The sequence below is a fragment of the Methylobacterium sp. J-078 genome, from assembly GCF_022829285.1.
Taxonomy (GTDB): domain Bacteria; phylum Pseudomonadota; class Alphaproteobacteria; order Rhizobiales; family Beijerinckiaceae; genus Methylobacterium.
In genome coordinates, this window is sequence record NZ_JAKSYI010000023.1 from 1 (window position 1) to 56,399 (window position 56,399).

Annotated in this window: 51 protein-coding genes and 1 pseudogene; 23 read left to right on the plus strand and 29 right to left on the minus strand. The window is 70.9% G+C overall.

The window, feature by feature from the left end; genetic code table 11:
• Nucleotides 1–310: pseudogene (locus MKK58_RS00815) on the minus strand (phosphomannomutase); the annotation flags it as partial.
• Between the two features lie 254 nt (nt 311–564).
• On the opposite strand from MKK58_RS00815, the gene MKK58_RS00820 reads away from it, so the two are divergent.
• The gene (locus tag MKK58_RS00820; protein ID WP_243910317.1) at nt 565–705 is read left to right on the plus strand and encodes a hypothetical protein; all 141 of its coding nucleotides are present in this window, start codon (nt 565–567) and stop codon (nt 703–705) included.
• Between the two features lie 200 nt (nt 706–905).
• Here MKK58_RS00820 and MKK58_RS00825 read toward each other — a convergent pair whose 3' ends face one another.
• The 4 genes from MKK58_RS00825 to MKK58_RS00840 form a co-directional block, all read right to left on the minus strand.
• The gene (locus MKK58_RS00825) at nt 906–1,340 is read right to left on the minus strand and encodes an NfeD family protein (RefSeq protein ID WP_243910318.1); all 435 of its coding nucleotides are present in this window, start codon (nt 1,338–1,340) and stop codon (nt 906–908) included.
• A complete protein-coding gene (locus tag MKK58_RS00830) occupies nt 1,337–2,317 on the minus strand; it encodes an SPFH domain-containing protein (protein ID WP_238276139.1) in 981 nt (326 codons plus the stop codon). The genes MKK58_RS00825 and MKK58_RS00830 overlap by 4 nt, the downstream gene beginning before the upstream one ends.
• Nucleotides 2,318–2,452: 135 nt before the next feature.
• Nucleotides 2,453–3,706: a thermonuclease family protein gene (locus MKK58_RS00835; RefSeq protein ID WP_243910319.1), complete on the minus strand. Its 1,254-nt coding sequence runs from the start codon at nt 3,704–3,706 to the stop codon at nt 2,453–2,455.
• A gap of 116 nt (nt 3,707–3,822) precedes the next feature.
• Nucleotides 3,823–4,710 (minus strand): hypothetical protein, encoded by an 888-nt coding sequence (locus MKK58_RS00840; protein ID WP_243910320.1) that lies wholly within the window; start codon nt 4,708–4,710, stop codon nt 3,823–3,825.
• A 392-nt stretch (nt 4,711–5,102) separates the two neighbouring features.
• Here MKK58_RS00840 and MKK58_RS00845 point away from each other — a divergent pair, with 392 nt between their 5' ends.
• A complete protein-coding gene (locus MKK58_RS00845) occupies nt 5,103–6,038 on the plus strand; it encodes a lipid kinase (RefSeq protein ID WP_243910321.1) in 936 nt (311 codons plus the stop codon).
• Between the two features lie 104 nt (nt 6,039–6,142).
• On the plus strand, nt 6,143–6,892 hold the full coding sequence (locus MKK58_RS00850; RefSeq protein ID WP_243910322.1) for a TerC family protein: 750 nt from the start codon (nt 6,143–6,145) through the stop codon (nt 6,890–6,892).
• 175 nt (nt 6,893–7,067) lie between these two features.
• On the opposite strand, the gene MKK58_RS00855 is transcribed toward MKK58_RS00850, so the two are convergent.
• The 4 genes from MKK58_RS00855 to MKK58_RS00870 all read right to left on the minus strand — a co-directional run bounded on the left by MKK58_RS00855 (nt 7,068) and on the right by MKK58_RS00870 (nt 10,824).
• Entirely contained in the window at nt 7,068–7,913 is an 846-nt protein-coding gene (locus MKK58_RS00855) for an acid phosphatase (protein ID WP_243910323.1), read from the minus strand.
• A gap of 159 nt (nt 7,914–8,072) precedes the next feature.
• Nucleotides 8,073–8,864 carry an anti-sigma factor family protein gene (locus MKK58_RS00860; RefSeq protein WP_243910324.1) on the minus strand — a complete coding sequence of 264 codons (792 nt, stop codon included), beginning with the start codon at nt 8,862–8,864 and terminating at the stop codon, nt 8,073–8,075.
• Between the two features lie 113 nt (nt 8,865–8,977).
• Nucleotides 8,978–9,610 (minus strand): sigma-70 family RNA polymerase sigma factor, encoded by a 633-nt coding sequence (locus tag MKK58_RS00865; protein WP_243910325.1) that lies wholly within the window; start codon nt 9,608–9,610, stop codon nt 8,978–8,980.
• A 101-nt stretch (nt 9,611–9,711) separates the two neighbouring features.
• Entirely contained in the window at nt 9,712–10,824 is a 1,113-nt protein-coding gene (locus MKK58_RS00870; RefSeq protein ID WP_243910326.1) for a patatin-like phospholipase family protein, read from the minus strand.
• A gap of 355 nt (nt 10,825–11,179) precedes the next feature.
• Here MKK58_RS00870 and ispG point away from each other — a divergent pair, with 355 nt between their 5' ends.
• Together ispG and MKK58_RS00880 are read left to right on the plus strand one after the other, a co-directional pair.
• Nucleotides 11,180–12,487, plus strand: a complete 1,308-nt coding sequence (gene ispG, locus MKK58_RS00875; RefSeq protein WP_243910327.1) for a flavodoxin-dependent (E)-4-hydroxy-3-methylbut-2-enyl-diphosphate synthase — start codon at nt 11,180–11,182, stop codon at nt 12,485–12,487.
• Between the two features lie 198 nt (nt 12,488–12,685).
• A complete protein-coding gene (locus tag MKK58_RS00880; protein ID WP_243910328.1) occupies nt 12,686–14,638 on the plus strand; it encodes a potassium transporter Kup in 1,953 nt (650 codons plus the stop codon).
• A 77-nt stretch (nt 14,639–14,715) separates the two neighbouring features.
• Here MKK58_RS00880 and MKK58_RS00885 read toward each other — a convergent pair whose 3' ends face one another.
• From MKK58_RS00885 to MKK58_RS00905, 5 genes are all read right to left on the minus strand, one after another.
• The gene (locus MKK58_RS00885) at nt 14,716–14,982 is read right to left on the minus strand and encodes a hypothetical protein (RefSeq protein ID WP_243910329.1); all 267 of its coding nucleotides are present in this window, start codon (nt 14,980–14,982) and stop codon (nt 14,716–14,718) included.
• A gap of 182 nt (nt 14,983–15,164) precedes the next feature.
• Nucleotides 15,165–15,998 (minus strand): cell wall hydrolase, encoded by an 834-nt coding sequence (locus MKK58_RS00890; protein ID WP_243910330.1) that lies wholly within the window; start codon nt 15,996–15,998, stop codon nt 15,165–15,167.
• A 94-nt stretch (nt 15,999–16,092) separates the two neighbouring features.
• Entirely contained in the window at nt 16,093–16,518 is a 426-nt protein-coding gene (locus tag MKK58_RS00895) for a GNAT family N-acetyltransferase (RefSeq protein ID WP_243910331.1), read from the minus strand.
• A 14-nt stretch (nt 16,519–16,532) separates the two neighbouring features.
• Nucleotides 16,533–19,427, minus strand: a complete 2,895-nt coding sequence (gene secA / locus MKK58_RS00900; protein WP_243910332.1) for a preprotein translocase subunit SecA — start codon at nt 19,425–19,427, stop codon at nt 16,533–16,535.
• Between the two features lie 231 nt (nt 19,428–19,658).
• The gene (locus tag MKK58_RS00905; RefSeq protein ID WP_243910333.1) at nt 19,659–19,973 is read right to left on the minus strand and encodes a hypothetical protein; all 315 of its coding nucleotides are present in this window, start codon (nt 19,971–19,973) and stop codon (nt 19,659–19,661) included.
• Nucleotides 19,974–20,229: 256 nt separating this feature from the next.
• Between MKK58_RS00905 and MKK58_RS00910 the strand changes: the two genes are divergently transcribed.
• A complete protein-coding gene (locus MKK58_RS00910; protein WP_243910334.1) occupies nt 20,230–21,135 on the plus strand; it encodes a peptidylprolyl isomerase in 906 nt (301 codons plus the stop codon).
• Between the two features lie 88 nt (nt 21,136–21,223).
• On the opposite strand, the gene MKK58_RS00915 is transcribed toward MKK58_RS00910, so the two are convergent.
• The 5 genes from MKK58_RS00915 to MKK58_RS00935 form a co-directional block, all read right to left on the minus strand.
• The gene (locus tag MKK58_RS00915) at nt 21,224–22,435 is read right to left on the minus strand and encodes a sensor domain-containing diguanylate cyclase (protein ID WP_243910335.1); all 1,212 of its coding nucleotides are present in this window, start codon (nt 22,433–22,435) and stop codon (nt 21,224–21,226) included.
• A 154-nt stretch (nt 22,436–22,589) separates the two neighbouring features.
• Nucleotides 22,590–23,885, minus strand: a complete 1,296-nt coding sequence (locus MKK58_RS00920) for an HlyC/CorC family transporter (protein WP_243910336.1) — start codon at nt 23,883–23,885, stop codon at nt 22,590–22,592.
• 67 nt (nt 23,886–23,952) lie between these two features.
• Nucleotides 23,953–26,838 carry a PAS domain-containing protein gene (locus tag MKK58_RS00925; RefSeq protein ID WP_243910337.1) on the minus strand — a complete coding sequence of 962 codons (2,886 nt, stop codon included), beginning with the start codon at nt 26,836–26,838 and terminating at the stop codon, nt 23,953–23,955.
• A 38-nt stretch (nt 26,839–26,876) separates the two neighbouring features.
• Nucleotides 26,877–28,013, minus strand: a complete 1,137-nt coding sequence (aroB, locus tag MKK58_RS00930; protein ID WP_243910338.1) for a 3-dehydroquinate synthase — start codon at nt 28,011–28,013, stop codon at nt 26,877–26,879.
• Nucleotides 28,014–28,027: 14 nt separating this feature from the next.
• Complete coding sequence (locus tag MKK58_RS00935) at nt 28,028–28,666, minus strand: shikimate kinase (RefSeq protein WP_243910339.1); 639 nt, start codon at nt 28,664–28,666, stop codon at nt 28,028–28,030.
• Between the two features lie 235 nt (nt 28,667–28,901).
• On the opposite strand from MKK58_RS00935, the gene MKK58_RS00940 reads away from it, so the two are divergent.
• The gene (locus MKK58_RS00940; protein ID WP_238276208.1) at nt 28,902–29,054 is read left to right on the plus strand and encodes a histidine kinase; all 153 of its coding nucleotides are present in this window, start codon (nt 28,902–28,904) and stop codon (nt 29,052–29,054) included.
• A 17-nt stretch (nt 29,055–29,071) separates the two neighbouring features.
• Complete coding sequence (locus MKK58_RS00945; RefSeq protein ID WP_243910340.1) at nt 29,072–30,007, plus strand: site-specific tyrosine recombinase XerD; 936 nt, start codon at nt 29,072–29,074, stop codon at nt 30,005–30,007.
• A 10-nt stretch (nt 30,008–30,017) separates the two neighbouring features.
• Here MKK58_RS00945 and MKK58_RS00950 read toward each other — a convergent pair whose 3' ends face one another.
• Both MKK58_RS00950 and MKK58_RS00955 read right to left on the minus strand, forming a co-directional pair.
• Entirely contained in the window at nt 30,018–31,220 is a 1,203-nt protein-coding gene (locus MKK58_RS00950) for an AI-2E family transporter (RefSeq protein ID WP_243910341.1), read from the minus strand.
• A 242-nt stretch (nt 31,221–31,462) separates the two neighbouring features.
• Entirely contained in the window at nt 31,463–31,939 is a 477-nt protein-coding gene (locus tag MKK58_RS00955; RefSeq protein WP_243910342.1) for a molybdenum cofactor biosynthesis protein MoaE, read from the minus strand.
• A 160-nt stretch (nt 31,940–32,099) separates the two neighbouring features.
• Between MKK58_RS00955 and MKK58_RS00960 the strand changes: the two genes are divergently transcribed.
• Together MKK58_RS00960 and MKK58_RS00965 are read left to right on the plus strand one after the other, a co-directional pair.
• Complete coding sequence (locus MKK58_RS00960) at nt 32,100–33,119, plus strand: gamma carbonic anhydrase family protein (protein WP_243910343.1); 1,020 nt, start codon at nt 32,100–32,102, stop codon at nt 33,117–33,119.
• A 207-nt stretch (nt 33,120–33,326) separates the two neighbouring features.
• Complete coding sequence (locus MKK58_RS00965) at nt 33,327–33,581, plus strand: hypothetical protein (protein WP_243910344.1); 255 nt, start codon at nt 33,327–33,329, stop codon at nt 33,579–33,581.
• A gap of 210 nt (nt 33,582–33,791) precedes the next feature.
• Here the strand turns inward: MKK58_RS00965 and MKK58_RS00970 are convergent, their stop codons facing one another.
• Nucleotides 33,792–34,412 carry a TetR/AcrR family transcriptional regulator gene (locus tag MKK58_RS00970; protein ID WP_243910345.1) on the minus strand — a complete coding sequence of 207 codons (621 nt, stop codon included), beginning with the start codon at nt 34,410–34,412 and terminating at the stop codon, nt 33,792–33,794.
• A gap of 186 nt (nt 34,413–34,598) precedes the next feature.
• Here MKK58_RS00970 and MKK58_RS00975 point away from each other — a divergent pair, with 186 nt between their 5' ends.
• Entirely contained in the window at nt 34,599–38,012 is a 3,414-nt protein-coding gene (locus MKK58_RS00975) for an acyl-[ACP]--phospholipid O-acyltransferase (RefSeq protein WP_243910346.1), read from the plus strand.
• Between the two features lie 213 nt (nt 38,013–38,225).
• Nucleotides 38,226–38,630: a hypothetical protein gene (locus MKK58_RS00980; RefSeq protein ID WP_243910347.1), complete on the plus strand. Its 405-nt coding sequence runs from the start codon at nt 38,226–38,228 to the stop codon at nt 38,628–38,630.
• A gap of 67 nt (nt 38,631–38,697) precedes the next feature.
• On the opposite strand, the gene MKK58_RS00985 is transcribed toward MKK58_RS00980, so the two are convergent.
• Nucleotides 38,698–39,888 (minus strand): aminotransferase class I/II-fold pyridoxal phosphate-dependent enzyme, encoded by a 1,191-nt coding sequence (locus tag MKK58_RS00985; RefSeq protein ID WP_243910348.1) that lies wholly within the window; start codon nt 39,886–39,888, stop codon nt 38,698–38,700.
• Nucleotides 39,889–40,126: 238 nt separating this feature from the next.
• Here MKK58_RS00985 and MKK58_RS00990 point away from each other — a divergent pair, with 238 nt between their 5' ends.
• Both MKK58_RS00990 and MKK58_RS00995 read left to right on the plus strand, forming a co-directional pair.
• Nucleotides 40,127–40,510 (plus strand): response regulator, encoded by a 384-nt coding sequence (locus MKK58_RS00990; protein WP_018046001.1) that lies wholly within the window; start codon nt 40,127–40,129, stop codon nt 40,508–40,510.
• Between the two features lie 49 nt (nt 40,511–40,559).
• Nucleotides 40,560–41,093 carry a protein phosphatase CheZ gene (locus MKK58_RS00995; RefSeq protein WP_243910349.1) on the plus strand — a complete coding sequence of 178 codons (534 nt, stop codon included), beginning with the start codon at nt 40,560–40,562 and terminating at the stop codon, nt 41,091–41,093.
• 16 nt (nt 41,094–41,109) lie between these two features.
• On the opposite strand, the gene MKK58_RS01000 is transcribed toward MKK58_RS00995, so the two are convergent.
• Entirely contained in the window at nt 41,110–42,024 is a 915-nt protein-coding gene (locus MKK58_RS01000; protein ID WP_243910350.1) for a TIGR01459 family HAD-type hydrolase, read from the minus strand.
• Between the two features lie 89 nt (nt 42,025–42,113).
• A complete protein-coding gene (locus MKK58_RS01005) occupies nt 42,114–43,580 on the minus strand; it encodes an EAL domain-containing protein (RefSeq protein WP_243910351.1) in 1,467 nt (488 codons plus the stop codon).
• A gap of 267 nt (nt 43,581–43,847) precedes the next feature.
• Between MKK58_RS01005 and MKK58_RS01010 the strand changes: the two genes are divergently transcribed.
• From MKK58_RS01010 to MKK58_RS01020, 3 genes are all read left to right on the plus strand, one after another.
• On the plus strand, nt 43,848–44,069 hold the full coding sequence (locus MKK58_RS01010; protein ID WP_243910352.1) for a heavy-metal-associated domain-containing protein: 222 nt from the start codon (nt 43,848–43,850) through the stop codon (nt 44,067–44,069).
• A gap of 231 nt (nt 44,070–44,300) precedes the next feature.
• Nucleotides 44,301–45,974 (plus strand): formate--tetrahydrofolate ligase, encoded by a 1,674-nt coding sequence (locus tag MKK58_RS01015; protein ID WP_243910353.1) that lies wholly within the window; start codon nt 44,301–44,303, stop codon nt 45,972–45,974.
• Nucleotides 45,975–46,082: 108 nt separating this feature from the next.
• Complete coding sequence (locus MKK58_RS01020; protein ID WP_243910354.1) at nt 46,083–46,760, plus strand: spermidine synthase; 678 nt, start codon at nt 46,083–46,085, stop codon at nt 46,758–46,760.
• A 7-nt stretch (nt 46,761–46,767) separates the two neighbouring features.
• Here MKK58_RS01020 and MKK58_RS01025 read toward each other — a convergent pair whose 3' ends face one another.
• The 3 genes from MKK58_RS01025 to MKK58_RS01035 all read right to left on the minus strand — a co-directional run bounded on the left by MKK58_RS01025 (nt 46,768) and on the right by MKK58_RS01035 (nt 48,109).
• Entirely contained in the window at nt 46,768–46,983 is a 216-nt protein-coding gene (locus MKK58_RS01025; RefSeq protein ID WP_243910355.1) for a hypothetical protein, read from the minus strand.
• Between the two features lie 143 nt (nt 46,984–47,126).
• Nucleotides 47,127–47,441: a hypothetical protein gene (locus tag MKK58_RS01030; protein ID WP_243910356.1), complete on the minus strand. Its 315-nt coding sequence runs from the start codon at nt 47,439–47,441 to the stop codon at nt 47,127–47,129.
• 98 nt (nt 47,442–47,539) lie between these two features.
• Nucleotides 47,540–48,109, minus strand: a complete 570-nt coding sequence (locus MKK58_RS01035) for a GNAT family N-acetyltransferase (RefSeq protein ID WP_243910357.1) — start codon at nt 48,107–48,109, stop codon at nt 47,540–47,542.
• Nucleotides 48,110–48,413: 304 nt separating this feature from the next.
• Between MKK58_RS01035 and zapE the strand changes: the two genes are divergently transcribed.
• The 4 genes from zapE (at nt 48,414) to MKK58_RS01055 (ending at nt 53,511) form a co-directional block, all read left to right on the plus strand.
• Nucleotides 48,414–49,607, plus strand: a complete 1,194-nt coding sequence (zapE, locus tag MKK58_RS01040) for a cell division protein ZapE (RefSeq protein WP_409565158.1) — start codon at nt 48,414–48,416, stop codon at nt 49,605–49,607.
• 400 nt (nt 49,608–50,007) lie between these two features.
• Nucleotides 50,008–50,502: a (2Fe-2S)-binding protein gene (locus MKK58_RS01045; RefSeq protein ID WP_243910359.1), complete on the plus strand. Its 495-nt coding sequence runs from the start codon at nt 50,008–50,010 to the stop codon at nt 50,500–50,502.
• Complete coding sequence (locus MKK58_RS01050) at nt 50,499–52,841, plus strand: xanthine dehydrogenase family protein molybdopterin-binding subunit (RefSeq protein WP_243910360.1); 2,343 nt, start codon at nt 50,499–50,501, stop codon at nt 52,839–52,841. The genes MKK58_RS01045 and MKK58_RS01050 overlap by 4 nt, the downstream gene beginning before the upstream one ends.
• 292 nt (nt 52,842–53,133) lie before the next feature.
• The gene (locus tag MKK58_RS01055; RefSeq protein WP_243910361.1) at nt 53,134–53,511 is read left to right on the plus strand and encodes a hypothetical protein; all 378 of its coding nucleotides are present in this window, start codon (nt 53,134–53,136) and stop codon (nt 53,509–53,511) included.
• Nucleotides 53,512–53,635: 124 nt separating this feature from the next.
• Here the strand turns inward: MKK58_RS01055 and MKK58_RS01060 are convergent, their stop codons facing one another.
• The gene (locus tag MKK58_RS01060; RefSeq protein WP_306424555.1) at nt 53,636–53,863 is read right to left on the minus strand and encodes a hypothetical protein; all 228 of its coding nucleotides are present in this window, start codon (nt 53,861–53,863) and stop codon (nt 53,636–53,638) included.
• A gap of 391 nt (nt 53,864–54,254) precedes the next feature.
• Between MKK58_RS01060 and MKK58_RS01065 the strand changes: the two genes are divergently transcribed.
• Entirely contained in the window at nt 54,255–54,443 is a 189-nt protein-coding gene (locus MKK58_RS01065; RefSeq protein WP_243910363.1) for a hypothetical protein, read from the plus strand.
• 837 nt (nt 54,444–55,280) lie between these two features.
• Nucleotides 55,281–56,327: a sulfate ABC transporter substrate-binding protein gene (locus MKK58_RS01070; RefSeq protein WP_313899259.1), complete on the plus strand. Its 1,047-nt coding sequence runs from the start codon at nt 55,281–55,283 to the stop codon at nt 56,325–56,327.
• The last annotated feature ends 72 nt before the right edge of the window (nt 56,328–56,399 follow it).

A 56,399-nucleotide genomic window follows, 5' to 3' on the forward strand; every position in this document is an offset into this window, starting at 1 on the left:
CCGGGATGTGGCTGCCGGTGACCATCACCGCGCAGGCGCCGCGCCGGAGCGCTTCCAGGGCCAGGGCCGGCGTCGGCAGCGCGCCGCAATCGACGGCCGTGAAGCCGGCTCCCGCCGCGGCGGCGGCCACCGTCGCGGCGATGCCGGGGCTGCTGTCGCGCAGGTCCCGCCCGATCACGACGGTGCGGCCGGTGCCGGTCGTCGCCGCGATGGAGCGGAAGAAGGCGCTCGCATAAGCGTAGCTCGGCCACCCCACGAGGTCCGTCACCAGCCCACGCAGACCGCTCGTCCCGAATTTCAAGCTGCTCATGAGATGTCCTGTGAGAGGGGCGCGACGCGGTGCCGGGGAAGCGTCGGCAGCGCTTCTATAAAGGGCTGCCGGATTCTCCAAATGTTTGCCCGTTCGTCGTATGAAGTCTCGGGTCGACACCGAACCGGCCTCCACCGAGGCAGTTCGAGACCATCGCCCGGAGGTGCCATGCGACAATCGCTGGGGATCGGCTGACCACGCGGGACAGGGCGCGTGAAGCCTGTTTCCTGAACGGGCGGGAGCCGGACGAGTTGGTGGCCGGCGTCATCGTCGATGCCGCCGGCCGGCGGCACTGGTGTCGGAAGGCGCGCTGGCGTTGGTACGCCGATGCGGTGACGACTGCGACCCCCGCGCCGGTCGAACATCAGGACAACGGGCTGGGTGTCGAGGTGTGAGACCCGGTCATGGGATGTTGACGAGCCCCTGAGCGAGGCGGCGATGTCTCACGCGATGCGGGTGTTCCGATCGTAGGTGACACTGACACGGGCGTGTCCGTCGCGGGCGCGGGACGAGAGGCTATCCAGCATTCCGGTCCGCCGCCGTCGAGCCTGCGGCCATCCGATCCGGCCGCGACCAGTCCGGTGCCGGTCGTGCCTCAAGATGCCGCCACCACCGTCAGCAGCGTCCCCTCCACCCCCGTCACCCGCACCCGCGCGCCCAGCGGTGCGTCCGGGCCGGTGACGCGCCAGAGGGTGTCGTTGACGCGGATATGCCCTTCGCCCGCCACGATCGGGGCCGCGAGCGGGTAGTCGCGCCCCACCAGCCCCTGGGCGCCCTGGTTCAGGGTGTTCGCCGCCCGGCTCCGCCGGCTCGCCACCACGGCGAACAGCACGGAGAGGATGCCGAAGAGCAGGATCTGGCCCTGCCAGGGCATCGGCACGAGGAGGATCTGCAGCCCCGTGACCAGGGCGGCGAGGCCGAGCCAGAGCAGGAACACGCCGGAGGCGACGAGCTCCGTCCCCATCAGCACGAGACCGATCAGGATCCAGGTCCAGGCGGGTCCGATCGCCTCCACGAACGACGCGATCATCGGGCGCCGCCCCCGACATTCGGCGGCAATCCGCTGCTCTTGCGGGCCGGCGCGCCCTCGCCGAAGACGCTGCGGGTGATCTCGGCGATGCCGCCGAGCGTGCCGGCGAGCGCGGCCGCCTCGATCGGCACCACCACCACGCGCTGGTTCGGGGCCGTGGCGATGGCCTTGACCGCCTCCACGTACTTCTCGGCCACGAGGAAGTTCGCCGCCGCGATGTCGCCCTTGGCGATGGCCTCGCTCACGAGCTGGGTCGCGCGCGCCTCGGCCTCGGCTCCGCGCTCGCGGGCCTCCGCATCGCGGAACGCCGCCTCCTTGCGGCCCTCCGCCTCCAGGATGGCGGATTGCTTGCGCCCCTCCGCGCGCAGGATCTCCGCCTGCCGGTGCCCCTCGGCCTCCAGCACGGAGGCGCGCTTCTCGCGCTCGGCCTTCATCTGGCGGGCCATGGCGCCGGCGAGGTCGGCGGGGGGCACGATGTCCTTGATCTCGATGCGGGTCATCTTCACGCCCCAGGGCGAGGCCGCCGCATCCATCACCCGCAGCAGGCGCTCGTTGATCTCGTCGCGGTGCGAGAGCAGCTGGTCGAGGTCCATCGAGCCGACGACCGTGCGGATGTTCGTCATGGTCAGCGTCATCACCGCGACCTCGAGCTTCGAGACCTCGTAGGAGGCCCGCGCCGCGTCGAGCACCTGGTAGAACACCACCGCGTCGATCCGGACCCCGGCATTGTCGCGGGTGAAAGCCTCCTGGCTCGGCACGTCGATGACCTGCTCCATCACGTTCACCCGCCGGCCGATCCGCTCGACGTAGGGCGCGATGAGGCCGAGCCCGGATTCTAGGCTGCGATGGTACTTGCCGAAGCGCTCCACCGTGTAGACGTGGCCCTGCGGCACGATGTTGATGCCGATGGCGAGCGTCACCACCACGAGGGCCACCAGCACCACGGCCGCCACGCTCACACCCACGGATAGATCCATGCTCCGAGCCCCCGATGCCCCGAATCCCGATATCCGTGGGCATTGACACCGGCGGGCGGGGCGGATGCAAGCGGCGGGCGGCCCCCGTGCGGGATAGCGTTGCCGCTTGGTGTCGGGTCGTGCGCGGCGCCGCCCTCAGCGCGCCCAGACGCCGAGGCGCTCGGCGCGGGCATGGTCTTCGGCCGCCACGAGGTCGGGCGTCGCCTCCGGCGAGGCGCGGCCGCCGCCGTTGAACAGCACCACCTCGGAGAGGTCGCGCCCGTCCACCGCGCAGAGCCGGGCCTCGCTGCCCGCCACAGGCCGGCAGGTCACGGTGCGCCCGGCCAGGTAGCGGGTGAGTTCGTCGGCTTGGCCCCCGCGCACCCATTCGACCCCGAACAGCCGCACCAGCTTGCCGGCGACGCGCAGGGTCGCGGTGTCGATGACCTCCACCGGACCGGTGAGTTCGTTGGCGCGGGCGGGCTTGGGCTGATTCTCCTCGGGCAGGGCCGGGCTCATGTCGGGCGCGCTCGGCGGATTCCCGGCGGCGGCCGGCGGCTGGACCTGCGCCTGGCTCCGGGTCTCGGGTGCGGACGCCTCCTCCTCGGTGCCGTTCCGGCCGCCGATGGCCGTCACGAGGGCGACGAGGGCGACGCCGCCGAGGATGAGGCCGAGGGGGAGCGCACGGCGGGAGAGGGCATCGCGCAGGGTGTTACGGTCGCGGGCGACGTCGCGCAGCCGCGAGGTGGTGTCGGCGATCCGGCCGCGCGCGTAGCCGCTGAGACCGCGCGTGCCCTCCCGCAGGCGATCCAGGGCGCGCGCGGACCGGCCCGGCTCGGCCGGGGCGCGGGCCTCGAGGGGCGCGGCCGCAGGATCGGAGACGGCCGCCCGCTGCGGCCTCAAGGCGGCCGCCCGCTCGGAGATCGCGGTGGATATGGCCTGGGCCGTCGTCCGGCCGCGCGTGAGCGAGCGCGCCACGAGGGAACGGGCCACGACCGACTGCGCCCCGACGAAGCGCGCGGTCGCCACACTGAAATCCTCCGCCGGCACGGGCTCGGCCTGGGGCGCGGGCGCGGGCTCCGGCTCGGGCGGCGGCGGCAGGAACAGGGCGGGGTGCCGGTCCCGCAGCTCAGCGAAGAGGGCTTCGATCGGCATCGGCACCGTCCGGCCATCGACCTCGGTGAGGAGGCGCGGGGCGCCCGCGCGATCGACCACGCGGTAGAACGGTGCCTCCGTCAGGGGCGCGAGGGACGCTTCCGCCAGGAGGCTGAGCGTGCGCTCGGCCACGGGATACGCGTTCTGCCGGGCGATCTCCTCCGCGATCCGCGCCCGCAGGGCATCGCGACCGGCCGCCGGCGCAGCTTGGTCCCCCTCGTGGGCGGCGGGCGGGGGTGAAGTCCGATCATCCAAGACGCGGGACGCTTCCAAGCTGCGAGGCACTTCCAAGACGCGAGGCACTTCCAAGACGTACGCCACTCCGGACCCGGCGTGACGACCGCGCCGGGCCGAAGCCACGCACCACGATGTCACGCACCACGTTGACGACCCGCTATAGCGCTCAGCGCGCCGGCGCCATAGCGGCGCAGGACGCGACTGGATTCGGCGACGATGACCGGGCGCGGTCCGGCGAAGCTGATGGTGAGGGTCAGCTCGGAAACGCCCTGCGAGCGCGCACCGCGGGCCGGGTTGTCGGCGCGAAAGTCGAACGTGGTCCGCACGATGCAGGTCGCGGTCGCGGCGTTGCAGGCCGTGCGGGTGGCGCCCCCCTGGGCTTCGTAGCGTCGCTCGGGCCAGCGCCGGACGAATCGGCGCTTCTCCGCCATGAGGGCGGCGAGGGACAGGCTGCGGCCGTGGAACTGGACGCGCTCGGCGTAGAACCGGGGCGCGGCCGCGACCATGCCGTCGCCGGAGCCGGAGACGCTGTCGAGGTAGGTGTCGGTGAGGCGGGTCGCGGCGATGGCCCAGGCCGGGAAGTTCGACTCGGACGCGGTGGACGGTGCCATGGCGGGTGTGCGCGCGATGCGGGGGTGGACGCGCAGGTGCTCGGACGCCGCCTCTTCACGCGATCCTGCGCCGCGCCGGGTCTCGGGAGCCGGGGTGGCGAGACGGCGCCGGTGCACGGCCATGGGCCGCTCGGGGCGGGCCGTCTCCTTGGCGGCTTCCTGGGTCGCCTCCTTGACCGGCGGGGTCTCGGCCAGGGCGTTCGGCTGGGAGGATTTCGGTTGGGGCGCCTCGGCGGCCGGGCGGGCGGGGGGCGCCTTCTCGGGCGCCGGTGCCTCGGTCGGCTGGCGCGCCGGAGGATCGACCCAGCCCGGACGCGTCTGGGCCTGCGCGAGCCCCGCCGACAGGGCGAGACCGACCAGGGCGGTCGAGCAGGGCAGTCGGAGGCCGTCGAAGCGGGAGCCGTGGCGCATGGCACATCACCGGGGTCGCGGCCAGGTTTCGGGATGGAAATGCGGTGTCGGACCGATCGACCGAAGAGAAACGTCGTCCGGCCTCGCTAAGTTTCCCTGAATCGTGCCGGGTTCCGCAGCCATTGGAGGGAATGTGGGAATAGCGGGCCGGTGTGTCCGCGCGGGCATTGTCATCCGCACGGGCATTGTCACCCGCGCGACCCTTGTCATTGCCAAGCCTGCGCCCAACTTGTGGTGCTTCGGGTCCGGGCCCCTCTGGCGGTCGAGGCGTTGACCGTGATGTCGGACCCTTCCATGCCTTTGCGCTGACGCGGCGCGAGTGCACCGGAGGGTTGAGACCCCATGCTTCATCGTTGCTTCCCGCTGTCCCCGTCCACCCCTGGAGCGTCGCGATGAGCGCCGCGCCGCAGGGTGCTCCACGTAAGGCCCTCCTCCTCGTCAATCCGAAGGCCCGCAACGGCGGCTTCTCCCTGGAGGAGGTGCGCAACGTCCTGCGCCAGGGGGGCATCACGCCCTTCGAGCCGGAGGGCGATGCCGACTGCACCGCCGTGATCAAGCGCCACGCGCAGGGCTGCGACCTCGTCATCCTGGGGGGCGGCGACGGCACCCTGAACGCGGCGGCGCCCGCCCTGGTCGAGACCGGCCTGCCGCTCGGCATCCTGCCCCTCGGCACCGCCAACGACCTCGCCCGGTCCCTCGGCCTGCCGGTGGACCCGGTGGAGGCGGCCCGCCTCATCACCACCGAGGAGGCCCGGCCGGCCGATCTCGGCTGCGTCAACGGACACTACTACTTCAACGTGGCCAGCATCGGCTTCTCGGCCGATCTCGCCGGCGACCTCACGGCGGAGTCGAAGAAGACCTGGGGCACCCTCGGCTACGGCATCGCCGCCATCCGGGTGCTGCGGCGGATGCGGCCGTTCACGGTCTATATCGAGCACGACGGACAGACCGAGACCGTGCGCACCATCCAGGTCTCGGTGGGGAACGGGCGCCATTACGGCGGCGGCATGACCGTGGAGGAGACCGCGACCGTCGACGACGGCAAGCTCGATTTCTACAGCCTGGAGGTCGCCCATTGGTGGCGCCTGTTGATGCTGCTGCCCGCCCTGCGCAAGGGGACCCAGGGCAAGGCCGCCGACGTGCGCGCCTTCAGCACCACGGAGATCGTCGTCAAGACCAAGAAGCCGCGCCCGGTCAACACCGACGGCGAACTCTCGACCTACACCCCGGCGCACTTCAAGGTTCTGCCGAAGGCCGTGCGGATCATCAGCCCGGCCCCGGCCGCGCGGCCCGGCGTGGCCGCCGCCGCGCCAGCCTCGGCCGGCTGAGGGGCCAGCGCCGGCCCCCTTTTCGCTTCGCCCTCTCCCTTCCGCTCGACCCGCCTTCGGACTGCGCTCCGAAGGTCGGTCCCGTCTCCTGGAACGAGGTCCACGTGGACAGCCTGCTTCAACTCGCCAACAACCCCACCGCCTGGGCGGCCCTCGCCACCCTCGTGGTGATGGAGGTCGTGCTCGGCATCGACAACCTCATCTTCATCTCGATCATCACCAACAAGCTGCCGCCGGAGAACCAGCAGAGCGCCCGGCGCATCGGCATCGGCCTCGCCCTCGTCCTGCGCCTGGGACTGCTCGCCACCATCGCCTACATCGTCGCGCTGACGCAGCCGGTCTTCGCGGTGTTCGGCAAGGCCTTCTCCTGGCGCGATCTCATCCTCATCGCGGGCGGCCTGTTCCTGCTCTGGAAGGCCACCAAGGAGATCCATCACAGCGTCGACCCGTCCTCCAAGGAGGCCGATGCCGGCGGGATGCGGCTCGGTTTCGCGGCGGCCATCGGCCAGATCCTCGTCCTCGACCTCGTCTTCTCCATCGACAGCATCATCACGGCGGTGGGCATGACGGAGCACGTGCCGATCATGGTGATCGCCGTGGTCGCGGCCGTGACCGTGATGCTGCTCGCCGCCGACCCGCTCTCCCGCTTCATCGCTGCGAACCCGACCGTGGTGATGCTGGCGCTGGGCTTCCTCATCATGATCGGCATGACGCTGATCGCGGAAGGTTTCGGGGCGCACGTGCCGAAGGGCTACATCTACACCGCCATGGCCTTCTCGGCCGGCGTCGAGGGCCTGAACATCCTGGCGCGCCGGCGCAAGCGCGGACAGGCCGGAGCCGCGACCAAGTCCTGACGGGGGCTCCGCCCCCAACCGGACGTGGTTAACGTTTTCACGGGAAAACAAAGGGCTCGACCGGGAAACCGGCCGAGCCCTTATCTCAAGGCCCCGAACTCTTCGTTCGGGGGCGGGATGCGTTGGCGGGATCCGTTGGAAGGGGCGGTGATTCCCCGGCGACCTGGCCAAAGGCTTACAGGATGGGCTCGCGGGCGGCGGCCTCCTCGCGGGCGCAGACGGCCTGGTCCGGCGCCGTGCCCCCATTCGTGACCAGCTTGCCCAGTTCCGCCCGCGCCTTCTCGAGATCGGCGCGGAAGGCCGAATCGCCCTGCAGGGCGGCGTAGACGGCGCTGGCGGCGGTGCGGCCGGCCTCGATGTCGCTGACCCAGTGCAGGCCGCAGACGACACGGCTCTCGCCGTAGGACCGGGCCCGCACGAAGAACTGCGTGGCCTTCTCGGGCATGAGCGCGGCCATGATCGCCGCGTAGGTCCAGGCCTGGGTCGCGTGGCTCGAGGGGAAGCTGAAGGCGTTGCCCAGTTCGGAGGTCCGCATGACGCAGATCTCCGCGTCGTTGCCCACGAAGGGGCGCAGGCGACGGTAGTGCAGCTTGGGTGCCCGGGTCGCGCGCGCGATGTCGAGGCGGGCGCGCTCCAGGAGGGTCATCAGGGCCGGCGCCCGTGACTGGTCGATCCGTTGGCCGATGACGCAGGCGAAATCGTCGAGGATGGCCGAGGCGCCGTCCGCCACGTCGGTGGTGGCCAAGGCCCAGCGCGGGCCGCCCTTCAAGGAGCGGGTGGCGTTGAAGGCGGCCTTGTCGGCAGCCTCCGCCGCCGATTGTCCCCGGGGCGGCGGGCTCAGGATGGCGACGGTGTCGGGAGCCTGGGCATCCGTGAGATAGGGTGCGCGGGCCGGCTTGCCCGGCGTCAGGGGCGCCACCCCGACGGCCGGCGCGGCGGCCGGCTTCTGCGCGGCATCCTGTGCCACGGCCGCCAGGGGCGAGGCGGCGAGGAACGTCAGGACGAGGGTCAGGCGGGCCATCGGCGTCTCGGGATCAGAGTTGAGCAAAGAGCATGTGCCTCGAGAGCGTAACACCCTCTTGCAACAGGCATATGGCATTCCTGATCTGAACGCGGCCCGACTTGATTTCGCTCCCGTTCCAAAGGCCCGGCTTTGTCACCGCACTTCGGTGACGCGACCTCAGAGCTTCTGGACGCCCTGCCCGGCGAGCCGGCGCGCGGCATCCCCGAGACCCGTATGGTCGCGGCCCCCGCTCAGGGCATAGGCGGTGTGGGCGGCGGTCCAGTAGGCGGTCTCGCCGTCGCCCGGGCTGGTGACCTCGCTCGGGGAACCGGCCATGGCCGACCCGCGGGTGGCGAAGAGCGAGACCTCCCCGAGGGCGCCGGCATCGATCACGACCTCGACGCCGGCCCCGTTCCGGGCCGGGACGATCTGCACGTCGCGCACGATCCAGTCCGCCGGCAGGTCCGGCAGGGTGATGCCGGTGGCGGCACTGATGCCGTCGCGGTCGTAGGACCCCACCAGTCCGCGCTGGGACGCAATGCGGGCACGGACCTGCGCGGCCTCACGGGCGTGGCGGGCATCGGCGACGAGGGCCGGATCGACGGACGCGGCGAAGGTATCGGGCACGCCGAGGAACGGTCCGTCCGAATGGGCGAGCCAGCCGGTTCCCACCAGGAGCGCGATGACGGCGGCCCGGCGCAGGCGGTCACCGAACCGGCGCCAGGCGAGGTTGCGGTCGAGACGTCGCGCCGCGACGCGGTTGCGCTCCGGGCCGGGACTGGGCAGCGCGGCGAAGGCCTGGCGCAGGGCGTCCCGGTCGTGGAGCTCGGCCATGATCAGCGCGGCGGTCTCGGGGTGGCGCGCGAGATGCGCTTCCACGTCGAGGCGGCGAAGGCCCTCGAGCTGCCCATCGACATAGGCGGTGAGGTCGTTCTCGGTGATCGGATCGATCATCGCTGTCGGTTCCATGGCGTCGGCTCCGGTCAGATACAGGGGGCGCGTCCCCGGACAAGGAGTCCCGGCCGCGCTTCGGGGATGATCCGGCCCTGTCGGTCCTGGTCCGCCCCGGAATTCATGCGATGTCAGGTGTTGCCGATGGCCCGGCGCAGCAGCGGACCGTCCGGCTCATCCGGCGATACGAGGCGGAGGCGCGGACGCTCGGAGGACAGGCGCCGGCGCCGCTCGGCGACGTCGCCGCCACCCGGCCGCTCCGGATCGCGCTCGCCCTCCTCGAAGGCCCGCAGCGCGGCCCGGCCGCGTCCGAGGCGGGACATCAGGGTTCCGATCGGAATTCCCAGCACGGCGGCGGCGTCCGCGTAGGCCATGCCCTCGAGGGTCACGAGATGGAGCGCGGCGCGCTGCTCCTCCGGCAGGGTGAGGAAGGCGCGGCGGATCTGCGCGAGGCGAACCTGCGCCTCCTGGGAGGGCGGCGTCACCTCCTCGCTCATCTGCACGAGGGCATCGGCGTGGCGGGCCTCGACGCGCTTGCGGCGCTGCTCGTCGATGAAGACGTTGTGCAGGACCGTCATCATCCAGGTCCGCAAATTGGTGTTCGGCCGCGAGGCCTGGCCCGATTCGAGGGCACGCACCAGGGCGTCGTGGACGAGGTCGTCGGCCCGCAGGGTGTCCCGCGTCAGGGCGCGCGCGTAGCGCCGCAGCGGAACGAGCAGGTCGACGATGGAGGCGGGGCCGGGCCGGTTCGGTTCGGTCGTCATGGTTGGGTCAACGTCCGGCCCCCCTCCTTTAATCCCCCTCGGGCGCAAATCCCCCTCGGGCGCAGGAGACTCGGATTCGGGAGTCTGGCCCGGATCCCGGTTCAGCGATAGGTCGCCTCAAGGTCGAGGGTGCAGGTGCGGCCGATCTGATCGTAGTTCTCCGCGATCCAGGCCTGCGCCGCGCCGCGGCCCTTGTCGCGCAGGCGCTCGAATACCCGCCAGCGGGCATCGAGGCGGGAGGAGGCCTGGTACTCGTCGAGGGCGCCGGTGCCGTCGATCCGGTGGACGTACTGGGACTGGTACTCGCCCCGGCCCAGCACGCCCTCCTTGATCAGGTGGTCGACGAAATCGATGGCGCGCAGTTCGCGCATCAGGTTGGCGTTGAAGGTGATCTCGTTGAGCCGGTCCTGGATCTCCTGGGGCGTGCGCGGGGTCTCGCGGCGCTCCACCGGGTTGATCTGCACCAGGACGATGTCGCGGGTCTCGGCGCCGCGATAGAGGGGATAGAGCGGCGGGTTGCCGAGGTAACCGCCGTCCCAGTACGGCACGCCGTCGATCTCCACCGCCTGGAACACGGTGGGCAGGCAGGCGGAGGCCATGAGGTGGTCGACGTTGAGGGACTCGCGCTCGAACACCGCGAGCTTGCCGGTCCAGACATTGGTGGCGGAGACGAACACGCCGGCGGTCTCGGCCCCGCGCAGGCGCTCGAAATCCACCTGCGCGGCCAGGACCTTGCGCAGGGGATTGTAGTTCAGCGGGTTCGACGTGTAGGGGCTGGTCCGGAACGCCCGGCTCCAGAACTCCACCACGGGGTTGTTCGACCAGAACTCGAACACGCCGCTGAACGCCTTGCGCTGCGCCGGCCACAGATCGCCGTCGAGGCTGACCTCGCGCCAGAACCGCGCCAGGGCCCGGCGGGCCCCCTCGGGCCCGTCCTCGAGCCAGCCGTCGACCATCACGACCGCGTTCATGGCGCCCGCGCTCGCCCCCGTGATCGCCTCGAAGCCCAGACGCCCGTCCTCGATCAGCGCGTCGAGGACCCCCCAGGTGAAGGCGCCGTGCGCGCCGCCGCCCTGGAGCGCCAGCGCCACCGTCTTCTCCGCGCGCGGCCCCGCCATGACGCGCGTACCGGCGGAGGGCTGCATCGGCAGATCGTGTTCGACGGGGACGTCGATGAGCGAATCGACCGGCGGTTCCTGGTGCGGATCGAGCATGCTGATCTCCAAAGTTTTATGCTGCATCGCAATATATGATGCCGCAAGGCCACAAACAGGCCGGAAGATGCAGCGGTTCCCTGTCCCGCGCGCAGCCCTGCCCCTCGGACGGCCCCGAAAACTCGACATCGCCGCGCAGATGGGACATGGGAGGAGCCGAATACGATCCAGCACCCGCTCGCGCCCTCCGGCTCGTCCGGTGACGCAGCGGGCTTGACGCCCGCCCGCCGTCATCTCAGCTAAACGATCGAGGGCGTATTGTTTGCGGCATCGGAACGCCGTCACCCGGCCTGAACCGGCCCGGTCGGCGGCTCGACCGTCGCCGGCGGACGTTCCTCGGAGCGCACAGTCAACGATGGACATCATGGACGCGACCCCCGCCAACCCGATCAGCGGCACCGGCCCCGAGATCGCAGGCCCGAGCCCCCGGCACCGTACGGTCGGCGTCACCATCGGGTCCGGCGAGGGTGCGGTCACGGTGGGTGGCGGTGCGCCGATCGTCGTCCAGTCCATGACCAACACCGACACCGCCGACATCGACGGCACCGTGGCGCAGGTGGCCCAACTGGCACGGGCCGGCTCGGAGCTCGTGCGCATCACCGTCGACCGCGACGAGGCGGCCGCCGCCGTGCCGAAGATCCGCGAGCGTCTCGACCGCATCGGCGTGCACGTGCCGCTGGTGGGCGACTTCCACTACATCGGCCACAAGCTCCTGTCCGACCATCCGGCCTGCGCCGAGGCGCTGGCCAAGTACCGGATCAACCCGGGCAATGTCGGCTTCAAGGAGAAGAAGGACACGCAGTTCTCGACGATCATCGAGCAGGCGATTCGCTACAACAAGACCGTGCGCATCGGCGCGAACTGGGGCTCCCTCGACGAGGCGCTCCTCACCCACCTGATGGACGAGAACGCCCGTTCGGCCCGGCCGATCGACGCCCGCGCGGTGATGCGCGAGGCCATGGTGCAGTCGGCCCTCTCATCGGCCGAGCGCGCCGTCGAACTCGGCCTGTCCCAGGACAAGATCATCCTCTCGGCCAAGGTCTCGGCGGTGCAGGACCTCATCGCGGTCTACCGCGAGGTGGCGCGCCGCTCGGACTTCGCGATCCATCTCGGCCTCACCGAGGCCGGCATGGGCTCGAAGGGCCTCGTCGCGGCGTCGGCCGCCATCGGCGTGCTGCTGCAGGAAGGCATCGGCGACACGATCCGCTACTCGCTCACGCCGGAGCCCGGCGGCGACCGCACCGTGGAGGTCAAGGCCGCGCAGGAACTCCTGCAGACCATGGGTTTCCGGACCTTCGTCCCGCTCGTGGCGGCGTGCCCCGGCTGCGGCCGGACGACCTCGACGACGTTCCAGGAACTCGCCCGCGACATCCAGAGCTGGATCGTCACCTCGATGCCGGAATGGAAGAAGGCCTATCCGGGCGTCGAGGGCCTCAACGTGGCGGTGATGGGCTGCATCGTGAACGGCCCCGGCGAATCGAAGCACGCCGATATCGGCATCTCCCTGCCGGGCACCGGCGAGACCCCGACGGCCCCGGTCTTCATCGACGGCAAGAAGGCCATGACCCTGCGCGGGCCGACGCTCGCCAAGGATTTCGAGACCGTGGTGACCGACTACATCGAGCGCCGCTTCGGCGCCGGCACCCGCACCGCGGCCGAGTAGCCCCCGGGCGCAGCGTCGGCCAGGCCAGAACGGCAGCCTCGATCCAGGTTGCCGTTCTCTCATGCTGCGCCGCATGATAGCGTGAACCCAACCGTCCCCCGCCGGCCGACTTCGTCGGGTCCGGCCCCGGCGTTCCCGCGCGCGGCCTGAAGCCGTGCCGCGAGACGTTGGGCTCGCCACGAGCCTCGATCGAGCCGAATGACGCAGACCGCCCCTTCGAGCGCGCCCACCGCCAAATCCGAGGGAGCCGGGAGCCCACCCCCCGTCGCCGACGGGGCCGCCGAAACCGCGCGCGCCCACGCGCCCGCGAGCCTCTGGACCCTCGTCCTCGGCTCCATCGGCGTCGTCTACGGCGATATCGGGACGAGCCCGCTCTACGCCTTCCGCGAGGCCCTGGTCTCGGCCCGCGCCGACGGCATCCTGCTGCGCGAGGAGGTCCTCGGGGTCGCCTCGCTGATCCTGTGGGCGCTCGTCCTCATCGTCACCATCAAGTACGTCGTCATCCTGATGCGGATGGACAACAACGGCGAGGGCGGCATCCTCTCGCTGATGGCGCTCGCCCGCACGGCGCTCGGCGGCTCTCGCGTGGTGTTCATGTTCGGCCTGCTCGGCGCCTCGCTGTTCTACGGCGACGCCATCATCACGCCGGCGATCTCGGTGCTCTCGGCGGTGGAGGGCCTGAAGCTCGTCACCCCGGCTTTCGACGCCTACGTGCTGCCGATCACCATCGCGATCATCGTGCCGCTGTTCCTCATCCAGGTGCGGGGCACCAGCAAGGTGGCGTCCTTCTTCGGGCCCGTCATGGCGGTGTGGTTCGCCGCCATGGCGCTGGCCGCCCTCCCCCACATCGTCGCCAACACCGACGTGTTCTGGGCCCTGAACCCGTATTACGCGGTGCATTACCTCCTCGGGCACGGCACCGGCGCCCTGGTGGCGCTGGGCGCCGTGTTCCTGGCGGTGACGGGGGCCGAGGCGCTGTTCGCCGATCTCGGGCATTTCGGGCGCCGGCCGATCCAGATCGCCTGGCTCGGCCTCGTCGGCCCCTGCCTCGTCCTGAACTATTTCGGCCAGGCGGCCCTCGTGCTGTCGAAGCCCGACACCACCGATCCGTTCTTCCAGCTCGTGCCCGAATGGGGCCTGCTGCCGATGGTGCTGCTCGCCACCGCCGCCACGGTCACGGCGAGCCAAGCCGTCATCACCGGCGCCTTCTCCCTGTCTCGCCAGGCGATCCAGCTCGGCCTGCTGCCGCGCCTCGAGATCCGCCACACCTCCGAATCGCATTCGGGCCAGATCTACCTGCCGCAGATCAACGCGCTTCTCATGGTCGGCGTCGTGATCCTGGCCGTGCTGTTCCGCTCCTCGGCGGCCCTGGCCTCGGCCTACGGCATCGCCGTGACGGGCACGATGCTGATCACCGCGAGCCTCGCCTTCCTGGTGCTCTGGAAGACCTGGAAATGGTCGCCCTGGGCCGCCGGCCTCGCGATCCTGCCCTTCGCGGCGGTGGAGTTCCTGTTCCTGCTGTCGAACATGCTGAAGGTGCTCGAGGGCGGCTACGTGCCCCTGCTGTTCGCGGGCGCCCTGGTCGTCATGATGTGGACCTGGGTGCGCGGCGTCGGCATCCTCATCAACAAGACCCGCAAGACCGACGTGCCGCTGACCGAGCTCGTCGGCATGCTGGAAAAGAGCCCGCCCCACCACGTGCGCGGCACCGCCGTGTTCCTGACGAGCGACCCCTACATCGCGCCGGCCGCCCTGCTGCACAACCTCAAGCACAACAAGGTGCTGCACGAGAAGAACGTGGTGCTCACCGTCGAGACCGTGGACACGCCCCGCGCCGCGGAGGCCGACCGCATCCACATCGAGCCAATCGGCCCGCACTTCCACAAGGTCGTGATGAAGTTCGGCTACATGGAAACGCCGAACATCCCCCGCACCCTGACGCTCCTGAAGAAGCAGGGCTTCAAGTTCGACATCATGGCGACGTCGTTCTTCCTGTCCCGCCGCTCGATCCGCCCGGCCGCCCATTCGGGCATGCCGCTCTGGCAGGACCGGATCTTCATCACGCTCGCCAAGAACGCCAACGACGCCACGGACTTCTTCCAGATCCCCACCGGCCGCGTGGTGGAGGTGGGAACCCAGGTGACGGTGTAGGGACCCGCCCGGGGACGACACTTCGCCCCGCCCGGCACCGGGTCCATCGGCGCGCGCGAGCGTCCGTGGCGTTGCCCTCAGGCGACGCGACGCGGGGTTTCGAGACCGCCGCGCAGCGCCAGATCGGCGGGCGCGTCGAGGATCGGCAACGGTGCGGACAGCCGATGCGACGGGCGCGCGTAATAGGCCCGCAGCAGCGTGGTGCGCGCGAGCAGGTGGGCTTCGAGACGATCGCTCAAGCGTCCCACCGGACCCGTCAGCGCGTCGAAGCCGGCGGTGAGCACGTGGGCGACCGCGCGCAGGCCGGCTGCGGACAGGTGGGCGACCGGGCGAAGAACGTTCATGGCGACCTGCTGTGATCGGAAAGGCAGGACCGGACATAGCGCAGCGTTTGCCACGGCCTCCGCGACCGAAAGCGGCACGCGGTGCCGGGGAACCGCCCTCGTGAAACGATCCGCTCAGTGCAGATCGACCGGGCCCGAGGCTCGGGGGCGTCCGCGATCGGATACGGAGCCCGCCGGCCGGCTCACGGCCTCGGCAGATTGAGAACCGTCGGCGGGATGATCGGCTGTGGGGCGAGGGCCGCGGGCGTCATGGCAACGCGGCTGCGAGCGGGCGTCGTCCGGGCCACCGCAGCGGGCTTCGGTTCGGCCGCGACCCGCGCCGTGCGAACCGGCTCCGCACGGTGAACCGCCGCCGGGGGCGCCGGGATGGGCGCGGCCTGCGGCGGGGCGGGGTCGACCCGGGGTGGGGCCGGAGCCGCCACCGGCGCCACGGGCATCATCGGTATCGCTGTGGGCTCGGCGGAGGCGAAGGCCAGGGCGACCGGGGGCGCTGCCTGCTCCACCGCGCCGGGCTTGCGCTTCTCGTAGAAGGCGTTGCCGCCCGCCACCGCGACGTAGTGCATGTTGTTGTAGGGAAAGTGCAGGCCGGCGGTGTGGAAGTACATGGCCCGGCCGACCTTGGGGTGGCGCTGGCCGTCGAGCACCGCGTCCGTCACCTCGGCGACCTTCTGGAGTTCCTTGCCCTCCATCTTCCGCGTCAGCACGCCGGGGGCGAACTGCCGGGGCTGGCCCACCACGGCGCAGATCCCGCCATTCGGGAAGGCCGCCGCTTCGAGCCGGTTCATCACCACCGTTCCGACGGCGAGCAGTCCCTCGGGGTCGCTGCGGTTCGATTCGAAGTACATGGCCCGGCCGAGGCAATCCCGCTCCTCGTCGGTGGCAGCAATCGCCTTGGCGGCCAGCGTCGACCCCGTGGCATTGGGGTTCCCCGCATAGGTGTTGCAACCGGCGAGGCCGGGAACGACCAGGAGAAGGCCCAGGAGAGGCAGCGTCGTCGCCGATCGGGTGTCCTGCATGCCGCCTCGCTCCACTCCCTCAAGCGTATCCATATGGCTTGCCGGCCAAATGGGTTCGTTTTCGGGCAAGCGCGGCTTTTTGCGGGCGCCGGGCTCAGGCCTCGCGCTCGTAGCGGAAGGCGTCGGCCACGCGCGGCATGCCGATGTGATCGTAGAAGGTGACGGCGTCGGGGGCGGCCGTGAGCAGCAGCGAGGCCTCGGGCCCGACCGCCGCGCGGGTGGCACCGATGAGGCCCTGCCCGACCTTCAGCCCCTGCGCCGAGCGGCACACGGCCAGATCCGAAAGGTAGGCGCAGAAGCTGAAATCGGTGAGCGTGCGCGCGACACCCACCAGGGCGCCGTCCCGGCGGGCGGTGACGACGAGGTCGGCTCGGGCCAGCATCCGCCCGAGGCGCGCTAGGTCGTCGGCCGGGCGACGGGCGGCGAGCCCCGATTCCACCAGGACGCGGCGGAACTCCGCCACGTCGAGGTCCGGCTCGATGCCGTAGGTGATCTGACCCTGGGCGGGTTGGCCGTCCACGACCGGGCTCATCCTCAGACCGTCAGCGTGCCGTGGCAGTGCTTGTACTTCTTGCCGGAGCCGCAGGGGCACGGCTCGTTGCGCCCGACCCGGCCCCAGGTGGCAGCGTCCTGCGGGTCGCGCTCGAGAACGGCGGTGTCGGTCGCCATCTCGCGGGCGGCGTAGCCATAGGCGGGGCCGGCTCCGCCATCGCTGCCCGTGCCGATCCGGCTCATCTCGTTCTCGCCGGTAACGGGGTCGAGGTGCTGGGCGAACATCGGCGGCAGCGCGCCTTGCGCGAACGGATCGGGCGCCCCGTCGGCCGGCGCCTCGTCGTACATGATCTCGATGCGCGAGAGCTGCTGGGTCACCTGCTCGCGTAAGGAGGCGACGAGGCCGTTGAAGAGGTCGAAGGCCTCGGACTTGTACTCGTTGAGGGGATCGCGCTGGGCGACGCCGCGCCAGCCCACCACCTGCCGGAGGTGGTCGAGGGTGACGAGGTGCTCGCGCCAGAGGTGGTCGAGGGTCTGCAGGAGGACCTGCTTCTCGACGTAGGTCATCACCTCGGGGGTGTTCTTCTCGACGCGCACCCCGTAGGCCTCGTCCGCCGCCTGGCGCAGGCGGTCGCGCATCTCCTCGTCGGCGATGCCCTCCTCCTTGGCCCAGTCCTCCACCGGCACGTCGAGGTTGAGCACGGTCTGGACCCGCTCGCGCAGGCCCTCGATGTCCCACTGCTCGGCATAGGCGTTCTCGGGCACGTGCACGGCCACGAGGTCGTCGACCACGCCGTGGCGCATCTCGTCCACGGTCTCGCGCACGCTCTCCTGACCCATGAAGTCGCGGCGCTGCTCGAACACGACCTTGCGCTGGTCGTTCATGACGTTGTCGTACTTGAGCACGTTCTTGCGCATGTCGAAGTTGCGCGCCTCGACCTTCTGCTGCGCCTTCTCGATCGCCTTGTTGATCCAAGGGTGGATGATCGCCTCGCCCTGCTCGAGTCCGAGGCGGGTCAGCATGCCGTCCATGCGGTCGGAGCCGAAGATCCGCATCAGGTCGTCCTGAAGCGACAGGTAGAACTTCGAGCGGCCGGGATCGCCCTGGCGGCCGGAGCGGCCGCGCAGCTGGTTGTCGATGCGGCGGGATTCGTGGCGCTCGGTGCCGATGATGTAGAGGCCGCCCGGCAGGGTCTTCTTGCGGCCCGCCTCCGGGTCGGCGGGCTCGCCAGAGGCCAGCACCTTGCCCCGGTTCTCCTCGATCTCGGCCTTGATCGCCGCGATGGCGGCCTCGCGCTCGGGGCCCTCGGCCACCCCCGCGAGTTCCTTCTCGACGCGCATCTCGACGTTGCCGCCGAGTTTGATGTCGGTGCCGCGCCCGGCCATGTTCGTCGCGATGGTGATGGCGCCGGGCACGCCGGCTTCCGCCACGATGTAGGCTTCCTGCTCGTGGAAGCGGGCGTTGAGCACGGCAAAGCGCTTCGTCACCCGGCCTTCGCGGGCGGCGGCGTAGACGTCCGTCAGCGCGTTCGGGTCCGAGTAGTCGAGTTGGGTGAAGCCGGACTTCAGCAGCATCTCGGCCAGGTGCTGCGACTTCTCGATGGAGCCGGTGCCGACCAGGATCGGCTGGTGGCGCGCATGCGCCTTCTCGATCTCGGCGATGATACCGACGTACTTCTCGTCCACCGTCCGGTAGACCTCGTCGTCCTCGTCGACGCGCTCGACCGCCTTGTTGGTCGGGATGTCGACGACTTCGAGCTTGTAGATCTCGGCGAACTCGTCGGCTTCCGTGGAGGCGGTGCCGGTCATGCCGGCGAGCTTCGAATAGAGGCGGAAGTAGTTCTGGAAGGTGATCGAGGCGAGCGTCTGGTTCTCAGGCTGGATCGTGACCCGCTCCTTGGCCTCCAGCGCCTGGTGCAGCCCTTCCGAGTAGCGCCGGCCCTGCATCATGCGGCCGGTGAACTCGTCGATGATCACCACCTCGTCGTTCTTGACGATGTAGTCCTTGTCCAGGGTGAACAGGGTGTGGGCGCGCAAGGCCAGGTTGACGTGGTGGACCAGGGAGACGTTGTGCGCGTCGTAGAGGTCGCCGTCCTTCAGCAGGTCCGCGCCGCGCAGGAGGTCCTCCACGAACTCGTTGCCGCTCTCGGTGAGCGAGACCGTGCGCTGCTTCTCGTCGAGGTCGTAATGCTCGCGCTCCAGGTGCGGCATCAGGGCGTCGACGGAAACGTAGAGCTCGGAGCGGTCATCCACCGGGCCCGAGATGATGAGCGGGGTGCGCGCCTCGTCGATCAGGATGGAGTCGACCTCATCGACGATCGCGTAGTTGTGGCCCCGCTGCGAGAGCTGGGACAGCTCGTACTTCATGTTGTCGCGCAGGTAGTCGAACCCGAACTCGTTGTTCGTGCCGTAGGTGATGTCGCAGGCGTAGGCTTCCTTGCGCTGGCCGTCGTCGAGCCCGTGCACGATGGTGCCGACGGAGAGCCCGAGGAAGCGGTAGACCCGGCCCATCCACTCCGCGTCGCGGGCGGCGAGGTAGTCGTTCACGGTGACCACGTGGACGCCGAGGCCCGACAGCGCGTTGAGGTAGACCGGCAGGGTCGCCACCAGGGTCTTGCCCTCGCCGGTGCGCATCTCGGCGATGCCGCTCTCGTGGAGCACCATGCCGCCGATCATCTGCACGTCGAAGTGACGCTGCCCGAGGACGCGCTTGGCCGCCTCGCGGACCGTGGCGAAGGCCGGCACGAGGATGTCGTCGAGGCTCTTGCCGGCGGCGAGCTCGGCCTTCAGCATGTCGGTGCGGGCGCGCAGGTCGTCGTCCGAGAGCGCGGCGATCTGCGGCTCCAGGGCGTTGATCTCGGCCACACGGGGACGATAGCCCTTCACGCGCCGGTCGTTGGACGAGCCGAAAATCTTCTTGGCGAGGGCACCGAGCATCGTGAACCTACGGTCGATCGAATAAGTCTGAAGGCGAATGTTGGCCGGGCTTATAGAGGTAAACACGGCACCGCGCATCCGAAAGAGCCGGCTCCGTCGTCACCCCGGAACGGGGCGGGAACGGGGACCTCATCTCCGGACACGGCACGGCGAATCGGCCGCGCGCCCGAAGGAGCGGCAGCCTGATTCGCCTCGACGAACGCGGTGGGAGCCGGTTTCGATCCCGGACGCTCAGTTGATGAGGCAGAACCCCGTGCCGGTGCCGACGACGCGCCGATTGGCGCACCAGGAATCGGCGGCGCGGACTTCGCGGGCGGGCGGAGTCGGCGCAGCCAAGGCCTTGACTGGACGCAGGGTGGGATCGGAGGCGGGCACGGAAGTGACGGTGGGGGCTGCGGCGATGCTGCCCGTAGAGACTACGGCGGCGCTTCCGATGGTGGCGCTGCGGAATCCGCCCCGCGCTGCGCGTCCTCGCGCCTCGGCGCCCTGTGCCGCGCCGAGCACCAGGATGAGCAGCGTCGCGCCGATGACCGGGTTGCGTCGCATCGTCGTCTCCCTCAAGCCCTCACGGTGTCGAGCATAGGCATGGGGGCCTTAACGGCGCCTCTCGGGAACCGGCGGCAATCGCGCGAATTCGATCTCGCCGCCGCGCGGCCACGCTTGCCATCGGGGCGCCCGCACGCCACCTGATGTCGCGGCCAGAACCGCGGCCGCCCTGCCGCCCTCCCCTCTCGACCGTCCCTTGCGATCACCTCCGGCCGGGAAGAGCCGGGACGCGGGCGGCGCTCCCAAGGACGCCTCGATGACGATGATCAAGTCCCTCTCGCGCTCGGGCCTCCTGCGCACGGGCGCCGTGGCCCTGGCGCTGGGCCTGCCCCTGGCCTCGGCGCAGGCGCAGGCGCCGGCCGCGACGCCGGCGGCACCGGCCGCCGCGCCGGTCGCACCCGAGACGGTGGTGGCGAAGGTGAACGGGTCGGCCATCACCGCGGGCGACCTCGCCATCGCGGCCGAGGACCCGGCCCTCTCCCTGCCGGGCGTCGACGACGCGCAGAAGAAGGCCTTGCTCGTCGACTACATGATCGACCTCAAGGTCGGCGCCCAGGCGGCGGACGCCGCCAAGATCGCCGATGCGCCGGACTTCCAGCGCAAGCTCGCCTACTTCAAGGACAAGCTCCTCCTCGACGAATACCTGGAGCGCGAGGCCAAGAAGGCGGCGACCCCGGAGGCGGCCAAGGCCCTCTACGATCAGACCGTCAAGGCGATGAAGCCCGAGGAGGAAGTCCATGCCCGCCACATCCTCGTGGAGAACGAGGACGAGGCGAAGAAGATCGCCGCGCGGATCAAGGGCGGCGAGGATTTCGCCAAGGTCGCGGCCGAGGTCTCCAAGGACCCCGGCTCGAAGACCGAGGGCGGGGATCTGGGCTGGTTCTCCAAGGAGCGCATGGTGGCGCCCTTCGCCGAGGCCGCCTTCAAGCTCAATGCCGGCCAGGTCTCCGACCCGGTCAAGACCCAGTTCGGCTGGCACGTGATCAAGGTCGAGGAGAAGCGCGTGAAGCCGGTGCCGACCTTCCCGGAGATGAAGGAGCAGGTGGACCAGTACATCACCCGCAAGGCGCAGCAGGACCTGATCCTGAAGCTGCGCGAGAGCGCCAAGATCGAACGCACGGCCGCGGCCCCCGCCGCGCCGCCGGCCCCCAAGGCGCCTTGAGGCACAGCATCTTGAGGGCGGACATGACGGGACCGGCCCTCGGCGGCCGGTCCCGCGACGGCGCTCCGGAGATTCGGAGCGGGCCTTCTCAGGCCGCCCGGCGCCAAGCGGGCGGCGCGACCTCGCTGCGGCCACGCCCGTTGCGCTTGGCTTCGTAGAGCGCCGCGTCCGCCCGGCGCAGGAGCCCGTCGAGGCGGCCGGTCCGCGGCTCGCCGGTCGAGGCGCCGCCGGCCCGGGCCGGCGCGGACTGGGCCGCCGCGAGGCCGATGCTGACGCTCACGGTGAGCTGGGGCAGTTCGGGCACGCTGATCCGGGCCACGGCCTCGCGCAGGAACTCGGCCCGGATCAGGGCCTGATCCGGCGTCATGCCCGTGAGCAGGCAGGCGAACTCCTCGCCGCCCATCCGGCCGAAGAGCGCGTCTCCCGGCAGCAGAGCCTCCATCGTGTGGCAGAACCCGACGAGGACGCCGTCCCCGACCGCGTGGCCGTAGGCATCGTTGATGCGCTTGAAATGGTCGAGGTCGAACAGCAGCAGGGTGACGGCCGGGCTCCGCGCCGCGCTCCGCGCCGCGAGGGCGGCCTCCGCCCGCGCCACGAAGGCCCGGCGGCTGAGGATTCCGGTGAGCGCGTCCGTGTCGGCGGCGAGGCGCTGGAGGTGCTCCGCGCGCTCCTTGGTCAGGGACATGAACACGAAGGCGATGGCCAGGGTGAACAGCATGCCGACGAGGCACAGGATCGTCAGCCAGGGCGTCTGCAGAGGGTTGGGCCCGGTCTGCGGCGGGGCCAGCACGGCCAGGGGCACGCGAATCCAGTAGGCCAGCGCGTAGAGCAGCAGCAGGGCCATGCCGGGATAGCGGGAGACCAGGGGCTCGGACCGCCCGCGCCAGAACTCCCGCGCCGCCAGTAAGCAGAATCCGCCGGCCAGGCTCGAGGCCACGATCACCCGGGCGGGCAGCGATTCGTAGAAGGCCGGGATCAGGCAGCCGCCGCTCCAGAGCGCGACGGCGACGGCGATCGGCACCCAGCGCGGCGCCCGCCCCTTGAAGGCGCGGGTGCCGGTCCAGATCAGGCCGTAGGCGGCGATCATCACGGCGTTGGCGACGACGATCGAGATCCAGTCCGGGATCACGCCCCGCAGCCCGAGCAGGGCCGAGCCCGCCGCGCCGGAGAGGTGGGCCACACCCCAGATCGCCAGGGCGTGGACGTGGCGCGTCTGGCTCCAGGACAGCAGGAACAGGCTCCCGACCATGAAGGTCAGAATCGTCGTCACCAGAAGCAGGGTGGTGGCATCGAGCAGCATCGACCGGTTCCGCCCTCCTCAGCCGCCGTGCCATCCGGGGCCCGCCGCACCGTCTCGCGGCGGCATCCCGATCCCTTGGGCCGAGATTACACCAGCCCGGTTACGCTTCGCTAGACATCGCACCCGCATCGGTCACGTTGCCGTGACTTCAATCTCAGGTTTCAGGTTTGCGCGGGCCGGGGTCGAGGGGCGTGATGCGCAGGGCGGTGATCCGGTTGCGGGCCTTGCGCAGCACCTGGAAGCGGAACCCGTGGAAGTTGAAGGCGGTGCCGGTATCGGGGATGGCCCGGGCCTCGTGGATCACGAGCCCCGCGATGGTGGTGGCCTCGTCGTCGGGCAGATCCCAGTCCATGGCCCGGTTCAGGTCGCGGATCGGCACGCTGCCGTCGGCATGCACCGAGCCGTCGCCCTGGGGCCGCACGCCGGAGACGGTGACGTCGTGTTCGTCGGCGATGTCGCCGACGATCTCCTCCAGGATGTCCTCCAGGGTCACGAGGCCCATCACCTCGCCGTACTCGTCGACCACGAGGGCGAAGTGAGTCTTCTTGGTGAGGAAGGCCTTGAGCTGGTCGCGCAGGGAGGTGGTGTCGGGCACGAACCACGTCTCCAGGGCCAGGGCCTCCACCTTCAGGCCGGAGGCGTCGCCCCCGGCGGCGTCGAGGGCCCGCAGCAGGTCCTTGGCGTGCAGCACGCCGACGATGTTCTCGGAGGTGCCCCGCCAGAGCGGCATCCGGGTGTAGGGCGAGGCCAGCACCGCGCGCACGATCTCCTCCGAGGGCAGGTCGGCATCGATGGTGCGCATCTTGGTGCGGTGGACCATCACCTCCGAGACCGACAGCTCGGAGAGGTCGAGGAGGCCGCCGAGCATGTCGCGCTCGGCCTTGGCGACGCCGCCCTCCCGGTGCAGCAGCGCCACCTGGCCGCGGATCTCGTCGCTGGCCGAGAGGATGGTCTGGCGCTCGCCGATCCGGACGCCGAAGGGGCGCAGCATCGCGCGCACGAGGGCCTCGATGGCGATGGCGGCCGGCCCGAACAGGGCCACCGCGAACGCCACCGGCCGGGCCATGAGGAGGGCCGCCCGATCCGGCGTGTTGATGGCGAGCGTCTTGGGCAGCACCTCGGCGAAGACGATGACGAGCACCGACATCACCCCCGTGGCGTACAGCACCCCGCTCTTGCCGAAGAAGGTGGTGAGCACGCTCGTGGTGAAGGCCGAGGCGCCGATCGCCACGATGTTGTAGCCGATGAGCATGGCGCCGATGAAGCGCTCGCGGCTCGCCAGGATGGCGTTCACGAGGCGCGCGCGCGCGTCGCCGGCATTCTCCAGGGCCAGCATCCGGGCCCGCGAGGCGGCCGTGAAGGCGGTCTCGGCCCCGGCGAAGAAGGCCGAGAGCAGGAGTGAGATCGCCACGATGCTCGCGGCCAGCCAGAGATCGGTATGGGGTTCCATGCGCGCCGGTGCCGGAGGATTGTCTCGCCAGGAAAGCCGTTGATTACCACGGGGCGCGCCGCAGGGTTCAGGTCTCCCGCCCCTCGGCGATCAGTTCCCGGATCCGTGCGGCCAGCGCCTCCATCACGAAGGGCTTCGTCATCACCTGCATGCCGGGCTCCAGGTAGCCGTTGCCCAGCACGGCGTTCTCGGCGTAGCCGGTGATGAACAGCACCTTGAGGCCGGGGCGCACGACGCGGCCGGCATCGGCCATCTGGCGCCCGTTCATGTCGCCGGGCAGGCCCACATCGGTGACGAGGAGATCGAGGCGCACGTCCGATTCGAGCACCTTGAGGCCGCCCGCCCCGTCCGCCGCCTCGATGGCGGTGTAGCCGAGATCCTCCAGCACCTCCGTCACCAGCATGCGCACGGTGGGCTCGTCGTCCACGATGAGCACGGTCTGGCCCTGCTCGGCCCGGGGCGCGTGGGCGAGGTCGGCCTCGCCGTCCCGCTCCTGCGCCGTCCCGTAATGGCGCGGCAGGTAGAGGCAGACGGTCGTGCCCTGTCCGAGCTCCGAGTAGATCCGGACCTGGCCGCCCGACTGGCGCGCGAAGCCGTAGATCATCGACAGGCCGAGGCCGGTGCCCTCGCCGATGGGCTTCGTGGTGAAGAACGGGTCGAAGGCGCGGGCGATCACCTCCGGCGTCATGCCGGTGCCGGTATCGGTGACGCACAGGGAGAGGAACTGGCCCGGCTCGAGGTCGCGCTCCCGGGCGGCGCGGATGTCGAGCCACTTGTTGGCCGTCTCGATGGTGATGCGCCCGCCCTCCGGCATAGCGTCCCGGGCGTTGATGCAGAGGTTGAGGAGCGCGTTCTCGAGCTGGTTCGGGTCGACCAGGGCGGGCCAGAGGCCGGCCGCGCCCACGACCTCGATGGTGATCGCGGGGCCGACCGTGCGCCGGACCAGCTCCTCCATGCCGGCGACGAGGCCGTTCACGTTGGTGGGCTTCGGGTCGAGGGTCTGGCGGCGCGAGAAGGCGAGCAGGCGATGCGTCAGGGCCGCCGCGCGCTTGGCCGCCCCCTGCGCCGCGTTGACGTAGCGGTCGAGGTCGGTCAGGCGCCCCTGCGCCATCCGGGTCTGGAGGAGTTCGAGGCTGCCCGAGATCCCGGTCAGCAGGTTGTTGAAGTCATGGGCGAGGCCGCCGGTGAGCTGGCCCACCGCCTCCATCTTCTGGGCCTGGCGCAGGGCGTCCTCGGTGCGGCGCTGGTCGGTAATGTCGCGCCCGATGATGGTGAAGTGCGCGCCGTCGGGCGCGGCCGTCCACATGACGATGCGCTGGCCGCCGTCCTTTGCGAACACGCGGTCGACGAAGCCGGTCACGGTCTCGCCTGCGGCCAGGCGGCGGACCACCTCCCCCGTCTCAGCATGGTCCGCCGGGTCGATCAGCACGGCGAAGGGCCGGCTCAGCAGCTCCGCCTCGCTCCAGCCGAGGGTCCGCGCCCAGGCCGGATTGACGGTCTTCAGGTAGCCGTCGAGGCCGGCGGTGCCCATCAGGTCGGTGGTGGTCTCCCAGATGCGGTCGCGCTCGCGGGTCCGGTGCACGACCTGCCGCTCCAGGCTGGCGTTGAGGCGCGCGAGCTCGGCGGCGGCGGCCTTGCGGTCCTCGATGTCCGTGTTGGTGCCGACCCAGCGCAGGATGGCGCCGTCGGCCGCGCGGATCGGCTCGGCCCGGACCAGGAACCAGCGATAGGCCCCGTCCCCGCGCCGGATGCGGAACTCGGCCTCGTAGGGATGGCCGCCGGCCACCGCCTCGCCCCAGGTCCGGATCACGCCCGCGCGGTCCTCGGGGTGGACGAGGCCGGCCCAGGCCTCGCCCGCGAGGGCGCCGGCCGCCGCGCCGCTATAGACGTGGACCTGATCGTTGAACCAATCGAGGGCGCCCGCCGGCGAGGCCGCCCAGACGTGGTTGGGCACCACCTGCGCGAAGGCGAGGAACTGCGCTTCGCTGGCCCGCCGGGCGGCGGTGGCGCGGCTGCGCTCGGTGGCCGCCCGCACGCGCTCGCCGACGTTGCGCATGAAGGCGAGCTCTTCCGCCGACCAGGTCCGGGCGGTGGCGTGGTTGAGGTAGAGGAGTGCCACGAAGCCGCCATGCTCGGTGAGCGGCATGTTGACGAAGGCCTGCGCGCTGATCGCCTTCAGGGCCTCGGCGCCGGAGGCGGTGCGCGGGTCCGCCTCCGCATCGACGCAGATCACCGTCTCACCGCGCTTCAGGTCCTCGATGTAGGAGCCGTAATCGCGAAACTGCAGGGTTCCGGCGAGGCTCCGGATGCCGGGGGCGTTCCAGTCCCGCTCGATCAGGATGGTCTCGGCGACAGGGTCGATGGTGCCGTAGCCGGCCCGGCTGACGCCGAGGGTGGTGCCGAGGATCTCGGAGGCCGCGAAGGCGATCGCGGCGGTGTCGTCGAGGTCGCGCAGGCGGTCGCCGAGCTCGGCCACCGCGATCCGCCGTGCCTCCGCCGCCCGGCGCTCCTCCACGTCGATGGCCAGGACGAAGATCCCATCCACCGCCCCCGCCGCGTCCCGGCGCGGGATGTACTGGATGGCGCAGGCGCGCGGGTTGCCGTGGCGATCCGGCAGGGCGCCGTCGGCCGCGATGGTCTCGCCGGCGAGCGCCCGGTCCAGGAAGGGGCGGCGCTCGGCGAAGGCCTCGGGGCCGAGCACGTCGCGCACGTGGAGGCCGACCAGGTCCGCGCCGTGGCGTCCGAACCAGGTCTCGTAGTGCCGGTTGTTGAAGCGGTAGCGGTAGTCCCGATCGATGGAGGCCACGAGCATCGGCAACGCGTCGGTGACGAGGCGCAGCTCCGCCTCGCGCTGCGCCGCCGGCGGGTCGCGCCGCCGCGCGACCTCGGCCTCCAGGGCGGCCACCCGGCGGCGCAGGGCCTGGATCTCGAGGCGCTGGGCCTCGTCGCTCAACGGGGGCTCCGATCCGGCCCGGTCCGCCGGCCGCCCGCTCAAGAAGCGCTCAGTTCGTCGTCGAGGAAGGCGCGCACCTCGGCACCGTCGATGCCCGGGGCGATGAAGCTCTGACCGATGCCGCGGGCCAGGATGAAGGTCAGGGCCCCATCCCGGACCTTCTTGTCCTGGGCCATCGCCGCCACCAGGGCGTCGGCGTCGCCGCAGCCGCCCGGCACCGCCTGGAGGCGGGTCGGCAGGCCGGCGAGGGCCAGGTGGTTGGCGACGCGGCCCGCGTCCTGACCCGGGCACAGGCCGAGACGGGCGGAGAAGCGGAAGGCGAGCGCCAGCCCGATCGCCACCGCCTCGCCGTGGACGAGGCGAGCGGACTCGTAGCCGGTCAGCCGCTCCAGGGCGTGCGCGAAGGTATGCCCGAGGTTGAGCAGGGCGCGCTCGCCGTCCTCGCGCTCGTCGCGCACCACCACGCCGGCCTTGGCCCGGCAGCAGATCGCCACCGCCTCGTCGCGCTCGGGCCCGCCCGCGAAGATGCCGGCCCAGTGCGCCTCGCACCAGTCGAAGAAGGCGGCGTCGTTGATCAGCCCGTACTTGGCCACCTCGGCGTAGCCCGCCCGCATCTCCCGCTCCGACAGGGTGTCGAGGGTGGCGGTGTCGGCGAGCACGAGGCGGGGCTGGTGGAAGGCGCCGATGAGGTTCTTGCCGTGGCCCGAGTTGATTCCGGTCTTGCCGCCCACCGAGGAATCGACCTGGGCGAGGAGGCTCGTGGGCGCCTGCACGAAGCGCACGCCGCGCCGCAGGGTGGCGGCGGCAAAGCCCGCCAGGTCGCCGACGACGCCGCCGCCGAGCGCCACCACGAGGTCGTTGCGCTCCACCTTGTGGGCGAGGAGCCCGTCGCAGACCTCCGCGTAGGTGGCGTAGCTCTTCGAGGCCTCACCCGGGGCCACGGTGACGAGGCCCGAGCGCAGGCCCGCCGCCTCCAGGCTCTCGCGCAGGCGCGCCCCGTAGAGGGCCGCCACGTTGGTGTCGGAGACGATGACGGCCGCCTTCGCTCCCAGGGCGGCCACGTGCCGGCCGGCCTCGTCGAGGAGGCCGCGCCCGATCAGGATGTCGTAGGCGCGGCCCTGGTCGAGGGGCACGGCCACGGTGAGGCGGTCGGTCGATGGGGGACGATCCGTCACTGGGCTGCGATTCTTCACTGGGCTGCGATTCTCGGCTGCGATGATCCGCTGAGGTAGGCGTCGAGGGCTTCCATGACGTCCTGCACGACTCGGTCGTGGGCGACGTCGCGGGAGATCACCGCCACGTCGGCATGGGCGTAGACGGGGTGGCGCTGGGCCATGAGCTGGCGCAGGGTCTCCTCCGGGTCCTCGGTCTGAAGGAGCGGGCGCCCGCCGCGCTTGCGCACCCGGCGCATCAGGACGTCGAGTTCGGCCTTCAGCCAGATCGAGACGCCGCCCTCGGCGATGCGGGCGCGGGTAGTCTCGCGCATGTAGGCGCCGCCGCCGGTGGCGAGCACCATCGGCCCCTCGCGCATCAGGCGGGCGATGACCCGCTCCTCGCCATCGCGAAAACTCGGCTCGCCGTAGATCGCGAAGATGTCCGGAATCGTGAGCTTGGCCGCCGTCTCGATCTCGTTGTCGGCATCCTTGAACATCAGCCCGAGGCGCGTGGCCAGGCGCTTGCCCACGGTGCTCTTGCCCGCGCCCATTAGGCCGACGAGCACGATCGAGCGGTGACCGAGGGCACGGCGCAGGCGCAGTTCGATCGGCTCGCCGCCGGAGGCGTTCTCCGGCGGGTCGCCCTGGGGGGGCACTTCTGTCATCACGGACATCTACACATCTTCGGGCGGGTCTTAGCGCGTTTTCCGGTGGGGGCGAAGCGCCGGGCAGCGCGCGCGACGGCGCCCGCACCGGAATGCCACGCCGCCTGTGGCCGCGAAGTCATTGCCATCCGTGCCCGCGCGTGATGCAACCCCAAGCTTGCCGTCAGCCGACCTGGCTCCCGAAGCCATCTGGCCCCCGAGGCGCGCTCCACGCTCCAGCGCCGCACGATCGAGGTTCGTCCGAGTGCCGACCCTGTTCCGTTTCCTCGCCACCCTCGTCATCCTGGGCGGACTCGCCTTCGCGGGGATGTTCGCGCTGGCGACCTTCGTGGTGCCGACCCCGCGCGAGATGAGCGTGACCATCCCGGCCTCGAAACTGCAGCCGCCGAACCGGTGACGCGGACGGCGCGCCCCATGGCCGAGCCCGATCCGGACCCGGTTTCGCCGAACGAGGCCCTGATCCGCGACTACCTCGACATGCTGGCCGCCGAGCGGGGCGCGGCCGCCAACACGCTCGCGGCCTACCGGCGCGACCTCGACGATTACCTCGCCGCCCTGACGCGCGGCGGGCACGACCCCGTCGCGATGGAGGCCGCCCCCTTGCGCGCCTACCTCGCCGACCTCGAGACGCGCGGCCTCTCGGCGGCCTCCGCCGCGCGGCGCCTCTCCTGCATCCGGGGCTTCCACCGCTTCCTCTACGCGGAAGGGCTCGCCGAGGACGACCCGAGCGCGCCGATCGGCGGCCCGCGCCGGGTGCGGGCCCTGCCCAAGGTGCTCTCGGTGGCGGAGGTGGACCGGCTGCTCACGGTCGCGCGCCAAGGGGCGACGGGAAACGCCGCGGCGGGCGACGCGCGGGGCACGCGCATGCTCTGCCTCATCGAACTCCTCTACGCCACGGGCCTGCGCGTGTCCGAGCTCGTCGCCCTGCCTCGCGCCGCGGCCTCCACGAAGGAGCGCTACCTCGTGGTCAAGGGCAAGGGCGGGCGCGAGCGGCTGGTGCCCCTCACGGAGGTCGCGCGGGGTGTCATGCGCGACCACCTCGCGAATCTCGGCGCCGACGGGCCCTGGCTGTTTCCCGCCGACAGCGAGAGCGGGCATCTCACCCGGCAATCCTTCGCCCGGGACCTGAAGACCGTGGCCGCGGCGGCCGGCCTGCGGGCCGACCGGGTCAGCCCGCACGTGCTGCGCCACGCCTTCGCGAGCCACCTCCTGCAGAACGGCGCGGACCTGCGCATCGTGCAGGAACTGCTGGGCCACGCCGACATCTCGACGACGCAGATCTACACCCACGTCCTTGACGAGCGGCTCAAGAGCATGGTCCGCGACCTGCACCCGCTGATGGACGCGTGAGGCGCGCGCCTCAGGCCTCGGCGTCCTCGTGCAGGGTGTCCTCGATGTAGAGCTGGGCCAGCATCACCTTCGCCACCGCCATGAGGGGCAGCGCCAGCGCGATGCCCCAGAGGCCGAAGATGACGCCGAGCACGAGCTGGCCGGCGAAGATCGTGGCCGGGGGGATGTCGAGGGCCCGCTTCTGGATGAAGGGCGTGAGGCCGTAGCTCTCCAGGGCCTGCACCGCGAGGTAGACGCCGAGCGCACCCAGCAGCGCCGTGGTGCCGGAGGCCAGCGAGGCGAGCACGATCACCACGCCGGCGATCAGCGGGCCGATGGTGGGGATGAAGGCCAGGAGCCCGGCCTGGAGGCCGAGGATGAGGGCGCCGCCGATGCCTAAGAAGGCGAGGCCGGCCCAGGTGCAGACGAAGATTACCGCCATGGTGATGAGCTGCCCGAACAGCCAGTGGCGCAGGGTCTCGCCCATGCCGTCGAGGAGGGCGGTGGCGCGGTCCCGGTGCGCGGGTGGCACGAAGCGCACGAGGCCATCGCGATAGGCCCCCGGATCGGCCGCCACCGAGAGCCCCAGAAAGACGATGACGAGGGCGTTGCCGAGCGCGCTGAACAGCCCGATGACCACGGTGGCCGCCGGCCCGAGCACGCTGCCGGCATCCGACAGCAGCGAGCCGGGGCTCTTCATGGCCCCGGAGGCGAGGCCGGCGAGGCCGCCGGGCTTCTGGCTGGACGCACCGGATTCATCGCCCTTGGGTGCCCCATCGGCGCCACCCTTGTTCTCTTCGCTCTTGTTCTCGCCACCCTTGTTCTCGCCACCCTTGCCGGGGGCGATCTCGGGCACGTCGATGCCGTAATCCTTGAGCCGGTCCCGCACGGTGCCGGCCTGGGCCGCGACCGTCTGGCCGAGGTCCCGGCCCTGCTGCACGATCGTGGCGCCGCCGAAGGCGATGAGGGCGAGGGTGAGGCCGGCGAGCACGAGGCTGACGAGGCTGAGGCGCAGGCCCCGGCCCGCCGGCAGCACCTTGCCGAGGAGCCGCGTCAGCCCGTCGAGGAACACGCCGAGCAGGATGCCGGCGAAGACGAGGAGCAGCGTCGAGGCCGCCATCCAGGCCAGCGCCAGGACGGCGATGAAGGCCACGACGGCGATGCCGGACACGGCAAGGGACCAGTCGCGCGGGCGCGGGCCGGCGGGCTCCGCGCTGAGGAAGGGAATGGCCATGAACGGGTTGGGCTCCTGGCATGCCGGGTTGGGCACGCGGATTTCGGATGGGTCTCCGGGTCGGCCCGGCCGCGTCACGCCCGGCCCATCCCCCGGGAGGATGTCGCCAGCTCAGCTTGAGTTCCGTGTCCGGGCGGCGCTAAGCAGGTTCGCCTTGGCAAGCCAACGCTTCACCCTGCTTAGCTCTTCGATATGTCGCAGGTTTTAGCCGCAAAACCGGGGACCACTTTTCCGAAACCTGCTTAGGGCGGCGCGCCGGCCGACCCGTCCCAGCGCGCGGCGGCTCGGTCGTCCGCCTCCGTCGCCTCCACCCAGGCGCCTGTGGTGCCGTCGGCGAGGTGCTCGCGCTTCCAGAACGGGGCCCGCGTCTTGAGGTAATCCATCAGGAAGCTCGCGGCCTCAAAGGCCGCGATCCGGTGACTCGAGGCGGTGACCACCAGCACGATGCCCGCGCCGGGCGCCACCAGGCCGTGGCGGTGGATCACCCGAACCCCGTGGAGCGGCCAGCGGGTGCGCGCGGTCTCGACCACCCGGCCGATCTCGGCCTCGGCCATCCCGGGGTAATGCTCCAGTTCGAGCCCCGTGAGGCGGCCGCCCTCGTCGCGGCACAGGCCCGTGAAGGTGACGATGGCCCCGGCCCGGCCGCCGAATTCCTCGGTGAACCGGGCGATCTCGGTGCCTGCGTCGAAGGGCGCGCTCTGGATGCTGACGTCCGGCATGGTCTTCCCTCGGAGTCTTCCCTCGGAACGGCGCCCGCCCCCGCCCCGGGGGCGATACGCCCTTGACGAGGCCCGACGAACCTGCCCTCACGGGCACGGGCGCTCTATGCCCCCGAACGCCCGGCGACACCACCGGGATTCCGTAAGGACGTTTTCCGCCGTGACCCCAGAGCTGATCCTGCCCCATGACGGCGCCCTGCCCGTCTTCTCGGCCCGTCCGGTCTGGTGCGGGCGCGCGAGCACGGTGATCGGCGACGCAACCATCGGCGCGCAGGCCTGGCTCGGCGACCACAGCGTCATCCGCGCCGACGGCGACCGCATCGTCATCGGCGAGCGCTTTTGGCTCGGCCACCGCTCCACCGTGCACATCGCCACCAACACCTACCCGACCCTGGTGGGCGACCGGGTGACCGTGGGCCGCAACGCGGTGGTGCATGCCTGCACGATCGGCTCGGACGTGGTGATCGAGGACGACGTGATCGTGCTCGACGGGGCGCGCGTGGAGGACGGCGTGCTCATCGAGGCGGGCGCCACGGTGTTTCCCCGGTCGCATCTGGCCGCGGGCTTCGCCTATGCGGGCAGCCCCGCCAAGCCGGTGCGGGCGATCGGTGCGCCCGAGATCGCCGAGCGGGCCGAGCGCCTGCGCGAGGCCTCCGGCGACCTGCCCCCCGCGCTGCCCGCCGACGCGGCGGAGCCGGACCCCAGCGTCTACGTCGCCCGCACGGCGCGCCTGCGCGGCCGCATCGCCCTCGGGGCCGGCTCCAGCGTGCTGTTCTCCTGCGACCTCCACGCCGAGGTCGGCCCCATCGTGGTCGGCGCCAACACCAACATCCAGGACAACAGCGTGATCCGCACCCGGGGCGAGGGCGTCGTCCTGGGGCGCGACACCACGATCGGGCACAATGTCCGCCTCGCCGATTGCCGCATCGGCGCGCGCGGCCTCATCGGCATCGGCTGCGTCGTGGCGCCCGGCACCGTGATCGCCGACGACGTGCTGCTGGCCGCCGGTGCCACCACCGATCCGGGCCAGCTCCTGGAGGGCGGCCACCTCTGGGGCGGGCGTCCGGCCCGCATCCTCGCCCCGCTCGATGCGGAGAAGCGCGCGATGATGGCCCGGGTGGTCGAGGGCTACGTCGCACACGGGGTGGCCTACCGGCAGGCGGAGGCGGCACTCGGTTGAGGCAGGCCTCCACGCCACGGAATCAGCTAGAGCGTCGCGTCTAGCACGCGTAACGCCGATTTCATGGAACTGTAAGGCCAGAATCGCGCATCGATTTCATGCGCCCGTGCGGCACGGAACTCGCGGCCAGCCTAGCATTCGGCCCGGGAACACCTTTCGCAGAACGCACGTTGTCTGCCCCCGACGCCGCGCCGCAGAGAGTTATTCATGAAAGCCGTCACCCTCGCCGTCATCGCGACCTTCACCCTCGGGGGCGCCGCCCTCGCCGCCGGCAGCGGCCCGGGCTCGGCCAACAACGCGCCGGCCCAGGAACTGGAGCAGAACGGGGCGCGGAACGCTTCCCAGTACGGCGAGCCCGCCGACACCGCGCCGGGCCGGGAGCGGGGCGCGACCACGGGCTCGACCGGCCGTTCCGGCCCTGGCATGAACGAGCCCGTTCCGGGCTCTCCCGCCAGCCGCTGAAGCGACGAAGGGTCCGGACTCGTTCCGGGCCCTTTTTTCTTTGTCGGTGGCGTGCCGCTCGGACGGCGCCGTGTCCCCCCCCAGGGCCCGCATCCGGATCGCCCCGTCCGTGAAAACCCGCACGCCGTCCGCGATGGTCCCGATCTCGGTCCGCGCGAGATTCACGCAGGCCGCGCCGGGGTCATCCCGAACGCATTCCGCCACTGCGCGTCAATCCAAGGGGGCCGCGCCGAGGAAGCGGCCGACAAGCAGGCGGGCGAGATCGCGCGGGGATTCGGGCGTCAGCACCGCGAGTTTTCGCGAGGTCGAGAGCGAGGCGAGGCCGTGCAGGCCCGCCCACAGGGTCGCCACCGCCTGCCGGCGCTCGTCCGGATCGGGGATCATCGGCCGGAGCACGCCGTCGACGAGGTCGGTGGCCCGGCCGAGGGCCTCCGCATACCAGTCCGGGAAGGCGCTGTCGGGGGCGGCCTGGTGCTCGTACACCAGGCTCCAGACCTGCGGATCGGCGGCGACGAAGGCGAGATAGGCGTCCGCCAGCGCCAGTGCCTTTTCGCGCGGCGGCGCCGCTTGGGCGACCGCCGCCGTGAGCGTGGCGTGCAGCCGCTCCAGGGTGCGGGCGTTGACCCGCATCGTCACCGCGTCGAGGTCGCCCACCGCATTGTAGATCGAGTTCGGCGCGTAGCCGATCGTGGTCGCGAGCCGCCGCATCCCGAGGCCGCGCAGGCCCTCCCGCCGCACCAGCCCCTCCGCCGCCCGGGTGACGAGGTCCAGGAATGCGTCCCGGTCGTGCTCGCCGCGCGGGCCGGTCCCCCGCTTCTTCGCCTTGGCCATGGATCTCCGCCCCGTTCCCGTGCGTCCGCGCACGGGCGCGTCGCCTGGATTGCACGACGTGCAATATCACGATTGTGGCCGCAGCGGAGCAGTCCTAGGTTTTGAACACCGTGCAAAGGACGAGCGGTTCAGAATTTGACGCTACGGCGTGAGCCGGGCAGTCATGCGTCGTCCGAGGAGACTTCCATGTTTCGTACCTTGATGACGACGCGGCGGTTCGCGCCCCTGTTCTGGTGCCAGTTCTTCTCGGCCTTCAACGACAATTTCCTGAAGAACGCCCTCGTCTTCCTCATCCTGTTCCAGGTCGGCGGCCCGGGCGGCGGCTCGCCAATGCTGGTGACCCTGGCGGGGGCGGTCTTCATCGGCCCGTTCTTCATCCTCTCGGGTCTCGGCGGCCAGATGGCCGACCGCTACGACAAGGCGCTCATCGCAAAGCGGCTGAAATTCGCCGAGATCTTCGGCGCGGCCGCCGCAGCGCTCGGCTTCTGGATGCATTCCGTGCCGGTGCTGTTCGTGGCGCTGGGCCTATTCGGCACGATCGCGGCCCTGTTCGGGCCGATCAAGTACGGCATCCTGCCCGACCACCTGCGCCGCGACGAGCTCACCGCCGGCAACGCGCTGGTGGAGGCGGCGACCTTCCTCGCCATCCTGCTCGGCACTATCGTGGCGGGCCTCGCCACCGCCATGGGCGGCGGCGCGCTGGCCTTCAGCTCGATGATCATGGTGTTCGCGGTCCTGTGCTGGCTCTCGGCGCGGGCGATCCCGTCCACTGGCGAGGCCGCCCCGACTCTGCGGGTCGATCCCAACGTCGCCCGCTCCACCGGCGCCCTCCTGCGCGACCTCTGGGGCGACACCCGGCTCTGGCGCGGCTCGCTCATCGTGAGCTGGTTCTGGCTGGTCGGCGCCGTCATCCTGTCGCTGCTGCCCGTCCTCGTGCGCCAGAGCCTCAACGGCTCCGAGACCGTGGTGACGACCCTGCTCGCCGTGTTCTCCATCGGCATCGCGGTGGGCTCCGGCCTCGCCTCCTGGCTCGCCAGCGGCCGCATCGTGCTGCTGCCCACCCCCATCGGCGCCCTGCTGATGGGCGCCTTCGGCCTCGACCTCGCCTGGACGGTGGCGCATCTGCCCCCCGTCTCGGGCGATCCCGCGGGGGCCTGGGCCTTCCTCACCACGGGCACGGGCCTGCGCGTCACCATCGACCTGTTCGGCCTCGCGGTCGCGGGCGGGCTCTACATCGTGCCCTCCTTCGCCGCCGTGCAGGCCTGGACCGACAAGGACAAGCGCGCCCGCGTCATCGGCGCCGTCAACGTGCTCACCGCCGCCTTCATGGTGACGGGGGCGCTGGGCCTCGCCGCCCTCCAGGGCGCGGGCTGGTCGATGGCAGCACTCCTCACCCTGCTGGGGGTCCTCAACCTCGTGGCGGGCGTCGTCATCCTCGCGGTGCTGCCCACGAGCCCGTTCCGCGACTTCCTCTCGATCCTGTTCCGGGCCTTCTACCGCCTGGAGGTGCGCGGCCTGGAGAACGTCGAGAAGGCCGGCCCGAACGCCATCATCGCCCTCAACCACGTCTCGTTTCTCGACGCGCCGCTGGCCCTCTCGCTCCTCGACCAGGAACCCGTCTTCGCCGTGGACCACGGCATCGCGCAGCGCTGGTGGGTGAAGCCGTTCCTGGCGATGACGAAGGCGATGCCGCTGGACCCGACCCGGCCGCTCGCGACCCGCACCCTGATCAACGCGGTCAAGAACGGCGAGACCCTGATCATCTTCCCCGAGGGGCGCCTGACCGTCACCGGGAGCCTGATGAAGGTCTATGACGGGGCGGGCCTCATCGCCGACAAGTCCGGCGCCATGGTGGTGCCGGTGAAGATCGAGGGCCTGGAGAAGACGGTCTTCTCCCGCCTCTCGAAGAACCAGATGAAGCGGCGCTGGTGGCCCAAGGTCACCGTCACGATCCTTTCGCCGGTGGCCCTTACCGTGGACCCGGCCCTCAAGGGCAAGGCCCGCCGGCAGGCGGCGGGCGCCGCGCTCTACGGAATCATGTCCGACCTCGTCTTCCGCACCGCCGACATCGATCGCGGCCTGATGCAGGCCCTCATCGACGCGGGCGACCGCCACGGCTGGCGCCGCACGGCCGTCGAGGATCCGATGGGTCGCTTGAGCTATTCCCGCCTGGTGATGGGCGCCAACGTCCTGGGGCGAAAGCTCCAGGGGCTCGGCGCCCCGGGCAAGCCGCTCGGCGTGATGCTGCCGAACGCCAACGGCGCGGCGGTGACCCTGTTCGCCCTGGCCTCGGCGGGCCGCGTGCCGGCGATGATCAACTTCTCGGCGGGTGCGGCCAACATCCTGTCCGCCTGCAGGACCGCGGAGGTCGACACCATCCTGACCTCGCGCGCCTTCATCGAGAAGGGCCGCCTCGGTCCGATGGTCGAGGCCCTCGGGAGCGCGGTATCCCTCGTCTACCTCGAGGATATCCGCGCCGGCATCACCACGGGCGACAAGCTCCGGGGCTTCCTCAGCCCGCGCGCGCCCCTGGTGGCCAGGCGCGGCGACGACCCGGCCGCGATCCTGTTCACCTCCGGCTCCGAGGGGGCGCCCAAGGGCGTGGCGCTCGCCAACCGCAACATGCTTGCCAACACCGCGCAGGTGGCCGCCCGGATCGATTTCGGGCCGAGTGACAAGGTCTTCAACGTTCTGCCGGTCTTCCACGCCTTCGGCCTGACGGCGGGCCTCGTGCTGCCCCTGGTCTCGGGCGTCCCGGTCTACCTCTATCCCTCGCCGCTGCATTACCGGATCGTGCCGGAGCTCATCTACGGCTCCAACGCCACGGTCCTGTTCGGCACTGACACCTTCCTCTCCGGCTACGCCAAGACCGCCCATTCCTACGACCTGCGCTCCCTGCGCTACGTGGTGGCCGGCGCCGAGGCGGTGAAGGAATCCACCCGCAGGACCTGGGGCGAGAAGTTCGGCCTGCGCATCCTGGAGGGCTACGGCGTCACCGAATGCGGTCCGGTGGTCGCCCTCAACACGCCGATGTTCAACCGCTTCGGCACGGTCGGCCGGCTCCTGCCCGGCCAGGACTGGCGCCTCGAACCCGTACCCGGAATCGACGAGGGTGGCCGCCTGTCCCTGCGCGGCCCCAACATCATGCTGGGCTACCTGCGGCCCGAGCGCCCCGGCGCGATCGAGGCGCCGCCGCAAGGCTGGCACGACACCGGCGACATCGTCGCCATCGACGCCCAGGGCTTCGTGACCATCAAGGGCCGCGCCAAGCGCTTCGCCAAGATCGCCGGCGAGATGGTGTCGCTGGCGAGCGTCGAGACCATCGCGGCCGAGCTCTGGCCGGATGCGCCGAGCGCGGTGGCCGCCGTGCCGGATGCCCGCAAGGGCGAGCGGCTGGTGCTGTTCACGGAAGCCAAGGACGCGACCCGGGCCGCCTACCAGAGCTTCGCCAAGGGCAAGGGCGCACCCGAGATCGCGATGCCCGCCGAGGTGGTGGTGCTGGAGCGCCTGCCGATGCTCGGGACGGGCAAGGTCGACCAGGTCAGCGTGGTCAAGCTCGCCCGCGAACGGGCGGCCGGCGAGGCCCCCGCCGCCGCATGACGCCCCCTGGGGGATCGTCGTCCACAGCCTGCGCGGTCCGTGTTTTGGGACGCCGGGACAAGTAATCTGGACCCAGGGACCAAGCCGGGCCCTCAACCCCTCCGTGTGATCGCTTATGATGATCCTTGGATCCAGAGCCTCCCGAAGGTGCGGGCCCGGGGGTGGGATCGCTCGTCCGCGACGCGGACGAGGCCGGATTCCGGATAACCAGCGATGCGCATGATGACCGCCAGGATGATCGCCCAGACACGCAGGATTCGCTCCGACGAGGCCGGACAGGCCAAGGCCTCCGGCCTCGGCGAGGACGGACGCGAACCGACCGTGCCCGGCAGCCTCGCCCTGCCGTACAACGACAACGCACGCGGGAGCGATGCGCAGGACGACGCAACGGGGGCGTCCCGGACGGATCGGCACGCGCGGATGCAGGACCGGGACGACGCCGGCCTTCCGGCACCCTCGCCCAGCGAAGCCTCGAGCCCGCCGTCGCAGAGCCGGCGGCGCGGCCCCCTCGTCACCCGATGGATCGGCGTCGCGGCCCAGCGTCGGCAGGCCCGGGACCGGGCGGACCGCCTGCGTGATCGGGGAGTCAGGGACGGTTCGGCTTCGTCGGACGACTGAGATCGCGACCGCCGCCGCGCCGTCGCGCGGGTGGCCCTCGATGAGTCAGGCTCATCGAGGGGCCGTATTAGACGCCACCCATACCGAGGTCGGTCAGCGCCTCGGCGAGGGCATCCACCTGATCCTGCGTGTGGGCCGCCGAGAACGCCACCCGCAGCCGGGCCGTGCCCGCCGGGACCGTGGGCGGGCGGATCGCCACTACGAGGAAGCCGCGCGCCTCCAGGGCTGTCGAGAGCGCGAGGGCCGCAGCCGCCTCCCCCACCAGGATGGGCACGATCGGGCTCGCCGCCTCTGGCAAGCCGAGGCGCGCGGTGAAGCCGCGGGCCAGGGCCAGGGGCCGGGCCGCGCGTTCGGGCTCCGCCTCGACGATCTCCAGCGCCCTCAGGGCCGAAGCGGCCGAGGCCGGTGGCAGGCCGGTCGTGTAGACGAAGCTGCGGGCCCGGCTGGTCATCAGGTCGATCACCGCCTGCGACGCGCAGAGATAGCCCCCATAGGACCCCAGCGTCTTCGACAGCGTCCCCATCTCGAGGGGGGCGCGGGCGCCCGCCTCCACCACGCCGAGGCCGTGGGCGTCGTCCACCAGGGTCCAGGCCTCGTGCTCCGCCGCGACGGCCAGGATGTCGTCGAGGGGCGCCCGGTCCCCGTCCATGCTGAAGACCCGCTCCGTGAGGATCAGCGCCCGTTCGTGCCGGCCGCGCCGGGCGCTCAAGATAGCGCGGAGGTGCTCGACGTCGTTGTGCCGGAAGCGCAGCATCGTCGCGCCCGAGATCTGCGCCCCCGCGAACAGGCAGGAATGGCCGAGGGCATCGACGAGGACGAGGTCCTTCGATCCGGCCAGAGCCGACACGATGCCCAGATTGGCCATGTAGCCGCTGCCGAAGACCAGGGCGGCCGCCTTGCCCTTGTGCGCGGCGAGCCGCCCTTCGAGCGCCGCGAGCACGGGGTGGTTGCCGGTGACGAGGCGCGAGGCGCCCGCCCCGGCCCCGTAGCGGGCCAGAGCCTCCTGGCCCGCCGCGATCACGCGCGGATCGTCGGAGAGGCCGAGGTAGTCGTTGCAGGAGAACGACACCAGAGTCCGCGCGCCCCGGCGGGCGGCGGTGCCGGGACCGCGCTCCGTCTCGACGAGGCGCCGGCGCAGGGCGCGAGCCTCCAGATCGGCGAGGGTCCCGCGGGCGAAGGCATCGAGGCTGGCGGACGCGGAATCGGCGGTCTCGGAGGTAGCGGTCTTGAAAGCGGAACCGGGCGTGAGGGTCGGCATGGGCATACCGTCCGAAGGGGGAGACCGGTCCGGACTTGTCAAGGCGGACCGAGGATCGCCCCGGGTCCCCGGCAGCGGCACCGAAGGCCGGGGCAGTTAACCGCTTCGCAATGCGATCCGGCGTAGTTTCCCCGTCAAGGGGCGCTCCACGCTTGGCGCACCGGCACATTCCTGGAGAGTCGCGCGCCCGGAGAGCCGCGCGCCTCGCACCGGCCCTTCTGACGGAGCACACCGACCCATGGCCCTCGATCTCGGCATGCCGATCCTCGTCGTCGACGATTATCAGACGATGGTCCGTATCATCCGCAACCTCCTGAAGCAGCTCGGCTTCGAGGAAGTCGACGACGCCTCCGACGGCACCGCCGCCCTGGCGCGCCTGAAGAACCGCAAGTACGGCCTCGTGATCTCCGACTGGAACATGGAGCCGATGACGGGCTACGAACTGCTGCGCCACGTGCGCGCCGACGAGGCCCTGCGCACCACCCCGTTCATCATGGTCACCGCCGAGTCGAAGACCGAGAACGTCATCGCGGCCAAGAAGGCCGGCGTGAACAACTACATCGTCAAGCCCTTCAACGCCGCGACCCTGAAGAGCAAGATCGAAGCGGTCTGCGGCGCCTGATCGCCGCGCCCCGACCAGATCCCGCAACGAGATCGGAGAGCGGAACGCGATGGCCCTTGCCAAGCAGGTGCGGAAGGCCAACCCCACCCCGGAGAAGCCTTCCCTGATCCGCGAACTCGTCGAGATCGCGGACTACATCGCCCACATGCGCCGCGAGATCGCCGCGCTCCGCGCCAACGAACTCACCCGCGACCGCCTGCCGATGGCGCACGAGGAACTCGGCAGCGTGGTGGCCGCCACGGCGGGCGCCACGAATTCCATCATGAACGCGGCCGAGGAGATCCTCGGCCTGCCAGACGACGGGAACTACCGCGCCGCCGTCGAGGAGCGGATGAACGACATCTTCGAGGCGTGCACCTTCCAGGACATCACGGGTCAGCGCATCTCGAAGGTCGTCGAGGCCCTGCGCCAGCTCGAGACCCGGCTCTCGCGCTTCGCCAACGCTGTCAAGGCCCGGGACGAGGGCGGCCTCGATCCCGGCGAGGTCGAGCGTCAGGTCCGCAAGGAGCTCCTGATGCTCAACGGTCCCCAGATCAACGGCCCGGCCGTGGCCCAGGACGAGATCGACGCGCTCTTCGCCTGAGCGCGCCGCAGACCCATCACCAGACCAAGCGCTCGATCACCGCATCCGGCCGCACCGCCTGGGCGTCGAGCCAGTGCGCGATGTCGCCGAGGCTCGCCTGTTCCGCCGAGACCCCGAGTTCCTCGGCATGGATGCCGCGCGCCACCAGCAGGTTCGGGATCCCGAAACCGACGGCGCCGGCGATGTCGGTGCGCAAAGCGTCGCCGACGGCCAGGACCCGGGCCGCGTCCGGCGGCGTACCTGCATCGAGGGTTCCGGCCATCGCCATGGCCGCCTCGTAGACGGGACGGTGCGGCTTGCCCGCATAGGCCACCTGTCCTCCCAGCGCCTCGTAGGCCTCCGCGAGGAGCCCGGCGCACGGAATGAGCTGGCCACGGCGCTCCACCACCAGATCGGGATTGGCGCAGATCATCGGCACGTCGCGCGCGCGCAACGCCGCCAGGGTCGCGTGGTAATCCTCCGCCGTCTCGCAGGTGTCGTCGAACAGGCCGGTGCAGACGACCCGCTCGGCCTCTGCTGCCGGCACCAGGGTGAGGTCGAGGTCGGCGAAGATCGGGGCGTCGCGCTCAGGACCGAGATGGTGGATGCGGGCCCCCGGATGCGCGGCGATCAGGCTGCGGGTGAGGTCGCCCGAGGTCAGGATCGCGTCGTAGGCCGCGCGCGGAATGCCGAACCCGTCGAGGATCTCCCGCACGCCGGGCCAGGGCCGGGGCGCGTTCGAGACCAGGATCACCCGGCGCGGGCGCCCCGCCCCGGGCAGGGCGCGAAAGCGCATCAGGGCGTCGCTGGCGCCCGGATGGGCGTTGGTGCCGTCGTGCAGGACGCCCCACACGTCGCACAGGATGAGATCGACCCCCTCGGCGATGGCCGCGAGACCGCGCAGGGTCGGGACGTGTCCCGGCGCGGGGGAACGGGCGGGCATGTCGGTCATCGGGCGAGCCTGGATCGGGGGGGGCATCGGGCAGAGGCCGACCGGTTAGGCGGGACGCGGGGCAAAATCAAACGCCGGCCCCGGGGATTTCAGCCGGCCCGCCGCAGGAAATCGCGGAACGGGCGGCGCTGCGGCGGAGGCTCCGGGTCCTCGTTCGGCGGCGGGGCGGGCTCCGGCGCCTCGGGCGGGGGCGCGTTGAGCACCTCGGCGCGCACGACCCGGGCCGGCGCGAAGACGCCGCCCTGCGCCATCGGCACCTCGAGCTCGATGAGGTCGGGCACGTCCGCCTCGCGCTCGACCCCGTCCGCGACGAGGCGGATGCCGGCCCGCGCGAGGGCCGCGACGAGGTCTTCCAGGGCGATGTCGGGCATGGCCTGGCGCGAGGACGGCCGCAGCAGGAGGTCGGCGGGCACCTTGACCTGGGAGACGCCCCGGTCGGCGAGCGCCAGGGGATCGAGGCGCAGGTCGAGGGGACGGTCGAGGATGAATCCGATCCGGCCGCGCAGGTCGGCCAGGGCCCCGGCCTGCTCGCCGTCGAGGCTGCGCCAGCTCGCCTGCGGCAGGGCCAGCATCACCCGGCCCGACAGGTCCGGCACGCCCTCGACGAGGCGGCCGAGCGAGCGCAGGAAGCCCGGCTCGAACAGCGAGCGCGGCGAGAGCCCGTAGGCCACCGCCGCCTGGCTGCCGCGCCCGGCGAGATGCCGCGCGATGGTGGCGACGCGCTGCAGGGTGCGGCGATCGAGGTCCGTGGTGCGCCCGTGGCGCTCCAGCACGGGCACGAAGGCCTCCGGCGCCAGGGTTTCGCCCGACAGGCGCAGGCGCGCCAGGGCCTCGTAGGAGACGACCTTGCGCTGGGGCAGCGACACGATCGGCTGGAGGTGGACCTCGAGGCCGGCACCGTCGAAGGCGGCGAGGATCGCCGCCTCGCGCTCGGGGTCGTGGTCCGGCGAAAGGGACCGGCCGAGGGCGCGGGGCGTCCAGGGTGCCGAGGGCGCTACCGGGACCGACACCGAGGCGGGCTCCGGGCGCCGGGAACGCGGGCTCTCGGGTTCGGGCACCGGCGCGCGCGCGGGCATCAGCGGGGCGGGTCGAACGGGGATCGGCGCGGGCGGCGGGGCGGCCTTCAGCCCGGCGATCTCGCCGTCCTGCGCGGCCACCACGGCGGCAAGCTCACGCACGATGCCGCTGAGGAGGCCGATCTCGGCCGTGACCTCCTCGATCCCGGCACTGAGATGACCGGTATCCGGCGCGGTCGCTCCGGCCGCGCCGGTTCCACGCGCATCGGCGGCGCGCACCTGCTGCTCGGCGATGGCGCGGGCCACGGTCTCGATGCGCATCAGGCGCTGGGACAGCACGTCGACCTCGCTCGACAGCTTGTCGCAGCGTGCGGCGAGGCGGCCCGCGCGCAGCTGCGCGACGAGGCCGAGGATCAGACCGAGGGCGGCGAGCCCGAGGCTCGCGCCGAGGGGCGAGAAGACCGCCAGCGGCCCGAGAAGGCAGAGCCCGAGCAGGCTCAAGGCCCAGAGGCTCGTACGCCGGCCGACGATCCGGGCCATCGAAATACGCGATCCTCGAACGCAGCACACACTTCGGTGCAAAAGACACGTCGGTGCAAAAAACACTTCGGTGACGAGGCCGGCCGTGCCGGCGCCTCTTTTGTTGCCGAGACGCGCAGCGTCCACAAGGGACCGGCGAGCACGGTAAACCGATTTTCACGAACTGTGTCCTGCCCTTCGGCGCATCGTCCGGCCGGGGCGCGGCTTGCATCGGACGCCGCCGGCGCCAAGATGGGCGGCTCCCAACCAGAGCCCGGAGCGAACCTCATGGACGCGACGCCATCGGACCTTCTGATGCAGGTGGAGGGCATGACCTGCGACGGCTGCGCGACGGCGGTGCGCCGGGCGATCCAGCGTCTCGACCCCGATGCCCGGGTCGCGGTCGACCTCGATCACGGCCGCGTCGCGGTGACGACCACCGCCCAGGCCCTCAGCATCGCCGAGGCACTGACCGAGGCCGGATACACGGCCAGCGCCATGACGGGCTGACACAGGCCTGATCCAAAACAAATTTTTACCCGCAAATTCAAAATTTCCGACGCGCTTTTGCTTGTCCCTTCCCGCAAACTGATGCGATCGATGATGCGTGGCCGCTCGGCCGATCCGCACGGCCAAACGTCGGCGGATCCGGTCCTGGCGGCGATATGACGAACGCCAGCGGACGGAATCCGGCCTCGCGCCGGCCCGGACGCACAAGAACAATCCGGGAGAAACGCAACAATGCCCTCAGATATCGAGATCGCGCGCGCGGCGACCCTTCAGCCGATCACCGAGGTCGCCGCCAAGATCGGCATCCCGGACGACGCGCTGCACCACTACGGCAAGCATATCGCCAAGATCGACCACGCCTTCATCAAGTCCCTGGAGACCAAGCCGGAGGGCAAGCTCGTCCTCGTGACGGCGATCAGCCCGACCCCGGCGGGCGAAGGCAAGACCACCACCACGGTCGGCCTCGCCGACGCACTCAACCGCGTCGGCCAGAAGACCGTGGCGTGTCTGCGCGAGCCCTCGCTCGGACCCTGCTTCGGCATGAAGGGCGGGGCAGCCGGCGGCGGCAAGGCCCAGGTCGTGCCCATGGAGCAGATCAACCTGCACTTCACCGGCGACTTCCACGCCATCACCTCCGCGCACTCGCTCGCGGCCGCGCTCATCGACAACCACGTCTACTGGGCCAACGAGCTCAACATCGACGTGCGCCGCATCCACTGGCGCCGGGTGGTCGACATGAACGACCGGGCGCTTCGCGCCATCACCCAGTCGCTGGGCGGCGTCGCCAACGGCTTCCCCCGCGAGGACGGCTTCGACATCACCGTGGCCTCCGAGGTCATGGCGGTGTTCTGTCTCGCGCGCGACCTCGACGACCTGGAAGCGCGGCTGGGCCGGATCGTCATCGCCGAGACCCGCGACCGCAAGCCGGTGACCCTCAAGGACGTGAAGGCCACGGGCGCGATGACGGTGCTCCTCAAGGACGCGCTCCAGCCCAACCTCGTCCAGACCCTCGAGGGCAATCCCGCCCTCATCCACGGCGGCCCCTTCGCCAACATCGCGCATGGCTGCAACTCGGTGATCGCCACCCGCGCGGGCCTCAAGCTCGGCGACTACGTAGTGACGGAAGCCGGCTTCGGCGCCGATCTGGGCGCGGAAAAGTTCATCGACATCAAGTGCCGTCAGGCCGGCCTGAAGCCCTCGGCGGTGGTCATCGTCGCCACCGTGCGCGCCCTCAAGATGCATGGCGGCGTCTCGAAGAAGGAGCTCGGCTCCGAGAACCTCGACGCCCTGGAGAAGGGCTTCGCGAATCTCGCCCGGCACGTGACGAACGTGCGCAGCTTCGGCCTGCCCGTGGTCGTCGGCGTCAACCACTTCTACGCCGACACCGATGCCGAGCACACCAAGCTGAAGGAGCTCTGCCGCGACAAGCTCCAGGTCGAGGCCATCACCTGCAAGCACTGGGCGGACGGCGGCGCGGGCGCCGAGGAACTCGCGCACGCGGTGGTCAAGCTGGCCGAGGGCGAGCAGAAGCCCCTGAGCTTCGTCTACGAGACCGAGACCAAGCTCACCGACAAGATCCGCGCCATCGCCACCAAGCTCTACGGCGCCGGCGACATCCAGGTGGAATCGAAGGCCGCCACCAAGCTCGCCCAGTTCGAGAAGGACGGCTACGGCAACCTGCCCGTCTGCATGGCCAAGACCCAGTACTCGTTCTCCACCGACCCGACCCTGATGGGCGCGCCCTCCGGCCACCTCATCGCGGTGCGCGACGTGCGCCTCTCGGCGGGGGCCGGCTTCGTGGTGGTGATCTGCGGTGAGATCATGACCATGCCGGGCCTGCCCAAGGTCCCGGCCTCCGAGGGCATCCACCTCGATGCCAACGGGCAGATCGAGGGGCTGTTCTAGAACCTTCGCGGCGGGCACCCTGTCCGACCGACAGGGTGCCCGCCGGCGTGATCCGGCGCGCGGACCATGCTAGCCGGAGCGGATGAATTTGCGTCCCGAGCCCCGATCGTGATCCCCTGGGCCGTCCTCGACACCGCCCCCGTCCCGGGCGGGTCCGACCCCTTGCGCCTATTGCAGCGGGGGACCGAATTCTCGATCCAGCTCGGCCACAACGAGCTGATGAACAGCCGGCTCAGCGGCTCGGAGGAGGCGCTGGCGACCCTGACCGCCGGACGGCTCGGGAGCCGCCGGAACCCGTGCTGGCTGATCGGCGGCTACGGCATGGGCTTCACCCTGCGGGCCGCCCTCGACGCGCAGCCCGCGGAGGCCCGGATCGTGCTGGCCGAACTCGTGCCGGCGGTGCTGGATTGGGGGCGCGGCCCGCTGGCGGCGGTGTCGGACGCGGCGCTCTCCGATCCCCGCGTCGCGGCGCGGGTGGCCGACGTCGCCGACGTGATCCGCGCCGGGCGCGGTACCTACGACGCGATCCTGCTCGACGTCGACAACGGCCCCGATGGCCTGACGCGCAGCGCCAACGACCGGCTCTACGATGCCGCCGGCCTCGCCGCCGCGCGGGCGGCCCTGCGTCCCGGGGGCGTGCTGGCCGTGTGGTCGGCCCATCCCGACCCCGCCTTCACTCAGCGGCTGGCGCGGGGCGGCTTCCAGGTCGAGGCCGTCGGCGTGCGCGCCGGGCGCTCGCGCGGGGCGCGTCACACCATCTGGCTCGCCGAGCGACCGGCCCGGTAACGGAACCTCAGGCGGAGGCGGACCGGCGCTCGCGCTGCCGGCTGAGGCGGGTCGCGCCGTAGATCTCGGCGAGATGCCGCCGGGCGGCCTTGACCGGCGGCGCGTTCCGCTCGTCGCAGGCCGCCGCGATGATGCGCAGGGCATCGGCCACGCAGCGTTCGAGGCGTGCCTCGGCCGGCCGGCTCGACGGACGGGTGGTGTGGCTGATCTCGGTCTGGTCCATGTCGTGAGCCCCGCATCGGCGAGCCCGTCCTCTGGCGGAACGGGTCTCGACGGCGAGCATCGACAGGCGGCAGGGCGGCAACATGGCAGCTTGGCCGTAAGCCCCCACGAGGATTGGCGTATGGGGCCGGGGCCGCCCCACTCTCAGTCGCGGCCCTGCCCCTCGTTGAACTTGTCGCGGCAGGTATAGCCGACGAAGCACTTCGGATCGTCCCGCGTGATCTCCCAGGACGGCTGGGTGGTTTCCGGCAGCGGGCAGAACCCGCCGTCGCGCACGAAGCGCGCGTAAGTCACCGGCCCGGTACTCATGACGATGGCGCCGGCGCGGGCCACCAGGGCGGAGGCTTCGGCACAGGTCATCGCCCGGGTGTCGGGGCGCGTCTGGGACTGGGCCACGCCCGGCAGGAGCACGGCGCAGGCGACAAGGGCGGACAGGCTCCGGCGCGAAACGTCCGTCATGATGCGATCCCCCGGCCCGCCCCGGACGGGAGGAACCCGTCCGGGCGGCACGTTGCGGGCGAGGATAGCCCTCGGGAGCGGTCGCGGCAAAGCCGGACTCACGCCGCCGTGAGGGCGAGGGTGAAATCCACTGCCTCGGTGACGCCCTCCTGCCACAGGGAGGCCGGGGTCGGACGCGCGAGATGGAGGGCGCCGTCCGCCTCGCCGCCGGTGATGCGCAGGTTGGCGCCGACCTTGGTGGCCAGCCCCCGCATCGGCCGGTTCCAGGCCAGGCAGCGCACGTGCAGGTCGCGAACGCCACGGTTGCGGGCGGCGGCGGCGATCCGGCGGAAGAGCGCCTGGCCGAGGCCGTTGCGGCGAAACGCCTTCTCCACCGCGAAGGCGGCCTCCGCCTCCTTGCCGAGAACGAAGCCGGGCGGCGGCGCGGAGGCAGGACGCAATTCGCCGAGGCCCCGCAGGGAGCCGTCGACGAAGCTGCCGAACATCAGGCCCTCGGCGTTCATCGCGTTGCGGGCGTAGGTGACAGCGGCCGCGTCGCTCAGCGCACCCATGAAGCGGTTGGCGCGGGTCTCCGGATCGAGCCGCAGGAAGTAGGATTCCACGGCCGGGCCGTCGTTGGGCCACAGGCGGCGGACGATCGGATGCAGGGTCGGATGGGTATCGGGCATCGGGTGCCGGTCTCCGGTTTCAGGGCGCGCAGGGCGCGCCGGTTCCGGGCGTAGCCTCCCTCAAGGCATGCCAGATGTGGCATCGCTGCCAACTTTGTGCAATGCAGCAAAATGACCGGGTGCCGTGGGCCCTGCCCCGGAACGGGGTCCGGGGCTTGATCCGGCGGGATGGCCGCGTCAGACCGGCTTGCCCGCCGGCCGCCCGATCTCAGTCCCCCGATCCCTTCGCGAACAGGTCGCCCAAACCGTGAACGCCCCCTCCTCCTCGGGCCCCGAGCCGTCGAGCCAGGCCAAGGCCGGCGCCGTGTCCCCCGGTCCGGTCTCCGACCGCTACGAGGCCCTGGTCCGCGCCGCGGCCATCGAGCGCGATCCCGCGCAGATCCACCTCGTGCGCGCCCTCGACCGCCTGGTGCAGGAGCTCGGCCGGCGCAAGCGTGCCCGCAAGGGCAGCGCCCTCGGCTGGCTGTTCGGCCGGCGGGACGATGCCGCGACACCGCCGAAGGGGCTCTACATCTGGGGCTCGGTGGGGCGCGGCAAGACCATGCTGATGGACCTCTTCCACGAGGCCGCCCCCGAGCCGAAGCGCCGAGTGCATTTCCACGGCTTCCTCGCCGACGCCCACGAGCGCATCCACGCCCACCGCCAGGCCCTGAAGGCCGGCACCGCCAAATCCTCCCCTGGCAAGGGCGACGACCCGATTCCCGTGGTCGCCGATGCCCTCGCCGACGAGGCGACGCTGCTCTGCTTCGACGAATTCACCGTCACCGACATCGCCGACGCGATGATCCTCGGCCGCCTGTTCGGCGCCCTGTTCCGCCGCGGCGTCACCGTGGTGGCGACCTCCAACGTCGAGCCCGACCGGCTCTACGAGGGCGGCCTGAACCGCGCCCTGTTCCTGCCCTTCATCGCCGAACTGCAGGAGCGCGTGGAGGTGCTGCGCCTCGATTCGCGGACGGATTTCCGACTGGAGAAGCTCGGCGGCGCCTCGGTCTACCACGTGCCGGCGGATGCGGCGGCGGAGACGGCGCTCGCCGCAGCCTTCAAGGGCCTCACCGGCAAGGCGAAGGGTCGCCCGGCCAATCTCCGGGTCAAGGGCCACGACGTGCCGGTGCCCGAGGAGACCGGCGGCGTCGCCCGCTTCGCCTTCGCCGATCTCTGCGCGCAGGCCCTCGGCGCCTCCGACTACATGGCTTTGGCCCGCGCCTTCCACACCGTCATCCTGTCCGACATCCCCGTGATGGGGCCGGACAACCGCAACGAGGCCAAGCGCTTCATCACCCTGGTGGACACCCTCTACGATTCCCACGTGAAGCTCATCGCCTCGGCGGCGGCCGAGCCGCAGGACCTCTACACCGCCACGGAGGGGCGCGAGGCCTTCGAGTTCGACCGCACGGTCTCCCGCCTGATCGAGATGCGGTCGTCCGAATATCTCGCCCTGCCGCACGGCGCCGGTGATTCCGAGGCGTCGGGTGCGAGCACCGGCCTCGTCGAGACCTGAGGCGCCGACAGGCGGTTCTCCTCGCATCCAGGCCTCGGGCGGGTGAGAGAACGCGCGACTCCGCTCTTCGGGTCACACGATCTTCTCCGGCCCGTGCGCAACGGCACATGAGAGCCGGATCGATGAATCCCTGACGGATGACCGGGCGGGTGTCCGGTTGCGCTGCAACGGACCCAGCGTTTAATTGTATTCATTCCGTGGTACGGGGCGTGGGGGCTTCGTGCGCTGCGACGGCTCTCCCGAAGAGCCGGATCCGCCGCCGTGTCTCAGGACCCTTCCGGGGGGCGGCTCAACGCCCCCGACGCCCGACATGTGACCCCGACGGCTTCCCGCCGGTTGATGGATTGGCGTGAGCCCGATCCCGACCGGCCCGTGGCCTGATCCATGACAGGATACACCGATGATCAAACTGACCGTGAACGGAGCTGAACGCAGCTTCGACGGCGACCCCGACATGCCGCTGCTCTGGTACCTGCGCGACGAGGTCGGGCTGACCGGAACCAAGTTCGGCTGCGGGCAGGCCCTGTGCGGCGCCTGCACCATCCACGTGGGCGGCACCGCCGTGCGCGGCTGCGTCACCCCCGTCTCGGCCGCCGAGGGGCAGGCCGTCGTCACCATCGAGGGCCTGTCCCCCGATGGCAATCATCCGGTTCAGGCGGCCTGGCGCGACCTCAACGTGGCGCAGTGCGGCTACTGCCAGTGCGGGCAGATGATGCAGGCGGCCTCCCTCCTCACCGATACCCCGAAGCCCACCGACGCGCAGATCGACGAGGCGATGAGCGGGAACCTGTGCCGTTGCGGCACCTACCCGCGCATCCGCGCCGCGATCCACCAGGCTGCCGGCAATCCCCCCAAGGGAACCGCACCCGCCGCGAACAAGGGAGATCGCCTGTGATCCACGAAGCTCAGACCATGGCGGATCTCGCCACCCCCACCGTCGAGGCCGGCCCGAGCGCGCTCGCCAATGTCAGCCGCCGCGCCATGCTCGGCGGCATGGGCGCCCTCGTGCTCGCCCTGTCCTGGCGGGATCCGGCGCGCGCCGACGACAAGAAGGACGAGCCGAAGAAGTACGGCGCCGATGGCATGCCGCATGGCTGGCAGGACGACCCGAAGGTCTTCGTGGGAATCGCCCCCGACGGCACCGTGACGGTGACCTGCCACCGCTCCGAGATGGGCCAGGGTGTCCGCACCTCGGTCGCCCTGGTGGTGGCCGACGAACTCGAGGCCGACTGGGCGAAGGTGAAGGTCGCGCAGGCCTGGGGCGACGAAGCCCGCTTCGGCAACCAGGACACGGACGGCTCACGCAGCTTGCGCCACTTCTTCCCGCACCTGCGCCACGCGGGCGCCGCGGCCCGCGCCATGCTGATCCAGGCCGCCGCCAAGCAGTGGGGCGTACCGGCGGGTGAGGTGAAGGCCGAGAACTCGGTCCTCACCCACGCCAAGTCGAAGCGGACCCTGGGCTACGGCGAGGTCGCGGCGGCGGCCGCCGAATTGCCGGTGCCGGCCCGCGAGAGCGTCGTGCTCAAGAAGCAGGAGGCCTTCCGCTACATCGGCAAGGGCAAGATCGGCCTCATCGACAACCACGACTTCACCACCGGCCGGGCGATGTACGGCATCGATACCCGCCTCGAGGGGATGCTCTACGCCCTCGTCGCCCGTCCGCCCGTCTTCGGCGGCAAGGTGAAGAGCGTCGACGATTCCGAGGCGAAGAAGGTCGCGGGCGTCGTCAAGATCTTCACCATCGACGCACCCGAGATCCCCTCCGAGTTCCAGCCCATCGGCGGCGTCGCGATCATCGCGAAAAACACCTGGGCGGCGATGAAGGCCCGCGACGCCCTCAAGATCACCTGGGACGATGGCCCGAACGCCGGTTACGACTCCGTCGCCTTCCGGGGCGAGCTGGAGAAGGCAGCGCGCGCGCCCGGCAAGGTCGTGCGCGACCAGGGCGATGTGGCCGGCGCCATGGCCAAGGCCAAGACGAAGCTGGAGGCCGAGTACTTCGTGCCCCACCTCGTCCAGGCCCCGATGGAGCCGCCGGCCGCCACCGTGCGGATCAAGGACGGGTTCTGCGAGGCCTGGGCCTGCACCCAGGCGCCCCAGGCGACGCATGACCGGCTGGCCAAGAAGCTCGGCCTCCCCGCCGACAAGGTGCGGGTGAACGTGACGCTGCTGGGCGGCGGCTTCGGCCGCAAGTCGAAGCCCGACTACGTGCTGGAGGCAGCCCTCTGCAGCCAGGCCGTGGACGGCGCGCCGGTCAAGCTGATCTGGACCCGCGAGGACGACCTCCACCACGGCTACTACCACACCATCTCGGTGGAGCGGCTGGAGGCCGGGCTCGACGACAAGGGCATGCCGGTCGCCTGGCTGCACCGCTCGGCGGCACCCACCATCGGCTCGATCTTCGCCCCCGACCCCAAGCACGAGCTGCCCTTCGAGCTCGGCATGGGCCTGACCAACACGCCGTTCGCCGTGCCCAACATCCGCCTGGAGAACCCGGCGGCGGACGCCCACGTGCGCATCGGCTGGTTCCGTTCGGTCTCGAACATCCCGCACGCCTTCGCGATCCAGTCCTTCGTGGCGGAACTCGCGCATGCGGCGGGACGTGACCCGAAGGAGTACCTGCTGGCGCTGATCGGCCCCGACCGGGTCATCGACCCGACCACCATCGGCGACGTCTGGAACTACGGCGAGGACCCGGCCCGCTATCCGATCGAGACGGCGCGCCTGCGCAAGGTCATCGAGGCGGCGGCCAAGGGCATCGGCTGGGGCCGCAAGATGCCGAAGGGCACCGGCCTTGGGCTCGCCGGCCACTACAGCTTCGTCACCCACACGGCGGTGGCGGCGGAGGTGGCGGTCGGCCCCAAGGGCGAGGTGCAGGTCAAGCGCGTGGACATCGCCGTCGATTGCGGGCCGCAGGTCAACCCGGAGCGGATCCGTTCGCAGATGGAAGGCGCGGTGGTCATGGGCATGGGCCTCGCGCTTTCGGCCGAGATCACCTTCAAGGACGGGCGCGCGCAGCAGAACAACTTCGACGGCTACGAGATCACCCGCATCGACGCGGCGCCGAAGGAGATCCACGTCCACCTGCTGCCGAACCCGGACTTCAACGCGCCGCTGGGCGGCGTCGGTGAGCCCGGCGTGCCCCCCGTGGCCCCGGCGATCGCCAACGCGATCTTCGCCGCCACCGGCCGGCGCATCCGGCAATTGCCGATCCGCGATCAGCTGAGCGCCTGACCGGCAGCTTCCCGCCCCACCACGGGGAGGGTCCGGGGCGCGGGACGGTTTCACACCGTCCCGCGCCCCGATTCGTATCCGTCCGACATCATTTCCGCAGAGGCGATGCGCTTTCCGTCGGGCCGGACCCCGTCGCATCGTCGCGCCGATTCGGCCTCGGTCGACGAACGGTGCTCCTGCGCGCGGTTTTCCGGCTCGCAAAGGGAGCCGGGCATCATTCCCGTGGGTTGACCCCACGACGAAGGCGGCCCCGTGGGGTCGGCCCAACCTTCCGGATCAAGGACAGCAATCGATGACGCGTTTCGTGTGGCTCGCCGCCGGTCTCCTCGCGGCGGGTGCGGCCCCCGCCCTCGCCTCCCCCTGCGGCGATCGGATCGCCAAGCTCGAGGGTCCGGTCAAGGATCTGGCCAAGGAGGCGATCTCCGCCAACACCAGCGGCAAGGCCACGGCCAGCGCCCGGGGCGGCCAGGGTGTCACGGAGAGCGGCGGCAGCCCCTCGGCCGAGGCCGCGTCTCCGGAGAAGTCGGCGGAGGCCGGACAGGGCGGCGACAAGGCGATGCAGGCGAAGGTGGCCCTCGACGAGGCGCGCACGGCCGACAAGAAGGGTGATGCCAAGGCCTGCGGCGAGGCGGTCGATCGGGCTCAGAAGCAGGTGGACAGCGCGCCCTGAGGGCGTCGGGTCCGGTTCTCGATGCCGGGGCTCGGTGACGAGGAAGCGCGGGCCCGGACATCGGGGCCGGGACTGGACACACGGGGCGGCGGAACCTGTCCGCCCCGCTTCCACGAGCGCACGATCAGGCGCTGACGACGGCGGCGAGAGCGTGGTCGTTGCCGTTCAGGCCGGCGCAGAGATCGTCGATCTCGGCAAGATCAAGGGCTTCGCCGGACTCGCTGGCAATCGCATCGATCAAGTGATCCTGATGCGGATTAAAGGGATGCCCCTGCAGCCTATAGAATTGATAGTACCGAAGCGCAGCCAGGACAGCATCGCGTTCTCGATCTGTAATGGTAATATTCTGCATGTCGGATTTATTTCCCGTGATTGGTTGCGGGATATCGAAAAACAACCGCTCTGCGGCGCCGTGAGCTTGAGTGTTGTAAGCGAATTTCGGTGGATTCGTCCACAACCGGAAACCCTTCGTTAGCCATTCGAAGGGCGGCCGGACACCTTCCTCGCACCCCAAGTCTTTGGTGCGGCGCCGTTTCCGGAACGCGCCCCGGCGCGAGGTTTTTTTTACGGCTCCGCTTGGCGCGAATGCGATTGACAACGTTTGATAAGGCGGCAACGCAGGCGTGCGGTCACGGCCGCCGGATGCATCAAATTTTCCTTAACTTGCGCGTGTCAGGCTGAGGACTCAGTCGGCCGCATTCCACTCATGCGGGATGCCGACCGGCGCGGCCGGGGTCCCTTCCATGCCAAAGACCCGAAGCGACTGCTCACCCAAGGCCGAGGCCACGCGCTCAGGCCCTCCGCCGCTGAGCGCCGGCATCCGGCGCCATCTCGGACTCAGCCTGCGGACCTTCTACGCCGAAATCCTGTCCGAGCCGCCGGGCGCCCGGATCGAGGCGCTGCTCGCCCGCCTCGGCAAGCCGCAGCGCTGAAAGAGTCCGGTCCGACCTCGCCGCCGCCCTGCCAGGGCCTCGCCGCAGTGTGATCCGTTTACCGCGTTGCACGCGCTTGCGCAGGGGCGCCGCAGGAATTCACTGACGATTCAGGCGATGGCCGTTAGGAGACGGACATCGGATGAGCGCATTCCCCGCCGCGCTCTCCACCGCGCTCCCTTGCAAAGCAGCCCCATGACCGTGCTCGCCCTCGTCGTCGTCGGCAACATCCTGCTGGCGTCCCTGTTCTCGCTCATCGCCGTCGCGGCGGACTGAGCGGGCAGACCAATCGCGCCGAGGCCTTAAGGCCGGCACGCTCGGATCTTCCAACCCCCCGTTTCGCCCTCTAGCCGCCGCGCTCGGCGGACGCGCCGCGCCAGGGCTCGGCCTGCGATGATTCGGCTCGCGTGGGTCCGCCATCGCGGTATGGCGTCCCCTATGACGGGATTCGGACACCCGCCGCCCGCTCCCCTGGCACGCGCTTGGCCAAGCTGCAGGCCCGCGGGCCGTCGATGGCGCTAGCGTGCCAGCATGCACGCCCTGCGCCGCCTGCATCCCCCGGAACGTGCAGAAATCGCTGAAATGTCCTTTCTATAGAACTACCTTCGCACGAACAGATTTTTCTGTTCGAAAGCGCCTGCGGAGGGCGTCGTTCTCCGTCGCAGTAAAATCGTTCCGGATCACCCGGATCCAGGGGAACGAAGCTGCCCGGACCGCCTTATTCTGCCCAGTCGCGACGCTTGACAATGTTCGTTAAAACGAACGAAACCGGCGTCACCGGGGCCCCGAGGCGCATGCTTCCGCTCCGGCTGCGCAAGCCAGATTCGGAGCCCCCCCGTGAGCGAGACCTCTTCCCGGCCCACCGGACGCACCCGCCGCAACACGGTCCTTCTCGGGGCGAGCCTCGCTGCGGCCCTGCTGAGCCCCACCCTCGCCTGCGCCCAGACCGAGCTCCTGAACGTCTCCTACGATCCGACCCGCGAACTCTACCGGGAGATCAACGCGGCCTTCTCCGAGGAGTGGAAGACCAAGACCGGCGAGACCCTCACCGTGCGCGCGGCCCATGGCGGCTCGGGCTCGCAGGCGCGCACCGTGATCGACGGCATCCCGGCCGACGTGGTGACCCTCGGCATCCCCTCCGACATCGACGCGATCAGCCGCATCTCGAAGAAGATCGCCCCCGACTGGCGTACCAAGCTGCCGAACCAGGGCCTGCCCTATACGTCGACGGTGGTGTTCCTCGTGCGCAAGGGGAACCCGAAGGGCGTGAAGGACTGGGGCGACCTCGTGAAGCCCGACATCAAGGTCATCACCCCGAACCCGAAGACCTCCGCCGGCGGACGCTGGAACTTCCTCGCCGCCTGGGGCTACGCGTACGAGCGCGACGGCAAGGACGCCGACAAGGCCAACGCCTTCGTGGGCGAGGTCTACAAGAACGTCCCCGTCCTCGACACCGGCGCGCGCGGCTCCACCGTGACCTTCGCGCAGCGCGGCCTCGGCGACGTGCTACCCACCTGGGAGAACGAGGCCTACCTCGTCTTCGAGGAATTCGGCCGCGACAAGTTCGATGTGGTCGTGCCGCCGACCTCGATCTACGCCGAGCCGCCGGTCGCCCTGGTCGACGCCAACGTCGACAAGAAGGGAACCCGCAAGCAGGCGGAGGCTTATCTCCAGTTCCTCTATTCCGACCGGGCGCAGGCCATCTTCGCCAAGCACCATTACCGCCCGCTGAACCGCGCGGCGGCCAAGCCCGAGGATCTGGCGCAGCTGCCCGAACTCAAGCTGTTCAAGATCGAGGACCTGCAGGGCGACTGGGACGAGATCCAGAAGAAGAATTTCGACAACGGGGGCCTGTTCGACAAGCTGAGCAAGGCGGGGCGCTGACGCGCCCTCCCGCGTTCCCCCTCCCCGGACCGGGAGGGGGCCGAGACCTGAGCAGGACACCACCATGGCCCC

Excerpts from the sequence above, each read along its gene's own strand:
- MKK58_RS01045 (WP_243910359.1), top strand. The coding sequence starts at position 50,008 with ATGATCAAACTGACCGTGAACGGAGCTGAACGCAGCTTCGACGGCGAC.
- ispG (WP_243910327.1), top strand. The coding sequence starts at position 11,180 with ATGGACATCATGGACGCGACCCCCGCCAACCCGATCAGCGGCACCGGC.
- MKK58_RS01010 (WP_243910352.1), top strand. The coding sequence starts at position 43,848 with ATGGACGCGACGCCATCGGACCTTCTGATGCAGGTGGAGGGCATGACC.
- secA (WP_243910332.1), bottom strand. The coding sequence starts at position 19,427 with ATGCTCGGTGCCCTCGCCAAGAAGATTTTCGGCTCGTCCAACGACCGG.
- MKK58_RS00845 (WP_243910321.1), top strand. The coding sequence starts at position 5,103 with ATGAGCGCCGCGCCGCAGGGTGCTCCACGTAAGGCCCTCCTCCTCGTC.
- MKK58_RS00990 (WP_018046001.1), top strand. The coding sequence starts at position 40,127 with ATGGCCCTCGATCTCGGCATGCCGATCCTCGTCGTCGACGATTATCAG.
- MKK58_RS00830 (WP_238276139.1), bottom strand. The coding sequence starts at position 2,317 with ATGGATCTATCCGTGGGTGTGAGCGTGGCGGCCGTGGTGCTGGTGGCC.
- MKK58_RS00825 (WP_243910318.1), bottom strand. The coding sequence starts at position 1,340 with ATGATCGCGTCGTTCGTGGAGGCGATCGGACCCGCCTGGACCTGGATC.
- MKK58_RS00880 (WP_243910328.1), top strand. The coding sequence starts at position 12,686 with ATGACGCAGACCGCCCCTTCGAGCGCGCCCACCGCCAAATCCGAGGGA.
- MKK58_RS00970 (WP_243910345.1), bottom strand. The coding sequence starts at position 34,412 with ATGGCCAAGGCGAAGAAGCGGGGGACCGGCCCGCGCGGCGAGCACGAC.
- MKK58_RS00855 (WP_243910323.1), bottom strand. The coding sequence starts at position 7,913 with ATGGCCCGCCTGACCCTCGTCCTGACGTTCCTCGCCGCCTCGCCCCTG.
- MKK58_RS01030 (WP_243910356.1), bottom strand. The coding sequence starts at position 47,441 with ATGACGGACGTTTCGCGCCGGAGCCTGTCCGCCCTTGTCGCCTGCGCC.
- MKK58_RS00945 (WP_243910340.1), top strand. The coding sequence starts at position 29,072 with ATGGCCGAGCCCGATCCGGACCCGGTTTCGCCGAACGAGGCCCTGATC.
- MKK58_RS00965 (WP_243910344.1), top strand. The coding sequence starts at position 33,327 with ATGAAAGCCGTCACCCTCGCCGTCATCGCGACCTTCACCCTCGGGGGC.
- MKK58_RS00840 (WP_243910320.1), bottom strand. The coding sequence starts at position 4,710 with ATGCGCCACGGCTCCCGCTTCGACGGCCTCCGACTGCCCTGCTCGACC.
- MKK58_RS00955 (WP_243910342.1), bottom strand. The coding sequence starts at position 31,939 with ATGCCGGACGTCAGCATCCAGAGCGCGCCCTTCGACGCAGGCACCGAG.
- MKK58_RS01055 (WP_243910361.1), top strand. The coding sequence starts at position 53,134 with ATGACGCGTTTCGTGTGGCTCGCCGCCGGTCTCCTCGCGGCGGGTGCG.
- MKK58_RS00905 (WP_243910333.1), bottom strand. The coding sequence starts at position 19,973 with ATGCGACGCAACCCGGTCATCGGCGCGACGCTGCTCATCCTGGTGCTC.
- MKK58_RS01025 (WP_243910355.1), bottom strand. The coding sequence starts at position 46,983 with ATGGACCAGACCGAGATCAGCCACACCACCCGTCCGTCGAGCCGGCCG.
- MKK58_RS01005 (WP_243910351.1), bottom strand. The coding sequence starts at position 43,580 with ATGGCCCGGATCGTCGGCCGGCGTACGAGCCTCTGGGCCTTGAGCCTG.
- MKK58_RS01000 (WP_243910350.1), bottom strand. The coding sequence starts at position 42,024 with ATGACCGACATGCCCGCCCGTTCCCCCGCGCCGGGACACGTCCCGACC.
- MKK58_RS01035 (WP_243910357.1), bottom strand. The coding sequence starts at position 48,109 with ATGCCCGATACCCATCCGACCCTGCATCCGATCGTCCGCCGCCTGTGG.
- MKK58_RS00995 (WP_243910349.1), top strand. The coding sequence starts at position 40,560 with ATGGCCCTTGCCAAGCAGGTGCGGAAGGCCAACCCCACCCCGGAGAAG.
- MKK58_RS01060 (WP_306424555.1), bottom strand. The coding sequence starts at position 53,863 with ATGCAGAATATTACCATTACAGATCGAGAACGCGATGCTGTCCTGGCT.
- MKK58_RS00985 (WP_243910348.1), bottom strand. The coding sequence starts at position 39,888 with ATGCCGACCCTCACGCCCGGTTCCGCTTTCAAGACCGCTACCTCCGAG.
- MKK58_RS00860 (WP_243910324.1), bottom strand. The coding sequence starts at position 8,864 with ATGGAACCGACAGCGATGATCGATCCGATCACCGAGAACGACCTCACC.
- MKK58_RS01015 (WP_243910353.1), top strand. The coding sequence starts at position 44,301 with ATGCCCTCAGATATCGAGATCGCGCGCGCGGCGACCCTTCAGCCGATC.
- MKK58_RS00980 (WP_243910347.1), top strand. The coding sequence starts at position 38,226 with ATGCGCATGATGACCGCCAGGATGATCGCCCAGACACGCAGGATTCGC.
- MKK58_RS00920 (WP_243910336.1), bottom strand. The coding sequence starts at position 23,885 with ATGGAACCCCATACCGATCTCTGGCTGGCCGCGAGCATCGTGGCGATC.
- MKK58_RS00870 (WP_243910326.1), bottom strand. The coding sequence starts at position 10,824 with ATGCTCGATCCGCACCAGGAACCGCCGGTCGATTCGCTCATCGACGTC.
- MKK58_RS00935 (WP_243910339.1), bottom strand. The coding sequence starts at position 28,666 with ATGTCCGTGATGACAGAAGTGCCCCCCCAGGGCGACCCGCCGGAGAAC.
- MKK58_RS00865 (WP_243910325.1), bottom strand. The coding sequence starts at position 9,610 with ATGACGACCGAACCGAACCGGCCCGGCCCCGCCTCCATCGTCGACCTG.
- MKK58_RS00915 (WP_243910335.1), bottom strand. The coding sequence starts at position 22,435 with ATGCTGCTCGATGCCACCACCCTGCTTCTGGTGACGACGATTCTGACC.
- MKK58_RS00950 (WP_243910341.1), bottom strand. The coding sequence starts at position 31,220 with ATGGCCATTCCCTTCCTCAGCGCGGAGCCCGCCGGCCCGCGCCCGCGC.
- MKK58_RS00910 (WP_243910334.1), top strand. The coding sequence starts at position 20,230 with ATGACGATGATCAAGTCCCTCTCGCGCTCGGGCCTCCTGCGCACGGGC.
- MKK58_RS01065 (WP_243910363.1), top strand. The coding sequence starts at position 54,255 with ATGCCAAAGACCCGAAGCGACTGCTCACCCAAGGCCGAGGCCACGCGC.
- MKK58_RS00975 (WP_243910346.1), top strand. The coding sequence starts at position 34,599 with ATGTTTCGTACCTTGATGACGACGCGGCGGTTCGCGCCCCTGTTCTGG.
- MKK58_RS00885 (WP_243910329.1), bottom strand. The coding sequence starts at position 14,982 with ATGAACGTTCTTCGCCCGGTCGCCCACCTGTCCGCAGCCGGCCTGCGC.
- MKK58_RS00890 (WP_243910330.1), bottom strand. The coding sequence starts at position 15,998 with ATGCAGGACACCCGATCGGCGACGACGCTGCCTCTCCTGGGCCTTCTC.